Below are 57,671 nucleotides of genomic sequence, written 5' to 3' on the forward strand. Positions count from 1 at the left end.
TCACCTGCTCTTTCTACCTCCTTATAGTCCTGAACTTAATCCTGTTGAAAACTTATGGCATTACTTGCGTAGCCATTTTTGGTCTAATCGTATTTATCGGGGTTATAAAGAACTAGAAAAGATGGCAATAGCTTCTTGGAGAAAGGTATGTCTGCAAGAAAAAAGAATGAAAAGTTTATGTGCTGTATCGTATGCCTAATTGTGTAAGGAGTAATTTAAAAGCGTATTACTTGGTTTTGTAACTAACTTTGCAAGAAATTAAGAGCTTTATAATGGTTTGCTCGTAAAGGAAATATAGTGATTTTGGAAAAAAGAACGCTTTTAAAATTTTTTCTAAGCAAGGAACATTCTTTAACTCATGCCGAGCTATACGAGCGGATACGATGTAGCAAAATTTATAAAGAATGCATTTGGAGCAAGTGCTCATGAGAATAGATTACTCTTTGGATAGCAAAGACTATAGGCTGTTTGTTAGAGGCTTATAGAGCATTGGTTAGAAAATTTCCAATAAAATTTTCTTAGAGATAAAAATTTTTCTAAACTTGAAAACGTTGTTTTATTACCTCGGAAATATCTTGTAGTGGGTTATTATTTAGTTTGAGCACTCTTAGGCGATACATCTCCTCTATTTTTGCAGGAAGGGAATTAAGATGGTTGCAGCTTATAAGAAGTTCTTGTAGACGGGATAGTTTAGTAATCTCTGTAGGAAGAGAGACAAGTTGGTTTTTTTCTAGGTTAAGCACTTCCAAATTGTGAAGCTGGCCAATCGCTGCAGGAAGAGAGCTAAGTTGATTATATTTTAAAGAAAGCACTATCAATTTGGATAACTTTCCTATTTCTGCAGGAAGGGAGATAAGCTGGTTGTGTTCTAAATGAAGTAGCTTTAATTTTGAGAGTCGTCTAATTGCCGTAGGAAGGAAGGTCAGTTGGTTGTTGTTTAAAGTAAGCTCTTTCAGTCGAGTCAGCCGACAGATTTTTGCAGAAAGAGTGGTGATCTGATTATTATTTAAGTAGAGATGCTTCAACTGAAGAAGTTGATCTGTTTTTGAAGGAAGAGAGGTTAGTTGGTTATAACTTAAAACAAGATATTCTAAATTAGCCAGTCGACCAATTTTTGGGGTAAGAGTGACAAGTTTATTGTGTTCTAAATCTAACAATTTTAGTTTAGTGAACTTTCCTATTTTCGTAGAGAGAAGTGTAAGTTGATTGTTTCTTAAAATAAGTTCTTCTAGGTTAGTCAGTTGGCCAATCTTTGCTGGAAGGAAGGTAAGCTGATTATTATTTAAATAAAGCTGCTTCAAATGAAAAAGTTTTTCTATTGTTATAGGAAGCGCAGTGAGTTGATTTTGTTCCATCTGAAGCAATTTTAGGTTGTAGAGCTTTCCAATTTCTGCCGGAAGAAAGGTAAGTTCATTTTCGCTTAAGGCAAGTTCTTCCAAATTAATCAGTCGACCAATTTCTGTTGAGATAGTGGTAAGCTGATTATGGCTGGCTAGAAGCTTTTTTAATTGAGAAAGATTTCCAATTTCTGCAGGAAGAGTAGTGAGTTGGTTGTGCTCCACGTTAAGCAATTTTAACGAACAAAGCTCTCCAATTTGTGCAGGAAGAAAGGTAAGCTGATTGTCTTTTAAAGTAAGCTTTTCCAAATCAATCAGTCGACCAATTTTTGCTGGGACAGTGGTAAGTTGATTATTATCTAAGTAGAGTTCTTTTAACTGCAAAAGCTTTCTTATCTCTTTAGAAACAAAGCTAAGCTGATTGTGACTGACTAGAAGCCTTTTTAACTGAGAAAGATTCCCAATTCCTTCAGGAAGAGAGCTAAGTTGGTTTTCTTCTAAGTTAAGCACTTTTAAATCACTAAGCTGACCAATTTCTGCAGGAAGAGAGGCAAATTTGTTACTTTTTATAGAAAGTATTGTTAGTTGGAACAGTTGCCTTATTTCTGTTGGAAGCGAAGTCAGTTGGTTTTGCTCTAAGTTAAACTCCACCAACTCTACAAGCTGACCAATTTCTGCAGGAATAGCAGAAAGCTGGTTATTTTTTAAGGAAAGCTTTTTTAGTCGGCAGAGACCTTTTATTTCTACGGGAAGGGAGGTCAGTTGGTTGCTATCTACATAAAGCTTTTGCAATTGAGAGAACTTTCCAATTGCTGTAGGAAGAGCCGTCAGTTGAGTATTTCTTAATGAAAGTTCTTTTAAGTTAGATAGATCTCCTATCTCTGCGGGAAGAGTGGAGAGCTGGTTGTTGTGTAAGTCAAACCTCTGCAGCTGAGAGAGCTGTCCTATCTCTGAAGGAAGGAGGGTAAATTTGTTGTTGTGTAAGGCAAGCCCCTGCAGCTGAGACAGTAGCCCTATCTCTGCCGGAAGGGTAGTGAGCTGGTTGTTGCTTAAGTTGAGCTCTTGCAGTTGCAATAGCTGCCCTATCTCTGCCGGAAGAGAGGTAAGTTTGTTGTTGTTTAAGGGAAGCCCTTGCAGCTGAGACAGTAGTCCTATCTCTGCCGGAAAGGTAGTGAGCTGGTTGTTGCTTAAGTCGAGCTCTTGCAGTTGCAATAGTTGTCCTATCTCTGCCGGAAGGGAGGTGAGCTGATTTTGGCTTAAGTCAAGCCATTGCAGCTGAGACAACCGGCCGATTACTGGAGGCAGAGCGGTGAGCTGGTTTTGATTTAATTCAAACGTGTGCAGCTGAGATAACTGGCCTATTTCTGGGGGTAAATAAGTCAAGCCTGCTTTAGATAAATCTAGCAAAGTTAAGTCTTTACAATTTTCTTCAATCCAATCTCTAAGTAGTTCTCCTTTTTTCTCTAGGGGCAAGTGTTTAATTTCTTCTCGGCTCAAGTATTCTTTCCCACCAGGAAGTTTTTTCCAAAGTAAAAGGCGATTAATATTTAAGAGATAAGAAGAGTAATTAGCCAGCGTTAAACCTCTTTTTTCTTCCGTTTTCTCTTTAAACTCTAAAGGAGAAATAGATTTAGCTAAGGTAAAAACTTGCTTAAAAACTTGATAAACTTTTTCGGTAGAGGTAAGTCCAGGATTAAGTTGATAAACTTTAGCTAACATAAGTGTTGGCTGGGTAGTGGTATTTCCCGTGGGGAAATGAAGCAGTGTTATCTTTTTATAAAGAGAAGGCATCGCTTCAGAAGCCAGCAGATGATGCCATCTTTTACAGACGTTAAATAAGGAAGGGCTAGCACACTCCTTTAAAATAGGGACTAATATTTCATTAGGTAAATGGTCCATGGTGATAGAAGAGCTAGGATTCATTGAAGGGCGCCTTTTAAGTGTTATACCTATTTTTAGTTGTTTTTTTGAGCAATATAGGGAGATACACAAAATATACAAGAAAATATTAGAAATAAACTCCTTAGCCTTTGAGCTTAGAGATAATGGGATATAGAACGCTGCTAAAAAAATTTTCCTTAACTTTAGCAGAAAAACAGACCTTTAGATCCTACGCCTTTATAGTAAACCAAAAGCTCTTTATATTTTTAACACTTTCTAGGCTTACCAGTTTACTCTTTTAACGTTATAGGTGAAGAGGGCAGGTACCTTTTCACCGCGATTTCTCACCATATTTCAGAATAATAGAATTTTCAGTAAGGAGGTCTTAAGCATCTAATACGCCTTTGGGCAACTTTCTATGTAGTCATATACTTAATAATACCTTTTAGAAACTAAGTCTACATATTCAGCCCTCTGAAAGCTGTCTCACTACTTAAAGAGATGTATGTGTAAAATAGGCAATGGCAAAAAGAGCAGTTCAAAAGCGTATTAGCGGGAAGGGCTACACCAGGGCAATTCGCCTTATTTTAATAGATCTTTATAAGCATGGGGAAGGTGAGTAATTATATCAGAGGCTGTCATACAATAAGAGGTTTTCTCTTTAGCTGCCTGTTCACCCGCTACAGCGTGCAACCAAACTCCTAAGATTGCGGCCTGAGGATGAGGCAAACCTTGCGCTAGCAAAGCTGCAATTATCCCCGTTAATACATCTCCACTTCCTGCAGTAGCCATTCCTGCATCACCTCTTGGATTAACATGTATAGGCAAGTTTGGCTGCAAAATAAAGGTAGGAGCTCCTTTAAGCACTAAGGTAACACTTTTATCATTAGTAAATGATTGAGCGATATCTAGCAGTTTTCCTGAGGTAAGATGCTCTTGCTTTATTCTTAAAAGCTTCAACATTTCTCCATGATGAGGAGTTAACACTAGCCCTTTAGGTAAAGGTGCTTGATTCTCAGATAGCAGAGTTAGTGCGTCTGCATCTAGGACACAAGGTTTTTTAATATGCTTGAGAATATATTTAAGAAGGTAAGAAGTTTCTTCTGTTTTTCCTATACCAGGCCCTATGTAAGAAGCAGACGCTTTATTTATAGGCTCAAGGATAGCCTCCAGATTTTGCAAACAATAGCTTTGCCGCACTAATTCTACAGGGGCAGCTGCAAGTGCAGCTTCCATTTCTTTAGGATGAATTAAACGTACAATGCCAGCACCTGCCGTTAAGGCTGCCTTTGCAGAGAGAAAGGCAGCTCCCGGCATGTGAGGAGAGCCTGCTATAGCTGTTACATAGCCACGTTCATATTTATGCCAACCTCTCTTAATAGGAGGAAGTAGCGGCTGCACAATGTCTTTAGTCAGCATAATCATATCGGTAGGAGCATGATCGATACATTCTTTAGGTATCCCAAAATCTATATAATGCAAGTTACCTACATAGTTCCATCCCTCGTTTATAAAGAAACCCTTTTTAGGTGCACCTAGAAAAAGAGTTTTAGTTGCTTGAATGGCTTTGCCTTCCGTCATCCCCGTGTCTCCATTTAGTCCTGAGGGAATATCGATGGCTAAGATAGGTAATTTAGAGGCATTAGCACGCCCTACTATACTAGCAAAAGGCTCTTGTAGGCTTCCTTTAAATCCTGTGCCAAAAAAGCCATCTAAGATAACTCCTTGTTTAGGAAAGGAAAAAGAGGGATCTTCTATCTGCCCACCTGCTTGTTTAAAACGGTGATAATTTTTAATGCATAAAGGGGAACCTCCTTCTAAAGAAACAGCTTGCAAAGCACATACCTTACATCCTTTCTTTAAAAGATAACATCCTGCTACGTAAGCATCTCCTGAGTTGTTACCTTTGGCACACAATAAGATAATATATTTAGTAAGCTGATGGATGTTAAGATACTCTTCTACCATTTGAGCAATGCTGGCGCCTGCCTGCTCCATAAAAAATTCTTCCGAAGCGCTATCTTGGTAGGCTTGCGCTTCTAAATTCCTCATCTGCTGTGCTGTAAAGACTTTCATGCTTTATCTCACTTAAGTTTTTGGTCCTGCATCATTATTAGAGAAAATTTTTAAAGATGTTCTTCTTTAATGGTTCTTTGCATGAGAGCTTTAACAGCCTCCTGGGGGGCAAGGCTTTCGTAAATAATCTTATAAACAATCTCAGTGATAGGCATACTTACATTTAGCTGATGGCTAAGTTGTAAGGTGGAGACGCAGGTATAGGCTCCTTCCACAACCATTTCGATTTTAACAGCTGCTTCTTGGGGGGATAAGCCTTGTGCTAAAAGGTATCCAAAACGAAAATTCCGACTCATCAAGGAGCTGCAGGTTAGGCATAAGTCACCCATTCCTGATAAGCCATTTAATGTTTCAGCCCTACAGCCTCTAGCAACAGCGAGCTTGCGAATCTCATGCAAGCCACGTGTCATTAATGCTGCTTTAGCACTATGGCCTAATTCTAATCCTTCAGCCATACCGCAGGCAATAGCGATAATGTTTTTTAAGGCTCCGCCATAGGCTACTCCGTGGATATCAGGATTAGGGTAAACACGAAAAGTGTGAGTGGTAAAAGTATCGGTAACAAGGCGCATCACTTCAGGATCATAAGCAGAGCCAACGACAGAAGTGGGCAATTTTCGTATAACATCTTGAGCAAAACTGGGTCCACTTAAAAAAGCTACTTGCTTGCGAGTATCTTTTCCTAACACTTCTACGACGATATCAGGAAGAATAAGCCCTGTATTTTGCTCAATTCCTTTAGAGGTAATAACGATAGGGCATTTAGGAAGTTTTAGCCTTTTAACTTGTTCAAAGACAGGGCGAATGCCTGCTGAGGTGACAGCCTCAACAAGCATATCGGCTCCTTGCAAGGCCTCTTTTATATCTGTTGTAAATTTCATGTTGCCATTGAATGTATGGCCTGGCAAGTAAGGATGTTCACGCTTCTCCGTTAAATGTTTAACGAGCTCAGGTCGTGCGCTCCAAGAGATTAATTGATATCCTTTGGAAGCTAATAGTGATGCCAGGCTATATCCCCAGCTTCCGGCTCCTAGGAATCCTACTTTCATAATTTTTACCTAAGTTATATCTTTCATAAAATTATCAATTTTTTGCTTTTGATTGTAGTTTAGACTTATCGGTTGGCAAATAAAAGCCTACTTCTCCTCATCGCTAATCCCTACGCTAGTAAAAAATTTAAAAAAACCTGTCTCTCTTCCCAATGAAATTGATTGTAGAAGGAGGGTGAAACCAAGCGTTTGAAGAGATGGGTAAAGTGGAATGAGGGCTTCAAATATCCAAGCATCCTGTTTCTCCTAAGTAGCCTTCAGGGGGCATAGAATGGTTTTTCCATTGGTTCACATAAGAAGGAAGAGGGTAGTAGAAATCTTGTGCTAGCTCAAAGGGAGCCAAAGGAGCTTTCTTGCTAAAAAGCTCTTCATATACTTGTCGATCTCTAGCTTGCAAGGCATCCTGGACACTAGTAGGGCTGTCTTGACCCCTCAAGTTTTTTAGAGGAGCAAAGCACCTTTCGCGTGGGTAAAGTAGCGCTTGAATTTTAGCAGCAAGAGGAAAAATGTCAAAAATAAAATGCTCAAATTTCCATCCTTTTTGGGCCGCATCGATTAAGCTAGGTGCCTTTTTGTGAAGAGCATGGAGAGGCATTTTTCTTTTATTATTACAAATTTTTTCAATAAATGATAGGCTGATGCAAAATAAGCTGATATTGGCACAGGGGTGCTTAAGGGAGCCGTCGGATAGCCTGGCATAGCGCTCATTTTCGGGAAATTCAGTATATTCAATGACCTGAACTTTTTGCTGCTGTTTGACGATAACCCCTACTTTTTCCTCTGGATCTGCTCGAAGCGTACACTTGATAGTGATATCATTCTGATTACGAATATGCATACCTAATAGCTCAGCATCAAAAGGATCGGCTAAGGGATTATCAATCATAACAAAATTTAAATGCTCAATGCCCATTTCCTTCCATTTAGCTAAGAGACCTTCTTGCCAAAATTGATGCAGGCAGGCTCCATTGCCGTTGGGCCCTTCAGCTAGCAACCCTTTTTTTTCTAAGAAAAGGTTACCCGCATCATCTAGAAAGGGGAGCATGGGTTGAGTAAAGAAATCAAGCTGTTCTTTTCTTAATTGAAAATTCGCATGGGCCTTAAAATAGGCCACGGTCATCCCATGATTAAGAGGAGATGTCATGATAGCTGCTTGGAGAGGACGAAGAGCCAGCTTGCTTGCTGCTACAATCTTCTCAGAAAATAACTGGAAAAGGCTTTTATGGCGTATGAGGCTAATAGGATATAACCCTTTAGGTCCCTCTAAATGTAAGCGTGTCCCTTGCCCTCCAGCTACAATTAAGCATCCCAAGCGCCCTTGCTCGATCGCTTCTTTACCAAGTAATGCATTTTCTAAAGAGCCCACTTTTTGATAATCTAGAAAAGGATCGACAGAAATGTCGCAAAGCAAGGGCGCGTTAATTGCAGCTTGTTGCTCATGAAAAGTATCGATATCTAAATTTTCAATCTGTTGCAATAAAAAGCTTTTTTCTCCTTCATTAAGTTCATGCCAATAGTTAAGGAGGTGAGGTTGTTGAATGCTATTGAGCTTGGCTATTGCCCTTTCATAATTCATGCATATATTCCTTAAAAATAAAATTATTACCCATGATCATTCTCTTTTATCATGTAGTCTCAAAAATTTGAAGGCATACTGGGAGCAAGTAGCTTGACGAATTATTATCTTTACACGGTTTAATCTTAGCGCGGATAAGAAAAATAGTTTATTCTTTGGCCACAGAATTTTTCAAGAGCCATTTTTTGAGAAATTAAACTAATTAAATTTTTTAATTTATTGCAAGACTCTGGGAAGTTTTTTGCTTTTATGTCTAGTTTAAAGCTCATTTTTAGACACATTTAAAAAAAGTAGAGGGAAAAAGTCTTAAAAGAGCTTGATAGAGCCATTAAGAATGAGGTCTATCTGATTTATATTTTAACGATCTTTAGCGCTTATCTTGCGCTTTTTTTCTTAAAAATCGTTTAAAGCCTTCCTGTTTCCTTTCTTAAGAAAACACAAAACGCAAAGAAAAATTTGCTAAATATTTAATGAATTCTCCTAAAAACTTAAAAGTTAAGGGAGAAGCACCATTTTGGCAGCTTATTATTTTACCCCAAGTTAATCTCTTAAGCAAGTTGCCTTCTTGAGAATGAATCGATAAATTGTTGGCAATCTTTCCTAAATTTACGCTTCAAGGAAAGCCTCAAGAAGAGGTTAATAAAGGCTATTTTTTTATCAACAGCTATTTTCTTTTAACAATCTTTCAAGTTGTGCATAGACTTCCTCAACCTCGATCTTGGTCATGCAGCGAAAATCAATAGGGCATACACGCTTGTAGCAAGGAGAGCATTCGACATGCTTATGAATCACCAACCCTTGCGGATAAGGACCGGTCTTTATCTCATTCGTGGAGCCAAACAGTGCTAGCAAACGTACACCTAAAGCAGCAGCCATGTGCATAGGCCCGCTATCATTTGTAAGAAAGATAGAGCAACATTTTAGCAGGGCGATCAATTCGCGAATAGATGTGCGTCCTGCTAGATTAATCGCACGGCTAGGTAAGTCTTGACATATTTGGTTGACCACCGAAACCCCGTTACTATCGCCAAAATAAATAATAAAAACATTAGGGTTTTCTAATAATTTTTTTGCTAATTTATTAAAGCGCTCAGGTGGCCAGCATTTAGCCGAGCCATAAGCTGCTCCAGGATTAATGCCTACCAAAATGTTTTTTTGAAGGTCAAGCCCGCAGCTACGTAGAAAATGATGAGCCTCTTGGATCTCTTGCGTACTTACGTAAAGCTGGGGTGGTGTAGAGGAAAGGGGGATGGCTAAAGGGCCGAGTAACGTTTTATAAGTAATAACTTGATGTTGGAATTCCTTATTTTTCGGAAATGGTATAGATTTATTTAGCAAAAGGCTTCTAAACCCGTCAGCAAATCCAAGGCGATGTTGAACTTTTCCTTTTAAAAACCACCAAGCTGAGGAGAAAGAATTTGTTAAAAGAAGACCTAAATCATATTGGCCTTTTTGCAAAAAATCGATTATCTCCACATGATGAAGCTTGTCTAACCAGCTCGTAGGACGTTTAAATGCGTAGATAGAGTTAATATGAGGGTTGTTTTGAATCACCTTATCGATAGGCGTTTGGCATATAACTGTAATTTTAGCCTCTTTCCATTGCCTTCTTAAATCGGCTAATAGGGGAGTGGCCATGACAGCGTCACCTATCCAATTTGGCATTCTCACGATAATATTTTTTGGAGGCCTAGAGAGCCAGGGGAAATAAGGGGTTTTCATGCTTTTTAACCTTAATTGGTTATGCATCTCTTGAGTTATAAAGCGAAACTTAAGTATAAAAGGAATATACTATAGAGCAAAAATAGGTGTCTGTCCAAATATTTCTTAATAGGTAAGTTTTGAGCAACCGTCACATTTACTCAGATGAAGAGCCTCAACAGCTCTTTCAAAATCTTGCTTTTGAAAAGGATAAAGCTAATGAACTGGAGAAGGAGCTTCAAAACGTGAAGTTAGAACAAACTATGCTTTTATCAGAAAATGATCCCCTCAAACCTTCTCGCAATCTTTCTTATAAAAGAAAGGAAAGCGTGGATAATTTGAAGAATATGTTAGCTAGGTACAAAAAGAAGAATGTTTTAAGTAGCCCAGTTGCAGATGAAAATGTCCATCAGAGAAATAAGCAGGAAAGTAACTTAGCTTATCAATTACATTTACATAATAAAAAGCTTACTCAAGAAAATATAGCTCTTTTAGAGCAACAAAAAAGCCTTAAAGCTCTTTATGATCAATTAGTAGCCGATTTAAAAGAAGCTCAGCAAAAAGAGGAGAATGATCAAGCTGTTTTGCCTAGATCTTCTGAGTTAGCAGACTCTTATCAAGAAGCCTTATTGCAAAATCAACAGCAGAAAGAACAGCTAGAAAAATTGACATTAGTCGTACAAGAACAAGAAAAAAAGATTCATGAGCTAATTCAGGAAGACCCCACTCACGATAGACGGCAAGAGGATATGCTAGGCACGGAGACAAAGCTAGAGCAAGAACCCAAAAATATCCATGCTTTAAAGATGGAAAATCATGCTTTAGCTAAAAAGCTTGCCGAAATCCAAAAGCACTCTACTCAACTAGAGCGCGTACTTAAACATCTGCACGAAAGATCCAAAGAAGCTTATTTAGAGCTCAATCAGCTAAGAGAAGATTTTCAACGTTCCGAAGAAGCTGTTTTTAATCTTACCGGGCAATTGGAGGTAGCACAGAAGCGCATCCACCAGCAGATAGAGGCCTTAAACAATGAAAAGGCTGAGAAACAGGAATTAATGGAAGAAATTCATGCTTTGCAACTACAATTTAGCTCTCTTAAAACAAAATTAGCCGAAGAAAGAGAAGCTTTTAATAAAATTAAAGATGAGAAAATGCGCTTAGAAACCTCTATGACTGAGAAAGACCAGCTTTTTAATCAGTTAGAAAAGGAGATCTCCTTCATTAAGGAAGATTTATCTAAAGGTATGCGGGAAGCTAAAGAAATCGAAAGCTGCTATATGAATGCCGTAAGTGAAAAAATAGCTCTTTATAATAAGGTGTTGCAAGGTGAAGAGACCCTAGCCTCCCAGCAAAATGAGAATAAAGCCCTCCAATGCAAACTTGAGCAAATCTCAACAAAAGAAAATGATTTCAAAGAGCAGCTGTTACGATTAGAGAATTTGCTGCATGAACAGCAGTTGGAGGCAGAGAGGCAAAAACAGCAGCATTCTCAAGAGCTTGAAAGCAGTTTACAGCAGCAGCAAGATTTATTTAAGCTAAAAGAACAACAAGTAGAAGCTGATCAAAAGGAAATTACCTATCTTTCTCAAGAAAAGTTCAGACTTGAAGATACTCTATCTATAATGACTCGTTATCAAGAGGAGCAAGATGCGCGCATTAAAGTAGCCCAACAGCATTTGGGTAAAAAAGTTAAAGAGGTTGCCCTTCTTAATGAAAAAATTGAAGAGCAAAAATCCCTGATTGCTGATCTAGAAGAAAATTTAAATCAGCTTAAAATTAAAATGAATGAAAGGCAAAACTCTTTTGAACAGCAGTTAATGCAGGAAAGTAAAACTCAACATCTGTTGCAGGAAACTATTCGAGCGGCTGAGAGTCAGGTAGCCCAATGGGAAGCCAAATACCAACAGGCGGAGGAAAATCTTAAAACCTTAGAAGAAAAGCAGCAGCAGATGCATAGCTTATTGGCTAGCTTAAGTCATGTGATAGGGGCTCAGGATATTATATCGCAAGGCGAGCTTTCTAGGGGGACTGTTACACCCAAGAGACCTACTGAATGGGAAGAGGCGTCTGCGCAGATTTCTTTAAATGATGAGCACTCTTCTCTTCCTGATGAGCAACTGGAATCGCAGCCTTCTTTGTTTGATGCAAGGCCTGCCTCTTCTCCCCTACGCCAAAATTTATTTGATTAAAGGATATTTGTGATAATTATTGGAATTGATCCTGGCACGCGCATCACAGGATATGGCATTATTAGAGTTTTAGGAAATGTTTATCAAGTTCTAGATTATGGGTGTATACGCCCGCCCGCTAATTATAAATTAACAGAACGCTATCTGGTTATTTTTAATGCACTAGAGGCCCTTATTCATCGGTATTCCCCTGAGGCCCTTGCCGTGGAAACGCAGTATGTCAGTAAAAATGTGCAAAGTGCGATTAAGCTAGGAATGGCACGAGGAATTGCAATTTTAGCAGCCAAGAAAAAAGGGATTGCTATTTTTGAATATTCGCCTTCTAAAGCTAAGCTGGCGGTGGTAGGCAATGGAAGCGCTAGCAAAGGACAAGTGCAAAAGATGGTGCAACTTCTTTTAAAGCTCGCTCAGCCTCCTAAGCCGGAGGATGCTGCGGATGCTTTAGCGTTGGCAATCTGCCATGCCCATGCGGCCCAATGTAAGAGTCTCTATGAAGCGGAAATTTAATATTAAATAACAGGTGAGAAGTGATAGCTTATATAAAAGGAGCTTTAACGCAATTGACCGCCTTATTTGCTGTAATTGAAAGTGGTGGTATAGGCTACAAAATCTTAATTCCTGCAAATCTTTTTGCAAAGCTTCCCTCCCTACAGGAAGATGTTTTGCTTTACACTGCCTTTGTCATTAGAGAAAATTCCCAGACGTTATATGGATTTTTAAATAGCGAAGATCGCGAGCTTTTTGAAGCTTTAATGAATGTAACAGGCGTAGGGCCAAAGATGGCCTTAAACATTATAGGCCATCTATCAGGGCGTGAGCTGCAGCGGGCTATTCATAATCATGAGATAGCTACCATCAGCAAAGTTCCAGGCATTGGCAAGAAAACTGCAGAACGTTTGATGATAGAAATGCGCGATAAAATTCCAGCTATACTGCTTCCTGATCCTGAAGAGCTGGTTGCCTATCCCTCTACCGACCCCCAGGCTCAGAAAATTAAAGATGCGATGAGCGCTTTGATCAATCTAGGTTACAATCAACTGATTGCCCAACAAGCTATTAAAAAATGCTTGAAAGAATTGCCTGAAACGATTGAGTTGAGTGAATTGATTACTGCTGCTCTTAAGAATGTATAAAAAAACAACCTTTTAGGCTTATATATTTCTTCACCTTTAACGTTCGTATGTGTGCAGAGCTTATATAAAGATAGCAAATAAGCTCCCATGTTAAGGACCAGCTCTCAAGGGATTTCCTTAAATTGCTTTTTACATCTCTTGCATAGCTTGAATAACCTTGCTCTCCAGCTGCTCACCATTTTTAAAGGGACCTATTAGCGTTCGCTTATTTTTTGTCTGCTTACCTTTCTGCTGCTCTAAGCTTAAAGAAAACTTATCGAGCTTTAAAAGAGTAAAGCCGTGGGTAGAAGCATATACACGTATTTTTGTAAGATGATATAGCCAATTAGCAGCTTCAGGAGGTTTTCCGAAACGGTCTTTAATTTCTTCCCAGATAGCCTCTACCTCTTCGTGGGTGATGGCTTCTCCTAGTCTTTGATAAATTTCCATGCGTAAGCTGACTTCATTAATAAATTCTTCTGGCAATCGTGCGTCTAGCAGGGGAAAATCCATTTTAGTATCCACAAGCAGGCTGGATATTTTACCTTGCAAAGTCTGTATAGTTCTTTTTAGTAGCTTACAATATAAATGAAAGCCAATAGCAGCTACCTGTCCGGATTGCTCATGGCCCAAAATATTTCCTGCCCCGCGGATTTCAAGATCGCGCATAGCAATTTTCATACCGCCACCATATCCTTGCGCTTCCATCAACACATTCAACCTTTTGCGCGAAAGTTCTGGCAACGAGCGTAGACGAGGAACCATAAAATAGGCATAAGCTTTTCTATTCCATCGGCCTACTCGGCCACGCAATTGGTATAGATCCGCTAGCCCAAAAGTATCGGCACGGTCGATTAAAATAGTGTTGGCATTAGGAATATCAATCCCGTTTTCTACAATTGTCGTAGCTACCAAGATATCTGCTTGGCCGCTTTTGAAAGCATGGAAAACAGCATCTATTTCTTGACTGCTCATCTGTCCATGTCCTACTACAATACGAGCGTGGGGTAAAAGTTTTTTGAGGCGAGCGGCATACTCATAGATGGATTCTACGCGATTGTGGATAAGATAAGCTTGGCCATTACGAGATAATTCACGTAATAAAGCACTCTTAAGTGTTTCATCATTAGATTCCGTGATGAGAGTAGTAATAGGCAAGCGATCTTGAGGGGGAGTGTTAATGATAGACATGTCGCGTGCTCCGATGAGTGACATGTAAAGGGTGCGTGGAATGGGCGTAGCAGAAAGCGTTAAACATTCAATAGAGTTTTTAATTTTTTTCAGCTGTTCTTTAGCTTTAACACCAAAACGTTGTTCTTCGTCGATGATAACCAACCCTAAATCTTTAAAAATAACATCTTTGCCTATCAAACGATGGGTACCAATAACAATATCGACAGAGCCCTTAGCAATGCCCTCTAAGGTGTCTTTCATTTGTTTGGTGGAACGAAAGCGAGACATGACGGCGATACTGATAGGGAAACTGCTCATTCTTTCAACAAAATTTTCATAATGCTGCATGGCTAACACGGTGGTGGGAACTAAGACCGCCACCTGCTTGCTACCGTCAACCACTGCTTTAAAAGCAGCACGCATAGCGACTTCTGTTTTCCCATATCCCACATCGCCACAGATCAGGCGATCCATGCATTTTTTTTCTTGCATGTCAGCTTTAATGGCAGCAATAGCAGCTAGTTGATCTTCAGTTTCCACAAAAGGAAAATCTTCTTCGAAAGCCTGCATATCTGGGCTGTCTTCCGAATAGGCATGGCCTTCTTTCATAGAGCGTTTAGCGTATAGCTCTAAAAGATCGGCCGCATAGCTCATGATAGCCCGCTCAGTATTTTCTTTAGTTTTTTTCCAACGACTGCTGCCTAGATGATGCAGTTTGGGAATTTCTTCATTAGCTCCTATATATTTGCTAATTAAGTAAGCTTGATTAAGAGGGACAAATAATTTAGCGTTGTCAGCATATTCAATGACAAAATATTCACTGAGTGTCCCTTGAAGATTAGAGCGTTTTTCTAATCCAATAAATTTACCGATTCCATTATTGAGGTGCACCACAAGCTCTCCTGCAGATAAATCATAGCTCTCCATCGGGGTAGTATGATAAGTGCTGCGCTGTTTCTGTCGGCGAATTTTATATCGATGCGTGATCTCGGTGGCAGGTAAGATGATCAGCTTTTGATCTTCTAAGACAAATCCGCTAGATAAGTAGTGAAGGTGGAAAAAAGTATTTTCCGGAAGGGTAATATTAGCCTCATGAAGGCGTTTTTTTAGATTACTTTCTTCTAAGGCAGTGGCACAAAGAAAATGAAGATGATAATCTGATCGCCCAAGCTTAGAAAGGGATAAGAGAATTTCTTGGCCGTTAATCTCTGCGTTCTCTGCCTGCTCAGGCAACAGGAAATGACCAAGAGGAATGAAAGGATGAGACCAACGTCGAGCCTGAAATTCGCTTGCGAATAGATAAAAAGAGAGCTTGTAGAGAGGAGCCTGCTTAGAATAATAATTTGTAGAAGTTTTATCAAGGATGCGAACTTCGCTTAATTCTTCTATAGGATTTTGACTAAGAAAGATTTTTTGTAGGGGGGCCATCGCTTCCATGAACTGTCCGATGCTGCAAAAGGTAGGCGTTGAGCTACCACAAATATTGACAAGAGAAGCATAACGATCTTCTAAAGCGAGTATGTCATCAAAGACCACGATAGTCTCAGGACCTAAATAATCCAAGATTGTGCATAGATGAGGCTCAGGTTTTAATAATTCTAACTCTTTAGCAGGCGGAATCTCTATTTTTTCTACACTGCGGATAGACTTTTGCCCAATAGGATCATAGATGCGGATGGATTCAATTTCATCCCCCCAGAAGTCAAGCCGAAAAGGATCAGGGGAAGAAACAGGAAAAATGTCAATAATTCCGCCGCGAATAGCAAATTCTCCTTTATCCGCAGCCACAGCTCTTCTTTGATATCCCATGCTCACTAGGCGCTCTGTAAAAATTTCAAAAGAGATAGATGTTTGAAGGGTCAGGTGCATGTAGAGCTGCTTAAATTTTTGGGGAGGGATCAGACGTTGCAAGCAAGCTTGCAAGCCAGAAAGAATAATGTGAGGGCCTTCTTGGTGCATTAGCTGTTCTAAAACTTTATACCGCTCGCCCACTACATCAGGACTAGGTGCGATGTTTTCAGAGGGCAAAGTCTCCCAAGCGGGAAATTCAATAGCGGATTGCCCAGCAAAAAATGGAAAATCGTGATATAAGCGGGTCTCTTCTAAGCTAGCCCCTGTTAAAATAAGAATGTTTTTGCCAGTGGCTTGCTTGGCTAAAGAAGCTATAAAAGCCTTGGCTGCATTCCATGTTTCTTCAATAAGAATGGAATCATGATTTTTTAAAGCTTCTTCAAGCTTTTGAATTTTTTCACTTTTGATTATTTCTTTAAACACTGTTTTGCCTCAAGAAGAAGGTAAAGAAAATAAATAAGATACACTTTAAATAGGCTTTTTTGCACCAGTATTAATTCCTTATTGGCCTTAAGCCTAATGAATAGCCGAGAGCACTCGACCTGCGTGGGAAAATTTTGTAAAAGAGGAATTCTTAAGAAATAGAAAGCCAGAGGGTAGAAAAGAAATATCGGGATGATAAAGTCCATAAATTTAAAACCTTAAAAGGCTTATTGGGAAAAAATTATTATAGTCAACTGATTATTAAAAAGTTAATTCCTAATTGAATGCTGGAGATATATTTTTGAAAGGGAGCCTATTGAAAATAGATGGGAGCGGGCAAGGAATGACTAAACACTAGGTAAATAGGCAAGATGAAGTAGAGGGACTAAAAAACTACAAAGGTAACCAGTTTGCGCAAGGGGACATCTACACAAAAGGGCAGCGAAGAGAAAAAAGGGAGGGCGACCTTTGATGCTAGAGCTACCAGCAGCTTGCGGAAAGTAAAATGAGCGAGAGAAAATATTTTCCTCTCAGCCAACTTTTTTATCGGAAGGTCGATCTCCAAGCATTTCACGTACTTGTGCTAAGGCCTGCTCAACCTTATGAGGGGCTTTTCCTCCTGCTTGGGCATTGCTAGGCTTGCCTCCTCCGCTACCTTCAATAGTGGGGGCAATCTTCTTGACTATCTCAGAAGCTTGGATGCCTTGGGCCACTAAATCTTCAGTTACACGAATGATAAATTGGCAGCGCTCTTCATAAGAAGCTGCAAGGATTAACACACCTGATTTAAAGCGTGCCATAAGGTCTTCAGCACATAAGCGCAGTTCCTCAGGGGAGAGATCCACTTGGGATGCAATCAGATTAACTTGAGGAAGTTTTTCCATTTTTTCTAAAAGAGAGTGGACAAGATTATCTCTTTGGATTTTTTGAAGGTTTTTTAGCTGCTGAGATAATTGCTTATTTTCTTCTAATAGCTTTTCTGTTTTTTCTTTTAGCTTAGCAGGCGATGTTTTTAGTAAAGCTGCACTCTCTAAGATTGTTTTTTCTGCTTCACGATTGAGAGCTTCAGCTTCTGCCCCCGTAACTGCTTCAATGCGTCGCACGCCTGCAGCAATGCTGCTTTCTTTGGCGATACGAAAATAACCAATAGTGCCTAAAAAATTGGTATGCGTGCCTCCGCATAACTCTTTAGAATAGTCTATATCCACAACTCGCACGAGAGAACTATATTTTTCCCCAAAAAATTGTTTAATATCTTCTCTTTTTTGCGCCTCTTCATAGGGAATTTCATACCCTTTGACGGCTTGATTAGTGCGAATTTTAGCATTAATCAGATCCTCAAGAGCTAAGATTTCTTCATGAGTCAAGGCTTTATGATGATTGAAGTCAAAGCGGAGGCGTTCAGCATCTACTACCGAGCCAGCCTGCTTGATGTGCTCTCCTAATACCTGAGAAAGAGCCCAATGTAGAAGATGGGTAGCTGTGTGGTTGTTAGCAATCTTTTGACGTCGTCTTGAATCGATCGTGGCTGTCAAGGTATCCGCTGTGGTCAAGCAGCCTTTTTCTACTCTACCTATGTGAGCGATAATACCTTTATAGGGGGATTTACAATCCATAACTTGAAAGAGCTTGTGATCTCCTTTAATAACTCCTAGATCTCCTATTTGTCCACCCATTTCTGCGTAAAAGGGTGTTTGGTCAAGAAGAATAATGCCTTCCTGGCCTTCTTCTAGGGAGGTGACAAATTCCCCGTTGTGGAGAATGCCTTGGATTTTACTTAAAGTCTGTTGTTGCTGATAGCCTACAAATTTTGTAGATCCATGCTTTTCAGTAAAACTTGCGTATAGATTTTCTGAAGCTACTTTTTGGATAGTTTTTTGAGAGCTACGAGAACGTTCTTTAGCCTCTTGCTCTAGAATTTGATAGCGTTCTACATCAACAGTAAGAGCTGAATCTTTAGCAATCAATAGGATTTCTTCCATGGGCAGGCCATACGTATCTTTAAGTTTAAAAGCTTCATCACCTGTAATTTTTTTGTTGCTGCCTTGAGCTTTATCAATGATTTGATTAAGAATATTGCCACCTCGGCGTAAGGTACGGAAAAAAGCTTCTTCTTCTATCGTTAAAATTTCAGCAATAAGACTTTGTCCTCTTTGCAATTCTTTATAGTCGCTGCCCATCGTTTCAACTAGCCGAGGAAGTACTTTAGCTAGGAAAGGATCTTCTATCCCTAACATACGTCCATAGCGTACAGCACGTCTTAAAACTTTCCTTAAAACATATCCTCGGTCGATATTACTGGGCTGAACCCCATCGGCTATAGCAAAAGCTAAGCAGCGCAAATGGTCGACAATCACACGAAAAGCAGGGGCTAGATGAGGATTAGCAGGGTCATAAGGAATGCCTGAGACCTGCTCAACTTGAGCGATTAAGCTACGTAACACATCTGTTTCAAAGACAGAATCTACATCCATCTTTAGGCTAATCACGCGTTCTAAGCCTGCTCCGGTATCTATCGATGGCTTAGGTAGAGGAGCAAGCTGCGCAGGCGATGAGCGATTATATTGCATGAAGACTAAATTCCAAAATTCAAGATAGCGACTTCCTTCGCTATCTTCACTAAGCTTAGAAGCTTTGCCATATTTAGGCCCTCGATCATAGTATAGCTCAGAACAAGGTCCACAAGGCCCTACCTCTCCCATCGCCCAAAAGTTGTCCTTTTCATCTAGACGAGTAATTTTATGGGTAGGGACATACTGGGTCCAAAGCTCGAAAGCTTCCTCATCTTCTCGGAAAACGCTAGGCCAGATGCGCTCTGCCTCAAATCCAAAAACTTGAGTAGAAACTTCCCAAGCAAATTGAATAGCTTCTGCTTTAAAATAGTCGCCAAAGGAAAAATTGCCGAGCATCTCAAAGAATGTTAAATGCCGTGCGGTATGCCCTACATTTTCAAGATCATTATGTTTTCCTCCCACCCGGATGCATTTCTGGGAGGTAGTCGCTCGATTATAATCTCGTATAGTATCGCCCAAGAAAACGTCTTTAAATTGGTTCATGCCTGCATTGGTAAAAAGAAGAGTAGGATCATCGTGAGGCACTACAGGGGAGGAGGCAATTATAGAGTGTTGCTTATTTTTAAAATAATGGAGAAATTGGCGACGAATTTCTTGAGTAAGCATTGAAAATTCCTGATGGATGAAAAAGTAAAAGATTATATCTTAAGAAAGCTTTTTCCTTCTAGCGGATTAGTTTTCGAAAAAATTGTAAGGTTAAAAGATAAAGCTTTCGCATTTTTTCCCTTCTTGGCCATTCAGAATGTGTTTGGCTTGTAGCCTTTAGACTGCGTAGGAAATGGAATAGGCTTGTAATGGGACGAGGCTTGCTTGGATTGATTATTACCCCATAACAAGGCTAGCTTCCTTTAGCAAAGTTTGCCATGCGGGGAGACCTGCTTAGTTTCTCAATAGTTTAAAGCTGAAATTTTGCGATCCAAAATTCGGTCACAAGATGCCTTTATATATTGAGACCAGCCTAAGGTATTGCCACAATATGCATGCCACTTGCCCTATACAATTTCCCTGTAAATTCTTTAGTAAGGCCCTATACAAGGCCTTTCATGGTGGCAAAAATTACTTGAGGAAGGAAAGCAACAGGATTGCAGCAGAAAATAGCATTAATAAAATGCATAAGGCCAAAAAATAATCGATGCAAAAAATACGGAAGTCACACGAGCAGCAAGATTGGCTACGGAATTTGAAAAGTCTAGTTTCCTGTATGCAAGAAAAATGCATTGAGACAATTTTGCATGAGTGGATTATCCTTAAAAAAAAGCTGCTAGGATTAACCCAGCAGCTTTCCTAACAAGAAATTAAATATTCCTTTATTTGGATTTTTACTTAATTATGCCATCATAGCACCTATAGCAAAGAAACTAGCTATGCCTGCTGAAGCTATAGTAGCTAAGCATGCTAGCTTTATAAAAAAGCTCTGAGCATATTCTTTAGCTGCCCATACTTTTTTTAAAAAACTAGCTTTAACGGTTTGCAATGAATAGCTTTTGGTTGGATCTAGTTGGGGTATTTCTTGTTCCTCCGCTTGAGGTAAAATTCCCTCACTTTCTTTCATTTCTACTTTGATAAAAGAATTTTCTTTTTCGTGCTCCATCACCTCTTCTTGAATAGTTAGTGAATTTAATGTTTTTTCCTTTCTATTCTCACGATTTATTCTCTCCTGCCAATCATGCATATAATGTTGGGTAAGTAATTTCGCCTCTTTTTCTTCTTTTTCTGCTAGTTCTTCAGCAGTTAGAGTTTCTTGAGTATGGGGAGGAATAAACTTTTTTATCAGCTCTTCAACTATTACCCTCATTTCTTTAAAATTGTTTTTCAAGCTTCCAAATTCTATGGCCAGCTGTTGCTGATCTTGCCCTATTTTCCGGAAGCCTCGTTTTATCTCAGTCTGCTCATTGCGTAGCAAATGGTATTGCTGCTCTATTTCTCGGAACGATTCCCGAAAGCCTGCAAGATCCCTATGTATGCGTTCTTGGGCCTGCCTTATTTCCTGAAAGGATTTTCGTAAGTCTGCAAAATCTCTACGTATAACGTCTCGTTCTTGTCCTACCTCCTGAAAGGCTTGTTTTATCTTTGCCTGTTCATACCGCCTTAACTGATGTTGCTGCTCTAATTCCTGGAAGGATTCTCGCAAGCTTGCAAAACCTTTATGTAAGCGTTCTTGGTCTTGCCGTATCTCCTGAAAAGCTTGTTTTATCTCTGCTTGTTCACTCAGCCTTAGCTGCTGTTGTTGCTTTAATTCATGGAAAGCTTGTTTTATCTCTGCCTGTTCATTCCCTCTTAGCTGCTGTTGTTGCTTTAATTCCTGAAAAGCTTGTTTTATCTCTGCCTGTTCATTTCGCCTTAACTGCTGCTGTTGCTTTAATTCCTGAAAAGCTTGTTTTATCTCTGCCTGTTCATTTCGCCTTAACTGCTGCTGTTGCCGTATTTCCCTGAAAGCTTGTTTTATCTCTGCTTGTTCATTCCCTCTTAGCTGCTGTTGTTGCTTTAATTCCTGAAAAGCTTGTTTTATCTCTGCTTGTTCATTCAGCCTTAACTGCTGTTGTTGCTTTAATTTCTGAAAAGCTTGTTTTATCTCTGCCTGTTCATTTCGCCTTAACTGCTGCTGTTGCTTTAATTCCTGAAAAGCTTGTTTTATCTCTGCCTGTTCATTTCGCCTTAACTGCTGCTGTTGCCGTATTTCCCTGAAAGACCTTTCCAAATCTTCAAAGTCTCTGCTAATGACTTCTAGTTCTTGCCCTATTTCTTGAAAGGACTCTCTTATATCTTGAAAATCTCTACGAATAAGGTATTGTTCTTGCCCTATTCTTTGAAAAGATTGCCTTAGCTCTGCCTGATCGTTAATTATTAATTCTTGACTTTCTTGGATTTTAATTTGTCCTTGTTCAATTCTTGACAGTCCTTCGTTTATAAGGCAAAAGTCTTCTAAAAGCTTATCAGCCCGGCTACTAAGCTCTTGTTCCTCTTCTTGTCTTTGTTCAACCTCTATTTCTAATTCCTCGGTCGGTAAATGTACAATATTAGTTCGAGATAAACGTTCTCTTTCACTTTGCTCACGACGTTCCATGCTATCTAGCCGACGCATTACCGTTGCAATCATCAAATCCTGCTCAGTTTGTAATAATTTTGCATTACTACGCATGAGTTGAGCGTCAGCATATCTTTGACGAGCGTTAAATTCCTCTAAAAAATCATCCGAATCAGAATCGGAATCAGATGAAAGGATTTTTCTTACTCCCATAACCTACCTCAATTTTTAGAACTTTTATATAATTTGTCAAAAGAAGCAAGCTCATTTGATAACTTTTTTGTTAGGTAAGAAAGTTTACAAATAAACTTAGCTTCTTAATTCGTGATAAAAATATTACTTTCTTACTAGCATTTATACAATATTTGCAAATCCTAAAGAAAAAAGACAAAGAGTAGATCTAGCTAATCTACTAAAATGTGCGCTTATACCGCTTTTCTTACACATCTTTTTTTCCTGCATTTTTTCTAATACTGTTTTTAAGCTAGCATTGCTTGGTAGACCTAATTCTTTACATAAAGCAGATTGGTATTTAATAAAGGCTTGGTAATCTTCAAAAAGACTATTTAGCTTTTCAAGAACTTCTTCCGCTGTATAATCGGCTTTTACCATGTTAAGGGTAGCAAGTTTATCTCCTATTTCTTTAATCTTATATTGCGCCAACGTTGTTTTTTCAGCAATTAATGATAACTCCTTATTCGCACCTAACAGATGCTTGACGGCAACAGATAAGGTGGTAGTTGGCTGAAGCGGTAGACCCCCTTCTTTCATCAGTTTTAATACTTCTTGCTCCTTATCAGTTTGCTTTTGTAATTGCCAATCTAATACTTGTAATTTTATATCTAATATATTTTTGTCAGTTTGTAGAGTTGCTCTCTCTTTCTCCAAATGATGAGTGTCTGCTTCCAACTTAACCTGATGAGCTAAAAGACGCTTATTTTCTCTTGCCAGTACCTTCTTTTCTGCCGCCACTCTAATTTTACTATTCACTAAAGCTTCTTTTTCATTTTCACTTTCAATATTAGCTACCAACAGGTTATTTCTATTGTTCTGGATAATTTCTTTTTCTTCGCTAATTCGATGGATGTCAACTAATAGCTCATTTATATCCTTTAGAAGGTTATCATTTTCTTCTCTAAGTTGATGATTAGCTGCGGCTAAATTGTTTCTATCATTTTGGAGAGCTTCTTTTTCTTCTTTAAGCTGATGAGTATTGGCAGCTAAATTGTTTCTATCATTTAGAAGGTTATCATTTTCTTCTTTAAGTTGATGATTAGCTGCAGCTAAATTGTTTTTATCGTTTAGATGACGCTCATTTTCTTCTCTAAGTTGATGACCGGTTGTTGCTAGGTTGTTTCTATCATTTAGAAGGTTATCATTTTCTTCTTTAAGCTGATGATTAGTGGCAGCTAAATCGTTTTTATCGTTTAGATGACGCTCATTTTCTTCTTTAAGTTGATGATTAGTGGCAGCTAAATCGTTTCTTTCATTTAGAAGGTTATCATTTTCTTCTTTAAGCTGATGATTAGTGGCAGCTAAGCTGTCTTTATCATTTAGATAACGCTCATTTTCTTCTTTAAGTTGATGATTGGTTGCTGCTAAGCTGTCTTTATCGTTTAGATGACGCTCATTTTCTTCTTTAAGTTGATGATTAGCTGTAGCTAAATTGTTTTTATCGTTTAGATGACGCTCGTTTTCTTCTTTAAGCTGATGATTAGTATGGGTTAAAAGAGCATTATCATTTAAAAGATAACAGCGTTTTTCTTTAAGTTTTGCTTTAGCCGCTCTTAAGGCATCTCTGTCTTCTAAAAGACTTTCTCTTTCTTTTTCAAGTTTAGCTTTGTCTGCTTCTAGGCTATCTTTATCTATTCTAAGGCTGAGATTTTCTCTAGCCAGGCTTTCTTCTCGTGTTGTTAATAAGGCAATACTTTCTTCTAATTCTCTATTTCTACTTAACGCTTTATCTTTTTCTGCTTCAATTCTTGTAATTGTTGCTTGCGCTTCCCTATCTTTATCTTTCAATTGATCATTTTCAGCCGCCAAAATCTTAACATTGTTTTTAAGTATCTCTTTTTTTTCATGCATTTTCATGAGTCGTTGATTTGCTTTCAGGAGTTGTTCATCTCTTACTATAAGGGTAGCACGAAGGTCATCAATCTTTTTGTTACATTCTCTTACTTGTGTTTTATATTTACAAAGCTTTTTTTCTTGCGTATCTACTCTATTAACTAAAGCTTTGAAATCAGCTTCTGAAACTATCATACTGAAATCTGCATCTACATGATCTTTAGAGTCTAAATTAATCATAATAAAACCTTTTATTAATCATTTGTTAAATAAGGAAAGTGCCTTACTTTATAATTGAAAGTAGGGTTAGCTTTGTTTTTATATTTCATCCTGTGATTTTAAACAAATAAAAAAGGTGAAAGTTAATGTGAGATTGTAAATTTTAACTAGGGATAAATAGATTGCTTTTTTTTCTTAAGCATTTAATTGCCAATTACTAGTAACTTCTTATTCTTATCGTTTAGGAGAGATAAAAATTTTGATAAAAAGTTGATGAAGATAGCCTTTTATATTTAGAAGAATTACAAAATAAAAGTCCAATATGAGTGTTTTCACTAGTTGCTTAATAATTGAGAGGCTTTTATTAGTAGTTGCTTGGATAGATAACCAAAAGCTACACTTTCCTACATCTTTTGTTTTAGAAGCATCTTATCTGGCCAAAAGAGCCGCGGACGTTTATTCAGGATGAAAGGGGTATGGATAGAAGGTTTTACTAAGCCTTGGCATAGTAGTTTACTTTTAATTTCAATCACGGTGCTTGCTGTTTTCTTTGAAGCTGTAACAATAGCTTCTCCTGCCAAAGTGGCCGTTTGTTCTAGTTTATCCACTGTATCTATGACTTTAACTCCTATGTTTTTGGTGGATTTTATAAGATCTTCAGCGGTGATATCGGCCTTTACTAAATCAAAAATCTTTTGGATGACAGGCTGATACTGCTCTAGTTTGGCACATAGATGCTCTTTATTTTTTCTTAGCTTTTTAAACCAGGCTATCCCATTCACATACATTTCAGGAACATCATCATGGGAATAAATAAAAGCATGATAGGTGTCCCATAATTGCATACTTAAATTAAAAGTTTTAGCCAATACATTGAGAGTACAATAATAAAGGCGACGCCAATAGGCTTCTACGTTTTTTATCCTGGATTTAGCTTGATTTCTTGTCTTAATGGAGAAAAAGATAGAATCGGGATTTTTAGCCCATTGAGGCTCTATCAAAGGAGAATAATTGCCTTTAATAGCTTCATTTAATTCTATAAAAGCATTCGATAAAGCGCGAATTCTTTGAAAGCATTCATCAATGCGGGTGGCAAGAAGAATAAGTTTGGCTATCCCGCGGATAGTGTTTTCAATAAATGTAGGTGTAAACTTAAGAGCAAAATCCGTTAAAGTTCCTAAAGCGGCAGGAACAATTGTTTGCTGAGTGCACAGTTTTTTCTTGCGGTGTAGCCACCAAACCCAATGCACTGTTGTACAGATTTTTAAGGTAGCTCTTACCGGCAACGAAAGATTAAAGTGCCCTAAAACTTTATCATGCATTAAATCATCTTGTAAACTTCGATAGGCAGCGATAGGATTCATATTTTTTCTTGCCTGTTTACTAAATTGTGGCTAGAGTCTAGAACATTACCCAACAATCTTTAATAGGCATCTCTATGGTTGAAGTCAATAGTTCTTTAAAAAACAATAAACAAAATATTTCAAAAATTTTAAATCCCGAGCTTAAAGCTGTTTTAGCTAAAGCCGCTCATACTATTAGAGGGCTCTCCATAGATGCTGTGCAAAAAGCAGACTCAGGACATCCTGGATTACCGATGGGATGCGCAGAAATTGGGGCTTACTTATGGGGATATTTACTGCGTTATAATCCTAAAAATCCTAAATGGTCTAATCGCGATCGCTTTATTCTCTCGGCCGGGCATGGTTCTATGCTTCTTTATTCTGCCTTACATTTAGCGGGCTATCCTCTTTCCATAGAAGATCTTAAAAACTTTAGGCAGCTTCACTCTAAAACCCCAGGGCATCCAGAATCCTTAGATACCGAGGGGGTAGAGACGACTACAGGTCCTTTAGGGCAGGGGATAGGCAATGCCGTAGGTCAAGCTTTGGGCTTAAAATTGCTAGGAGCTAAATTTAATACAGAGGCCCATCAGATTCTTAATAGCAAGGTTTACTGCTTATGTGGCGATGGGGATTTAATGGAAGGTGTTTCCGCAGAAGCATCTTGCTTAGCAGCTCATTTGCAACTTGATAACCTTATTTTAATCTACGATTCTAATCACATATGCTTAGACGGTCCCACAAGTGAGTGCTTTACTGAAAACACTAGAATGCGCTACGAGGCATATGGTTGGGAAGTCTTCGAGATGGACGGCAACGATTTAGATGATATCCATCAGGTGTTTTTAAAGGCTAGCGAGAAGCAAACGCGCCCTCGGCTCATCATCGCTCATACGATTATTGGAAAAGGCTCGCCTAACAAAGAAGGAACCAATAAGGCTCATGGTGCCCCTCTAGGAGTAGAAGAGGTTAAAGCAACTAAAGATTTACTAGGCATCCCTCAAGAGCCTTTATTTTATGTTCCTTCAGAAGTTAAAGAGTTTTTTAGCAAAAAAATAGCAGAGCATATAGCTATAGAAAGAGAGTGGCAGGCAACTTTTAATGCTTGGGCTCAAGCAAACCCTAATTTGTTAAAGGCTTATGAAGCTATGTCTTGTAATTCTTTACCTGTGGATTTAGAAGAGCGCTTGAAGGCTATAGAGATTAAATCTCCTGTTGCAGGACGGAAAGCATCTCAGGAAGTATTGAACGTCTTAGCTACATTCTTGCCGCAGCTTTATGGGGGCTCTGCAGATTTATCTGGCTCAGATTTAACCATGTTAAAAAACTATCCGTTAGTTAAAGCAGGTGACTTTTCAGGCCGGAATATCAAGTATGGGGTACGCGAATTTGGTATGGCTGCGATTGCTAATGGTCTTTACCAAACCGATATGATCATACCTTTTATTGGTACCTTTTTGACTTTTTCTGATTATATGCGCAATGCTATTCGCTTGGCAGCCTTGCAAAAAGCTCATGTGATTTATCAGTTTACGCATGATTCAATTTTTTTAGGAGAAGATGGCCCTACTCATCAACCCGTTGAACATTATGCCTCCTTGAGAGCCATTCCTTATTTACGCGTTATTCGGCCAGCAGATGCCTATGAAGTGAAAATGGCATGGGCGGCAGCTTTACGCTATCCCGGACCTACAGCTATCATTTTAACTCGTCAAAATCTTCCGGAAATAGCCGCGACAAAAAGCTTTTCTTATGCAGATGGCATGGGGCGAGGCGCCTACATCCTTAGAAAAGAAAATTCTAAACCCGATTATACCTTGCTAGCTACCGGCTCCGAATTACATCTAGCGCTTGACGTTGCGGCAGCCTTAGAAAAAAGCGGGAAGAGCGTACGCGTGATCTCCATGCCTTGCTGGGAATTGTATGAAGAGCAAGATCCCGCTTACAAAGAGAGTCTTTTAGGTGGCGATCTTGGCATTCGTGTTAGCATTGAAGCTGGCGTGGAGCAGGGGTGGCATAAATATATCGGTTTAAGCGGCATAGCAATTAGCATGCACAGCTTTGGCGCCTCCGCTCCGGCTGCTGCTTTGGCGCAAGAGTTTGGGTTTACAGTGGATGCTATTTTGAAAAAGCTTCTTCCATGATGAAAACCGTTGACCCCGCTATCATTAACAGCAAATTTTTGCTCGCCCTGCATGGGCATAACCAGGGACGTCCCCCCATTTGGTTGATGCGCCAAGCTGGACGCTATATGCCAGAATATCGAGCTCTCCGCCAGAAATATTCTTTTTTGGAGATGTGTCATCATCCTGAATTGATTGTAAAGGTGACTAACTTGCCACTGCAAGCTTTTGGCATGGATGCGGCGATTCTCTTTTCGGATATCTTAGTCGTAGCTGAAGCTTTTGAAGTGGGATTATCATTTGAGGAAGGTAAGGGACCTGTGATAGCAAGACCTTTGCAAACAGAAAAGGATGTTGCAGCTTTATCAGCGGGCCCTGTGACAGAAAAGCTTGCGTACGTAACGGAAGGAATTAAGCTGCTCATAAAAGAATTAAAAGTTCCCCTGATCGGATTTTGTGGCGCGCCCTTTACTCTAGCAAGTTACATGATTGAAGGTGGCAGTAGCCGAGATCTGCTCAAAACAAAAAAATGGATGCTTAGCCATCCAACTAGTTTTCATCGACTACTGGATAAAATTTTGCAAGCTACCCTTCAATATATTGAAATGCAGGTGCAGGCAGGCGTGCATGCTTTTCAAATTTTTGATTCCTGGGCCAATCATTTAAGCTGGGGACAATTTCAAGAATTTTCCTATGAATATATGAAGAAATTGGTAAAGCTTTTACAGCAATATTCTGTCCCTGCAATTCTTTATTGTCGCGGTTCATCCGTCTTTGCCCCTAAGCTAGCAGAAGCCTCTCCTCAGGGTATCGGCTTAGATTGGAGCTGTAATTTAGCGCATATGCGTAAATATGTGCCTTTTCATATCGCCCTACAAGGAAATTTAGATCCGGATATTCTGTATGCTCCTCATGCAAAAATAGAGCAGGAGGCGCGGCAATTAATCGATGCTATGCATGGTGATCGTGCCTTCATTTTTAATTTAGGCCATGGTGTTAAGCCTGATACTCCCTATGATTCTGTTAGATTTTTGGTAGAAACAGTGCAATCTCTATGAAAAGAATTGTTGTAATAGGAGGAGGCATTTCAGGACTTGCCCTTCTTTGGTATCTAAGGAAGCGCCACGGCTCTGCTGCTTCTTTGACTTTGCTAGAAAGAAGTAATCGCTTAGGAGGATGGATTAATTCCTATAAAAAGGAGGGCTTTCTCTTTGAAAGAGGGCCTCGTAGTTGTCGCAGGCGTGGCAGCGGAAAAGCAACCCTTCGTCTTATTGAAGAGCTTGGCTTGCAAAAGCAGGTAATCGTGGCCGATCAAGCAGCTCGACAGCGTTTTTTGTATCTAGACAAGCATTTGCAAAAAATTCCCTCTCATCTATTTTCTTTGCTATTTTCTCCTTTAACAAGGCAGGTAGCCTTTAATCTATTTAAAGAATGGCAAATTCCACCAGGAGAAAATGAGGATGAAACTATTCATGCCTTTTTCACAAGGCGCCTAGGCAGCGACGCAGCAGAAAATTTTTTAGATCCTCTTACCTCCGGCATCTATGGAGGAAATATTCATGAACTGTCGATAAAGTCTTGCTTTCCTGACTTATTTCAGTGGGAACGACAACATGGCTCTCTTACAAGAGGAGCTTTCCTACACTTTTTCACAAATAGGCAATCTCCTTCTTCTCTTTATATTAAAAAAATGTGTCAAGAAAGCTTATTCTCTTTTAAAGAGGGCATGCAAACTCTCTCGAATGCGCTAGCGCAAAACCTGCATGAATCTATTTTGCATGAGCAAGAAGTAACTGACTTGAATTTTCAAAAAAAGGGAATAGAATTAGGGCTTGCCCAAGGTAAAACTTTATGGGCAGACCAGGTTTATTCGACTTTGCCACCCGCTTCCTTGGCCGCTCTTATACGCCCACATCATCTTCCTTTGGCTAATCTATTAAGCTCAATTGCTAATGCTTCGATTGCAGTGGTAGGCTTAGGTTATAAGCAAAAATTATTAACCTCCAAAGGATTTGGATATTTAATACCTTCTAAAGAAAAAGAGGAAATTTTGGGAATGGTTTGGGACTCCTGTATATTTCCCCAGCAAAGCTTACACTCATTAGAAACGCGTTTGACTGTAATGATAGGTGGCACCCGCATGAGTGATTTTTCGCAAAGAAAAGAATCAGATTTTTTGAATAGTGCTTTAAAAGCGATCTCTAATCACTTACAGTTTCATGCAGCGCCCGATGTTGTAGATATTCATCTTGCCCAGAATGCTATCCCTCAATATGTTGTAGGGCATGAACAAAAAAAAATGCTGATAGGAAAATATTTGCAGGAATTATCCCCTCATCTGCAACTATTAGGAAGTGCGTTTAATGGTGTCTCAGTGAATGATTGTATAGCCCAAGCTTATTCGATGGCCTATTCTCGCTTGATTCCTGATAGCATATAATATCCTTATTTATTAACGTTTTATGCAGTAAAACATCTGATGCATTCAATCTAATGCATGCTCACATCAAACTTCTTATTTTTAATGAAAGCTTCCTTCTTTCAAAGGTAACCAATTGTAAGCAAATTTTTAATTTTTAATAATTTATGCCTACTCTCGCACTTTCTCTTATGGGCTACAGGTCTGCGGTAAAGCTTTTGGTAACTTCGTTTTTAAGGCCTTAAATATTTGTCCGTTTTGATCAAGTGCTTCTTGGTTTTGCTAAGAACTTATTAGTTGCAGTCATCCTGTAAAAATAACAAACCTCTCCTATAAGACAGAGAGAGAGAATCAGAAGATTAAGAGACGCATAAGAGTCGTAAGAGAATTTTCACATGAAGAATCATCCAAAAGTTTGGTAATAGCAATCCTTAGCAAATCCATGAAGTTTAGAGGAATAATAAAGCATACTTGAAAAGGGGGATAACAAAAATTAGAAAGATAAATGATGTTTGTTGGCCTAAGGGACTATGAACATCAATTTCAAGCGTATCCCTGAATCATAAAAGGGGGCTCATTAAAATTAAGGCGAAAAATTTAAAAGGAGCAAAACACTATAAAAATAGGCTAGAAGAAAAAAATTCCGAACCTAGCGAATCAAGAAGTAGGAATCGCACCTGTAGGCACCCATGATCTTGATTCTCTAATCCCACGAAAAGTTCCTAGTGTTATGAACAAAAATATTGCCTACTGCTTAAAAGAATCCGGATTTACCCCCATTTTTAAAGATTATGATCACCCAGCTACAGAAGCCTATATTAAAGAAATTAACGGCTTTGAAGTGGAAATCGAGTTTCTTACGGATTCAGTAACTCGTGGAGATAAAAACAAAAACGTCCTAATAGCTGGAGTCATTGCACAGCCATTGAGCTATTTGTCGTTAAGTTTGCAAATGACTTTAAACTTTGTAACCTATTCGGGGGAGAGAGGCTTGGTTGTGTCCCCGGGAGCATGGATGCTTCATAAAGGCCTTACATTTCCCAAGCGTAATGCCCCCTCAAAAGCTTACAAAGACTTTTATGGTATCTGGTATGCCGCTACGCAATTAGGAGGATTTTCCGCTAGGGCTGTTGCTGAGCTTGCCATGCTGTTTCAGCGACATTCTAAATGATTGAAAACCTTTCAAAAAAATTTATTCCGCTGGATGGAAAATGCAACTCCTATCGATTGGTCACGGTTGGAAACACAAGATCTCTCGGGCAGACTTAAAAAATTAAATTTTGAGAAAATCATTAAGAGCATAATTTTAAGAAGAGAAAATCAAAAAGGCTAGGAACCAAAAAAGAAAAAAAATCTGCAAGCTAATGATGGGTTTTATAACCCCTTGCTTTCAAATAGGTTTCATGGGCTATTTTTATACTAAAAACCTTAAAAAGAAAAAGGCTAGAAGAGTTTTTTTATAAGTTTATTATTTTTATAATTCTTAGCTATTTCCCCCCATAAGGCTGTTGTTAAATTCTTTATTAATGAAAATTTTTTTCTTAAATCTTCTCCATTAATGTAAGCGGTCATGGGTACAGAACTGCTTAATTTTTGACGATAAGGAGCCCATGCAAATGAGGAAGTGCAGGAAATAGAAAATAGCTATTTGTTAGCATTTTCGTCTTTACAGATGCCTGTAGAATCGCATCTAGGGCTTTGAAAGCTCTTACCTCCTTGTAATAGTAGTGTAAGTTCTTCATTTTTAGATGCTTTTGCTTAAATAAAAGGTGGCTTTAAGTTTTTTATATCAAGTGTTATTCTTATGGATAGAATCCCTAAAAATAGATTTAGCTTATATACTTAGCCTATATATAGGAGCTTTTAGAGAAAAACATGGTTTACTTTATAGGCTCTTTGTAACAATAGGAGAAAAGCTTTAAAGTCATTTAAAAGCCCTTTAAAGTCTTACTTTTAGGTGAACGTTGGAGATAGCTTGATTAAGTTATAGGGGGATCCCAAGTATTTTAAGGAAAAATTAAAAGATTAAAAATAGTGTTTATTACCTTAAAATAATGTTAAATTTACTTATGCTTAAACAATATAAAATTAGGACAGGCAGTTAACTCTTTAGCCTTTTCTCTTTTTTCAGAACAGGTAACCTAGGTTGCAAAAAATAGAGCCTGAGGCTACAGTTAAAATATACGCCATTTAACTACGAGATTGTTATGTTTGACAAATTTACAAATCGTGCAAAGCAAGTCATTAAGCTTGCCAAAAAAGAAGCACAGCGCTTAAATCACAATTATTTGGGCACTGAACATGTCTTACTAGGGTTGCTCAAGTTGGGTCAAGGAGTGGCAGTCAATGTATTGCGCAACCTTAATATTGATTTTGAGACAGTGCGGAATGAAGTAGAAAAACTCGTGGGGTACGGACCTGAAATTCAAGTGTATGGGGACCCAGCTTTAACGGGAAAGGTTAAAAAAGTATTTGAACATGCTAATGAAGAAGCGGCAAATCTTAACCATAATTATGTAGGAACTGAGCATTTACTATTAGGGTTATTGCGCCAAACGGATGGCGTGGCGGCGCAAGTACTAGAAAATTTAAATGTAAATCTTAAGGAAGTTCGTAAAGAAGTATTAAAAGAATTAGAAACTTTCAATCTCCAATTGCCTCCTATTGGAGCAGGATCTCCTTCTTCCCGTGCTGGGGAGATTAGTGGTCAGATGGGATCTTCAGGTAAGCCTTATGACAAAGGCAATTCAGGCATGGGTGGAGGGCTGGAAAAGATGCCTGCCCTTAAAGCTTATGGCCATGACCTCACGGAAATGTGCCGAGAAAATAAGATGGATCCTGTGATTGGTCGTAAGCCCGAGGTTGAAAGACTTATTTTGATCCTTTGTCGTCGTCGCAAGAATAACCCTGTGCTGGTCGGGGAAGCTGGTGTAGGAAAGACTGCTATCGTAGAAGGACTTGCCCAAGCCATTGTTAAAGGCGAAGTTCCTGATAATCTAAGAAAGAAGCGTTTAATTGCTCTTGATCTAGCCTTGATGATTGCAGGTACAAAATATCGCGGGCAATTTGAAGAGCGTATTAAAGCGGTCATGGACGAAATTAAAAAGAATGGAAATGTTCTTTTATTTATTGATGAACTCCACACGATTGTAGGCGCGGGAGCTGCCGAAGGAGCTATTGATGCTTCTAATATTTTAAAGCCTGCTCTTTCTCGTGGAGAAATTCAGTGCATAGGGGCAACTACTATCGATGAATATCGCAAGCATATTGAAAAAGATGCTGCTTTAGAGCGTCGTTTTCAAAAAATTGTGGTAGCGCCTCCTTCAGTAGAAGATACAATAGAAATCTTAAGTGGCTTAAAAAATAAATATGAAGATCACCACAAATGTATTTATACTCCTCAAGCGCTGACTGCTGCTGCTGTTCTTTCAGATCGTTACCTTCATGGGCGATTTTTGCCAGATAAGGCGATTGATTTATTAGATGAAGCGGGAGCCAAAATGCGTATTTCCATGATGAATCAGCCCCAAGATATAAGCAAATTTGAAGCAGAAATCGAGGAAACACGATTAGCTAAAGAAGAAGCGATCGCTAAGCAAGAATATGAAAAAGCTGCAAAGTTACGTGATAAGGAAAAAACATTGAGGGAACAGCTCCAGCAGCTGCGTAATCAATGGGAAGTGAATAAAGAAGAGCATGAGGTAATTGTTGAAGACGAAGATGTCGCTCAGGTGGTAGCAAAGCAAACTGGGATTCCTATTAGTCGCCTTACTGAAGGAGAAACTCAGAAAGTTCTTAAGATGGAAGAGCATCTTAAAGGTAGCATCATCGGTCAAGATGAGGCTCTTAAAACTGTTTGCAGGGCTATACGTCGAAGTCGTGCAGATATTAAAGATCCTAATCGTCCAATAGGGGCTTTTCTCTTTTTAGGGCCAACAGGAGTAGGAAAAACTCTCTTAGCTCGCTTGCTTGCTATCAACATGTTTGGAGGCGAAGATGCGCTTATTCAAGTTGACATGTCAGAGTATATGGAGAAATTTGCTGTCAGCCGTATGACAGGCTCTCCACCAGGCTATGTAGGCCATGAAGAAGGCGGGCAGCTAACAGAACAGGTCCGCCAGCGTCCTTATTCGGTTGTACTCTTTGATGAGATTGAAAAGGCTCATCCCGATGTAATGGATTTATTATTACAAATCCTAGAAGAAGGTCGTTTAACTGATTCATTTGGCCGTAAAATAGATTTTCGTAATACTATTATCATCTTGACCTCTAATTTAGGTGCTGATCTGATTAGGAAAACCACAGAAGTAGGCTTTGGTGCCGAGGAAGGATCTTTAGACTACGAGCGCATTAAGGATAAGATTGAAGGAGCTGTTAAAAAACAATTTAAGCCAGAATTTCTTAATCGCTTAAATGACATGATTATTTTCCGTCCGCTTAATCGTGAAGCTTTAATGCAGGTTATTGAGATTGAAATCAAAAAAATGCAAAATCGCTTACAAAAACGTGAAGTTTACATCACTCTTGATGAAAAAGCTAAAAATTTCTTGGTCGACAAAGGCTTTCAGCCGGAAATGGGGGCTCGGCCTTTGAGGCGCACCATTGAGCAGTATTTAGAAGATCCTTTAGCCGAAAAGCTTTTAATGCATCCTGAGAAGGGCTGCCGTTGTACGGTTACAGCAGATGAGGATCATTTAATTATTCATGAAGAAGAACTTATAAATTTAAACAGAAAAATAGTAGATAAAAAGATTTTAACTACTCCTACTGTTTAAAAGCTTGCCTAAACCTTAAGGTTTGCTACCCAGCAAACCTTAAGAGACGCTCTTTGCTTCTAAAATATCTATGGAATTCCCTTGCATAAATTTTTTATTGTTTACCGGCAAATGAAGGGAGGCCTATAGTATTTCATGCACAGTAGAGAGGTTTTATATGGTTAAAATTATCAATGTTTTAGCTTTTTTAATTGCACCTATTTATTTAATAACGGCGCAAGATTGTTGCCACCGCCAGTCGCAAATGATTGCCAATCTGGAGGCTATTAAGCATGAGTTTGAAATCAGTTATGCCCCTTTTGAATGGAAAAAGAAATGTCTAAACTGGAATTTAGATCAGGAGGTTGAAAAAGCCAAAGAAAAAATCCTTTCTTCCCCCTCCTTATCTAACAAGCATTATCATCAAATTATTCGTGACTTATTTAATTCCGTACAAGATTTACATACACGTGCTGAATTTTATGCTACAGAATATGCCTTTCTGCCGTTTTGTGTGCAAGGGGTACAGGACCATTATTTTGTTGTATGGGTAGATAATTTGTGGGCTAAAAAAGAGCAAATAAATCTCCAGGTAGGAGATGAGATTTTATCTTTTGACGGAAGGCCAGTCAAGGAAGTAGTGGAAGAGATTAGGTTATCAGCCTTTGGAGCTAGCCGCAACAAAACTTATCAACATCTTAGCGAATGGCAGCTTACCTTACGTAAAGCTGTTAGATTGCAAGATGTTCCTCAAGGTCCAATAGAAATAGTTTCTAGAAAACCTGATAGCCAACAAGTTCACTCTTTTGTAGTAAACTGGGAGTATACGCCTGAAGAGATCAAAAATAATTATTCTTTAAGCATGCCTCTTAATTTAGACAGAGAGGATGAGGATAAACCTCCCTTTTTTCATCAAGAGCACATTCTGCCTTTTTATGCTAGTTTGGCCGACCATTCTCCTTGTTTAGCTGATAAAGCCGAGCTATTAGGCGCTAAGATAAATTTTTTCCCTGCGTTGGGGCCTGTACTATGGAAAGCCGATTCGCCCATTTTTGACGCTTATATCTACTCTTTAAAGAACAATAAAAACATTGGATACCTACGTATTCCTGATTTTCAAGGAAATGCATACCAAGTAGGGCAGTTCCAGCAAATTATTACTAAGATGGAAAGTTGCACAGACGCCCTAATCGTGGATGTCATGAATAATCCTGGTGGCTTTACTTTTTACATGTATGCCCTAGCCTCTATGTTAACTTCTAAGCCGCTGACCAATTTAAAAGAACACTTCTCTATTACTCAAGAAAATGTATACTATGCTGTACAGGATGCTTCTTCGTTAAAAGATATTGTTAACGATCACGACGCTACACAGGTGTTAGGGACACATATCCATGGCTATACTGTCGATAGGCAACTAGCTTGCTATCTTTTTAAATATGCCAAATATATTCAAGATCAATTCAAGCAGGGTAAATATTTCACCGATTTATATCCTGTGAATGGAATAAAAACCATCTATCCTCATCCCACTACGCAGTACACTAAGCCTTTATTCGTTTTAACTAATTCTTTAAGTATGTCTTGTGCAGAGTTTCTACCTGCTCTGTTACAAGGCAATGAGCGGGCAATAATATTAGGTGAGCAAACGGCTGGAGCGGGAGGTTCTATCATACGTAGAAAGTATTCCAATCGCTTTGGAATAGCTGATTTAGTTTTCACACAATCACTTGTGTATCACTACAATGAGCAGCCTCTTGAAAATGTAGGAGTTAAGCCTGATCTGACTTGCCTTTGGACTGCAGAGGATTATACAAAAGAGTTTGCCGGCTTTATCGATGTTGTTAATGAAGTTGTCTCTCTTAGGGTGGATGGACTTTTACCTAATACTGCTAATCTTTTAGAATAAATAATTTTTGAATTTAGATAATGCGATTAATGATTAACAAAATCTTCCTTGCGGCTTTATATAGCTTTTTATTTTTTTATCTAGGGTCTACTCTCTTAGCGTCCGAGGCTTACCGCGCTAAAATGCTAGGAAATATTGACCTTATAAAAAGTATATTAGCCTCAAAATATGCACCGGCTGAATGGAAAAAAAACTATATAGGCTGGGATTTAGAGATAGAAGCACAAGCAGCTAAGAATGAAGTGTTGAGAAGAAGTAGCTTATCCCTTCATGATTATCAAAAGATCTTGCTGAATTTTTTTAACTCCATGCAAGATTACCATGTAAAAATAGACTTTTATGCCACAGAAATGTCTTTTTTGCCCTTCCGGCTAGAAGGAGCAGAGGGAAGATATTTTGTTGCTTGGCTACCAAAAAATTCTCAAAGTTATGCAAAAATGGATTCAAGCCTTGCAGACATGCTTGCGAATATGCAGATAGGCGATGAAGTATTAGCATTTGGAAATATGCCAATTGATGAATACTTTAAGAAATTTAGCTTGAAATCTTTTGGAAAAGCTTTAACCGCGACCGATCAGCGTTTGGCTGAGCAATATCTAACATTGCGCTTAGCCAGCATGGGCTACGAAGTGGAGCAGGGAAGCGTGCCTATTACTATTAGACATCATCATGCGAATCAAATAAACACTTATACACCTGAATGGCTATACGTGCCTGAACACATTACAAATCATTCTCCTTCAGCTAGCTTTTACTCTACATGCTTCGGAGAGATATGTTCTATGAAAAAAGGTCTGGGTTTTTTTGATAAAGAGATGATCACTCCCTTACATAGGCAAATGGAAGTAGCCAAAAAATCTATTAATAAATTTAAAAAAGAAAATTGGGGTTTGTTGGAAGAAGGTAATAGCGAAAGCGATTATATAGCACTGGGGCGCTATCAAAGTTTCGTCCCAGAATTAGGGGAGGTGCTATGGAGAGCTACTTCTTTACATTACTATTCTTATATTTTTCAAACAACTAATCATAAAAAGATTGGCTACCTACGTATCCCTACCTATGCTGCTAGTGAAAATGAATATAAGGAGTTAGAGACAATCATCCAGCACTTTCAAAACGAGACAGATGCATTGGTTATCGATCAACTTAACAATCCGGGAGGATCATTAGCCTATCTGCTCTCTTTGCTCTCTCTACTCAGTGAATATTCTCTTGAATTACCTCTGGAACGGCTTACCATTACTCAGCAAGATGTCGCTAAAGCTTTGAAGATGGTAAATAACCATCACAATATACTTAATGATTTGATCGATAATATTCCGAATTTTCTGATTTCTCGTGACAATACTGAGGGGATTACCGCTTTTTTTCAGACCATTATTGATGAATGGAACGCAGGACGAACATTTACTCAGCCTCTCCACTATTATGGAATTACTTCTGTTTCATCTAATCCGCATACTCATTACAATAAACCTATCCTAATTCTAGTAAATTCTTTAGATTTTTCATGCGCTGATCTTTTTCCAGCTATTTTACAAGATAACCAGCGCGCGAAGGTTTTTGGCTCGCCGACAGCAGGCGCCGGAGGATTTGTTTTAGAGCACGAATATCCTAACCTTTTTGGCATTGCTAGCTTTTCTTACACCGGCTCTATATTCTATCGCACAGGCGATCGACCGCTTGAAAATCTTGGTGTTACCCCAGATTTTCCCTATGAAATCACCGTCGACGATCTTATTTATAACTATAAAGGTTATACAAAGGCTGTGTTGCAAGCAGTGGAAGACTTATTCAAGTAAAAGCTAACCTTGTCGCAGCTTTATCAATAATAAGGAAAAAAAGCGATAGCTTTAGGCATCACTATTGTATCGGCAATGACCTTTTTAAGGTTTTTTTACGGCGCCGGTCAAGACAGCTGCTGTAATTGTCCCTTGTAAAACCTTGCTAAGTCCAGCTTCTCCTAACCTAGACCCCCATTTAATTAAAGAAGTAGGATGGATAGACAACGCATGATGCCAAAATTCATACCCGCAAAAGTATTGCCCATAAGGATTTTCTACCCATCGATACACCACTTTTTCATCAAAAAGCCATACATATGTTGCAAGATAAAGAGCCCTACAACTAGCTTTACAGGCCTAGCGGGCTGGCTTTCTACAAACAGCTTATCAAACTCTTCTTCCAGCTGCTTCCATTCAATCAATTTGGATAGCTGGATAAGAGGATGATGTGGATTAAGCTCATCGCTAAAGCGGGATTTAAAAAGACGGCCTTGTTGATTATCTAGCTTGATTGGTTTCATAGTCAACTTTGCAAGAAATTAAGAGCTTTATAAGGATTTATGCGTAAAAAATCATAGTAACTGGGGAGAAAAAATGCTCTCAAAATGTTTTTCAAGCATGAAACACCCTTTAAATCATGTCGAACTAAATATTTTGTTGATGATTGTGCCTTTTCAAGATAAGCTAATTTGAATCTTTTAATAATTACTAGGCGGTAAAAAATGAACCCCTTTATCCCTCCTATTACTCTTGGGCATTTGCCCAATGAAGTTTTAGCCTCTATCCTTGAGCGCTGCCCTCACCCCTCTTTATTTAGCATTTGCTCCCGCTGGCATGATCTTCTATCTGATAAAGTGATCCCTCCCCTGTATAGAAAGATAGGTAACATTCATTTCCCTAACGGAAATGTTACTGAGCAGGCTCTTATCATAGATAAAATTTATGAATTAGATACTCGGCTGCCTCTTGTAAAAAAGGTAGATAAAATTTTTAAGCAAACTTTTATATTAGCTAAATCTCTTTCTCCTTTAGAATTCAAATGGAAAACCGAGGAAAAGAAATATTTTACCCTCGCTAATTACTGTTTTTACCTTGTAAATATCAACCGCCTCTTAATGTGGAAAGAACTGGGCGGAGGAGGAGAATATTTAGAAAAAGAAGAAATTAAAGCTTTATCTTTAGAAAAAAAAGGAGAGCTTTTTAGAGCATGGATTGAAAGATATGGCATCGATATCAAACATATAGCCCTAAAAAAAAATGATATGACTTATTTACCTTCTGAAATAGGCTTGTTTCCTCAGCTACAAACGCTTATCTTGGATCAAAACCAGCTCACTATTCTTCCTACAGAGATCGGGCAGCTATCTCAGCTGCAAAAGCTTTATTTAAGCTCCAATCAACTCATTACTCTTCCTATAGAAATAGGACAGTTACCTCAGTTGCAAGTGCTTAATTTAGACCAAAATCAGCTCACTACTCTTCCTACAGAGATCGGGCAGTTGTCTCAGTTGCAGCTGCTCTCTTTAAAGTACAATAAACTAGCTGCTCTTCCTGCCGAAATCGATCAACTGTCTCAACTGCAAGGCCTTTACTTAGACAACAATCAGATAGCAGTTCTTCCTCGCAAAATAGGATGTTTATCTCTGTTGCAAGAGCTTGTCTTAGATCATAATCAACTTAGCTCTCTTCCTGCCGAGATAGGCCAGCTATCTGAACTGCAAAATCTTTGCATAAACAATAATCTAATCTCTTCCCTTCCTAGCGAAATAGGATGTTTATCTCAGCTGCAAGAGCTTGCCTTAGACCATAACCAACTTAGCTCTCTTCCTGCCGAGATAGGCCAGCTATCTGAACTACAACACCTTTGCATAAATAACAACCTGCTTACTTCTCTTCCTGCTGAAGTAGGTCAGTTGCTGAATCTAGAAAGGCTTTACGTAAGCCACAATCTACTTACCTTCCTTCCTCACGAAATAGGACGCTTATCTCAGTTGCAAGAGCTTGTCTTAGATCATAATCAACTTAGCTCTCTTCCTGCCGAGATAGGTCAGCTATCTGAACTACAAGATCTTTACGTAAGCAACAATCTACTTACTTCCCTTCCTCGCGAAGTAGGACGTTTATCTCAGCTGCAAGAGCTTGCCTTAGACCATAACCGACTTAGATCTCTTCCTGCCGAGATAGGTCAGCTATCTGGACTACAAAACCTTTACATAAATAACAACCTACTTGCTTCTCTTCCTGCCGAGGTAGGCCAGTGGCTGGAACTAAAAAGGCTTTACGTAAGCCACAATCTACTTACCTCTCTTCCTCACGAAATAGGACACTTATCTCAGTTGCAAGAGCTTGTCTTAGACCATAACCAACTTAGCTCTCTTCCTGCCGAGATAGGCCAGCTATCTGAACTACAAGAGCTTTACGTAAGCCACAATCTACTTACTTCCCTTCCTCTCGAAATAGGACGCTTCTCTCAGCTGCAAGAGCTTGCCTTAGGCCATAACCAGCTTAGCTTTCTTCCTGCCGAGATAGGTCAACTATCTGAACTACAAAACCTTTACATAAACAATAATCTACTCACTTCTCTTCCTAGCGAAATAGGACGTTTATCTAAACTATACGAACTTAGCTTAGAATATAATCAACTCTATGTTCTTCCTTCTCAGATAGGAAAGTTATTTAAGCTACGGGTGCTTACCCTACACCATAACCTACTCACAACCCTTCCTGCCGAAATAGAACACTTATTTGACCTTGAAAGACTTGCTTTAGAATATAATCAACTCATCTCTCTTCCTATACAGATAGGGAAGCTATTTCATTTACAAGCGCTCACCCTAGATCATAACCAACTGACTACTCTTCCTGCAGACATGAGATGGCTTTTTCAGTTGCAAAAGCTTACTTTAGATAACAACCAGCTTACCGCTCTTTTTGCAGAGATAGACCGCCTGTTTCAGCTAAAATTCCTTACCCTAGACCATAATCAACTTACCACTATCCCTGCCGAGATAGGCCTATTGCCTCAGCTACAGGAGCTCATACTAGCTTATAATCAACTCACTAATCTTCCTACCGAGATAGGCAATCTATCCCGCTTAACAATCCTTAACCTTGATCATAATCAGCTTACCACTCTTCCTGCCGAAGTAGGACAATTAACTCAGCTTCAAATGCTTACCTTAGACCATAATCAGCTTACCGTTCTTCCGGTTGAGATAGGTCAACTGACGTATTTACAACTGCTCTCTTTAAAGTACAATAAACTAGCTGCTTTTCCTGTCGAAGTAGATCAGTTGCTGGATCTAGAAAGGCTTTACGTAAGCAACAATCTACTTACCTCCCTTCCTCACGAAATAGGACGCTTATCTCAGCTGCAAGAGCTTGCCTTAGACCATAACCAACTTAGCTCTCTTCCTGCCGAGATAGGCCGGCTATCTGGGCTACAAAACCTTTATATAAATAACAACCTACTTATTTCTCTTCCTGTCGAAGTAGGCCAGCTATCTGAACTACAAGATCTTTACGTAAGCAACAATCTACTTACTTCCCTTCCTCACGAAATAGGACGCTTATCTCAGCTGCAAGAGCTTGCCTTAGACCATAACCAACTTAGCTCTCTTCCTGCCCAGATAGGCCAGCTATCTGGACTACAAAACCTTTACATAAATAACAACCTGCTTACTTCTCTTCCTGCCGAAGTAGGCCAGTTGCTGGAACTAAAAAGGCTGGGCGTAAGCCATAATCTACTTACTTCCCTTCCTCACGAAATAGGATGCTTATCTCAGTTGCAAGAGCTTGTTTTAGGTCATAACCGACTTAGCTCTCTTTCTGCCGAAGTAGGCCAGTTGCTGGAACTAAAAAGGCTTTGTGTAAGCCACAATCTACTTAACTCCCTTCCTTACGAGATAGGACGCTTCTCTCAGTTACAAGAGCTTGTCTTAGGCCATAACCGACTTAGCTCTCTTCCTGCCCAGATAGGTCAGCTATCTGGACTACAAAACCTTTACATAAATAACAACCTACTTGCTTCTCTTCCTGCCGAAGTAGGCCAGTTGCTGGAACTAAAAAGGCTTTACGTAAGCCACAATCTACTTACTTCCCTTCCTCTCGAAATAGGACGCTTCTCTCAGCTGCAAGAGCTTGCCTTAGGCCATAACCAGCTTAGCTTTCTTCCTATCGAGATAGGTCAACTATCTGAACTACAAAATCTTTACATAAACAATAACCTAATTACTTCTCTCCCTAGCGAAATAGGACGTTTATCTAAACTATACGAACTTAGCTTAGAATATAATCAACTCTATGTTCTTCCTTCTCAGATAGGAAAGTTATTTAAGCTACGGGTGCTTACCCTACACCATAACCTACTCACAACCCTTCCTGCCGAAATAGAACACTTATTTGACCTTGAAAGACTTGCTTTAGAATATAATCAACTCATCTCTCTTCCTATACAGATAGGGAAGCTATTTCATTTACAAGCGCTCACCCTAGATCATAACCAACTGACTACTCTTCCTGCAGACATGAGATGGCTTTTTCAGTTGCAAAAGCTTACTTTAGATAACAACCAGCTTACCGCTCTTTTTGCAGAGATAGACCGCCTGTTTCAGCTAAAATTCCTTACCTTAGACCATAATCAACTTACCACTATTCCTGCCGAGATAGGGCAATTAACTCAGCTTCAAGTGCTTACCTTAGACCATAATTAGCTTACCACTCTTCCCGCTGAGATAGGGCAGTTGACTCAATTGCAAGAGCTGAATCTGGACCACACCCAGATTGCCAACATACCTTTCACTATAAGAAAGCTAACTAAGTCGCAAATATAGTAATTTACATTTCATATTTCTTATTATTAACATATACTTAAAAAAGAGTAATCAATGGTTTGAGCAAGATGTGAAAATTTACTTAGTACTACTACGTTTCAACCCCCTATGTTGTGCCTGAATTTTTGAATATAATCCTTTAATAATTATCTACTTAGAAAATAACTGTCAAAGTCGAGGTTACCATTTACCTTTTTTTTACCAAGCTATTCACGACTCATCTAAAAGGCTATTTTTTGATTCCTCTTAAATTTAACGTAGTAGTATTGATTAAAGAAGTAGGATGGATAGGCAGCGCATGATGCCACAACTCATGCCCACAAAAGTATTGCCAATAAGGATTTTCTACCCATCGATGCACCACATTTGCATCCGAAAGCCCATACGTATGCTGCAAGATAAAAGAGCCCTACAACTAGCCTTACAGGTTTAGCGGGCTGTCCCATCTTTTCTACAAACAGCTTATCAAACTCTTCTTCCAGCTGCTTCCATTCAATCAATTTGGATAGCTGGATAAGAGGATGATCTAGATTGAGTTCATCGCTAAAGCGGGGTTTAAAAAGACGGCCTTGTTGATTATCTAGCTTGATTGGTCTCATAGCCAACTTTGCAAGAAATTAAGAGCTTTATAATGATTTAGGCGTAAAGAAATTATAGCAATTAGGAGAAACAACGCTCTCAAAATCTTGTTTAAGCAATAGACACCCTTTAAATCATGCCAAACTATTTAATAGACGATTCAAAATTTTTAATGTAATTCAAAAATTCTTCTTTAGGAGGCTTGCTCTGCAAGAATTCCAATGTATTAGGGTGGTTAACCAGATGAGCAATTTTGGCGAGTAAGTGTAAGTGACGCTTATCATCACAGGCAAAAAGAAAAAAGAGAGTGTGAACGGGCTTACCATCCAGAGCACCGTAATCGATAGGATTTTTGGAATAGGCTACGACGACTACATCATAATGGGCGTTAAGAAGAAAATCACGAGTATGGGGAATGCCTATCCCATTATTTAAAGCGGTAGGTTGAAGCTTTTCACGATCCAGAAGAAGATGAGAGATACCTTCTGCGTCTAAATTCAAACTTTTGGCCATCCTTTGCATTGTCTGGCGAATAACTTCTTCTTTAGTGTCCCCCATAATATCGATTAACACATCACCTTTATGTAAAGCGCGATAAAGGCTAAATTGCTTAATACCACCTTTGATAGGAGAAGGATCAGGAATAGCGGTAGGATGGTCAAAGGAAGCTTCAGGGATTTTTTGACTTAGAACCCAATCTTCAATTTCATTGCGGTTAAAGAGATGTTGCTGGTTAATCTGGTAAGAAGGGATTTTTCCCTCGTTTAACCAACGACAAATGGTTTTTTCAGAAACATTTAATAAATCGGCCACATCTTTGATTTTTAAGTCCACCCTCACCTCCGCATTTAAAATCCTTTAAACAAAGTCATAATAGCTTCTGCCGAATTCAATGTTAACATTTTTTTTCTTCTATTTTCATCTTTAACGGCAGTTGTTAGTGCAGAAAGGATTTGAAGATACTCGGTTTGTTTGTCATCAGGGCCGCCAATCATTATAATGATGCGTACTGGACTGCCATCTAAAGAATTCCAATCCACTCCTTTTTGCAGGATGCCAATAGCAATAAAAAAGCTTTCATATCCTTTTAGCTTAGCATGAGGAATAGCAACTCCCATGCCAATGCCTGTGGAAACAACTTTTTCTCTTTCAAGAATAGCTTGGTAAAAAGCCTCTTTGTCATGTAAAAAACGATTTTGATGAAGATTTTCTACTATAGTATGGAGGGCTTCATCGCGATCTTCAGCTGACATAAAAAGAATATTTCGAGAGTCCAAATACTTTGAAATTTTGATCATCATTATTTACCCTAGAGACGGTTATTGCACGGAAAGAGCTCTACATTTACGCAAGCATTTTTCTATATTCATAGCTTATACCTTTGACAGGTAAGAGCAGTTTAGCTCTGATTAATGGCTTCCTGTATGACCGAAGCCACCCTCACCGCGAGCAGTGTCTGTAAGCTTTTCGGACAAGATAAAGTTTCCTACCGTTACAGGCGCCAGAACAAATTGGGCGATACGCATGCCAGGTGTAACTATAAAATCTTGCTTACCATGGTTAATAAGAATAATTCCTATTTCACCTCTGTAATCGGCATCAATTGTACCAGGAGTATTAAGAACAGTCACTTGGTTTTTTAAAGCTAAGCCACTGCGAGGTCTTACTTGGATTTCATATCCTTGAGGAATAGCCATTCGTAGACCAGTAGGAATTAAGCAAGAGGCTCCGGCAGCAAGAACCAAAGGTTCTTTAAGATAAGCTCTAACGTCGGCACCTGCAGCACCAGAAGAAACATACTGAGGTAGCCAGCTAACGTCAGGTGATAAAACGAGAACTTCAACAGAAAGGCCAGGGTTCATAAAGATTACCTACAAGGTTGATCGGCTTTAGTAAGATTATTTAAAGAAGGATAAGCAAGAAAAGAATGCTCGTCTTTATGGTTGTTTTCTTCGTTATTGGTAAGAAAGTAAAGAACTTCAGAAATTTTATGCTTTAACTCTTGCCGATTAACAATGCAATCGATCATCCCATGATGGAGAAGAAATTCCGACTTTTGAGCGCCCGGCGGCAGCTGCTGCCCAATAACCTGCTCAATTACTCGCGGACCGGCAAAGCAAATCAAGGCATTAGGTTCTGCCATAATAATATCTCCTAAAGAGGCAAAGGAAGCCGTTACTCCACCTGTAGTCGGATTAGTTAAAACAGAAATATAAGGGATTTTAGCTTCGTGAAGCTTGGCAAGTGCTGCCGATGTTTTAGCCATTTGCATGAGGGAGAGGATCGATTCTTGCATGCGAGCCCCGCCAGAAGTAGAGACAATAAGAAGGGGTATTCTGTGGGCTAATGCATATTCCATTAAGAGAGTCAGCTTTTCACCTACTACCGAGCCCATGGATCCTGCCATAAAATTAAAATCCAATATCCCTAAAGCTACTAGGTTGCCATTAATTCTACACGTGCCTACTATAGCTGCTTCGTTATGCCCTGATTTTTCTCGAGCACTTGCTAAACGCTTGGGATAAGTTTCCGTATCTACAAAATTTAGTGCATCTACCGGCTCTAAATCTTTATACATTTCTTGAAAAGAATTTTCGTCGCTAAGATTTTTAATTCGCTCTTCGGTGGTTAGACGGTAATGGTATTCACATTTAGGACAGCAATTCATGTTTTGCTGCAGCTCATTCGCGTGGATAAGTTCATGGCAATGTGTACATTTTAGCCATCCGCTATACCCATCTTTTTTGGTTGTTTGAATTTTTATTTTAGGTTTATTCCTTGAGAATAATCCCATTATTTAACTCTCTTAATAATGAAGTAGAAAAAGAAACTATAGAGGAAAAAGCTTTGCAATTCAATCTAAATCTTGCAAACAAGCAGTTTTCTGAGTAAAAATAGCGGAAGAAAAAGAAAGCCAGAAAGGGAAAATTTTCTTTCTGGCTTAAAATTCAAATCAGTTGGTTTTAGGGGCACTGGCCAGTTTATAACGCTCTTCGACATTTTTCCAATTAACAATATCCCAAATATTTTTCACATATTCGGCTCTTACGTTTTTATACTGGAGATAATAGGCATGTTCCCAGACGTCAATGCCGAGCAGAGGAATCAAACCTTTAGGAGATAAGGGATCCTGGTTTTCACACGCGGTAATTTGCAAGCGATGGTGTTGCTTGCAATAGCCCAGCCATCCCCATCCAGAACCCTGAATGGCCACCGTGCGGGCGCTAAACTCTTCAATGAATTTTTCCCATGACTCAAAATCTTTTTTAACGGCATTTTGTAACTCACCATTGGGTACTGTACCGCCGCCTTGGTTCTTAGGTGCTAGATTTGTCCAAAAAATGCTATGATTAATGTGTCCACCGCCATTAAATTTAATAGCAGATTGCAGAGCAATTAAATCGGTAGGATCGTTGGATTTCTCGGCTTTTATTTGGGCTTCTTCATACTGCTCAAGAGCCTTATTGAGATTGTTGACATACGTTTGATGGTGCTTAGTGTAATGTAAGTTCATGATTTCTGCACTAATGACAGGTTCTAAATCGCCAAAATCATAGGGTAGAGGGGGAAGTTGATATTTGAAGGCCATAAAAAAGCTCCTTGAAGTTTGAAAAAAATGTGAATCTACATTTTGTCCTATGAAAGTAATTTTGACAAGGTTTAAGCACAATTTTCATTTTTATAAAAAAGGCTTATAAAATTAAGGATTTGAGAATATTAAAGTTGGAGGTAAAAGATAAGCGAATTGTTAAGCTTTTAATTTTTCATTGTTGCATGGACCTTCTATGCATGCTTCGTGGCTCTAAAGTAGATAAATAGCAAGCTCATTAGCGTAAAGGTTAGGTTTTATTTCTCTTGAGAAAATGAGAGGAATAATTTTTAAGTAAATATTTGGAAGTATTTTATAATTTTTTTTCGAAAATAAATGGATTAGGCTTTTTGAGCTACCCTTAATTTATCTATCCTCTTGAAGGGAAACTAAATAACACTTTTTATGTAGGACGATTTCTTCGCTCTTAAGAAACGGAGGAATAGTAGTAAAAGGGTTATTGCTTAAGTTCAGCTGCTGAAGTTGAGAAAACTGGCCTATGACTTTAGGAAGAGATGTTAGCTGGTTGTTATCTAAGTAAAGCAGTCTCAGTTGAGAGAGCTGCCCACTACTTTTAGGAAGAGCTCTTAATTGATTAGTGGATAAAAAAAGGTATTGCAATTGGCAAAGTTGCCCAATACTTTCAGGGAGTGCACTTAATCTATTATTGGACAAAAAAAGCTCTTTCAATTGGGAAAGTTGCCCGATGTTTTCAGGCAGAGTATTTAAATAGTTGTTGTATAAGTAGAGCCGTTGCAGCTGGGAGAGTTGGCCGATAGCCGCTGGAAGAGTAGTTAGCTGGTTATCTTGCAAGTAAAGTTGCCGCAGCTGGGAAAGCTGCCCGATCTCTGGCGGCAAACATATGAAGCTTAAGGAATTTAAATTCAGATAATTAAGGTGGGCATAGTACTCTTTTATACAAGGGATTAATAGCTCTGCTTTACTCTTTAAGGGTAGGGCTTGAATAAGGGGTTGATTTAAATACTTCCTTCCTCCCGGTAGGTGATGCCAGAGTAAGAGGCGACTAATATTTAATAAGTAGTAGCAGTAATTAGAAAGGGTAAAGGTTTTGCTTTCTCTGCTATTTCTTTCTACTTCCGGTGGAGAAAAAAAAGCCTCTAAGGTAAAAATTTTTTGAAAGATGTGGGCCACTTTTTCCTCTGTAGAAAGAGTAGGCTCAATTTCATAGATCTTATCTAAAATAGGAGCCTGTTTTATAAGACTTCCATCTCCACTAGGAAAATGAATCTGGAGGATTGCGCTGTAAAGCGAGGACATAGAAAGGGGAGACACGGATGGATGAGGGTAGCATTCAATTTCGTTCGAGGTGCCAGATAAAGAAGGGGTGGAAAGAGAGCTTTGGTAAGACTGCTGCAGCCTTTTGAAGACAAATAGTCTAACTTTTTTATTTTCATCTAATAAATTCTTTGTCCACTTATAATTTATCATTTCTTCTTGGGTTAGCTGTTCACCGAGTTGGCTCATTAAAGTTTTGGATTGATTTTCTAATAAGCTAGCCAGGGAAGGAATTGCTTTAATAGAAGGTTCATTTAAAAGATGGATCAAAAGGGCAATATAGCGCTCTCTAAAAAATTCTGATAAAAACTCGGTCTCAGCAATTTGAGCGTGGAGCCTGATAGTAGGGTTGGGTGTATGCCTCTCTATAAGTTGGCTATCAAGAGGACAAAGTTTATTGCGGGCTAAGCATTGAATGACAGTATCTTCATTAAGAGTATGACCGCAAGGAAATACTGTAACTGCTCGAGTCATCAGCTTTCCTGAGACCGCGTCTTCTATATTTTCTGAGACAGCAAGTCGAAAATTTGGTTGGGTGTTAGAGAAAGAAACGGATGGCATCATATAACCTCCTAAAAGTATTAAAGCAGGTTGCTAATTTTAAGATTGCTTGTGTCTAATAATTAAGGGTTTAACTTTGATCTTTACAGAAAATTTACTTTTTTTTCTTTTTTTGAGCAACTTTATTTTGAAAGCGTAAAAGGAGAGTGAAGCCTTAAAAAAACATGGATGGGATTAAAGGGGCAAAATTATATGGAGTAAGGGGGAAGTAGGAAATTCATGCATCTTAACTTACTCATTTCTTTAGCCTTCTAAAAAGCTTAAGAAAAATTTAATCGCTGCATTAGATGCTGCTGCGTGATAGGTCCAATAGCTTTAAGCCTTTTGTCTTTAGGAAGGCTACCAAATTTCTCTATAAAAGCATTGACTGTAGAAGGGCTGGTGAAATGAATTTCCTCAATAAGGGTTAAATCTAGAGGTCGCAAATTTTTATTAAGGAAAGTATCGTAGAGAATACATGCACGAAAACGCCATTTTTGCTGGATAAAAAAATCGGCAAGGACGGAGCGCGAAAGAGCAGAATGGGGCCAAAAAAAATAAGGATTGGCGAGGGATAAACTTTGCAAAAAATCTACCATGCCTTCAGCCGTTTCTACAGGAGGAGTTAAAGGAGAAAGGGTGGCATAGCTTGCAAAAGCTTTGGCTGTCTGAGAGCCGACGCAAATGACTTCTTTATTATGTAAATGATGGATTTTATATCCATAATGAGAAAAAAGTTTAAAAAAAATATGCACTGCACTTTTGCTAGTAAAAATTAAGTGAGTGTAAGATAAAAAATCTTGAAAGCCTTTTTGAATATCAGTTTCGTGGGAGGCGCGTGGGTGAATGCAAATGATAGGATAATGAATAAAGTTAATGCTTTTTTTGTGTTGTTCGGGAAGATCTATACCCAGATAAAGGATTTGCGGCTGTGGCTTGCGGCTATCTAAACAGCTCATTAGCTCAATTATTTCCGTATCATCTTCTCGGCATATGAGGGCTAATTGTCCTTGATAAGGCACAGTTTCCCCTGGTAGCTTAATGCGATTTAGATGGGTAAGATTAAGACGAATTAAAGCTGCTTCAGCTACGACTACGCCATCAGCTTGTCCTTTTTCAAGCAACTCCAATCTTTCGGGAATAGTTCCTCTTAAATCGCAAAAAGTTAGGTCTTTACGTAATTCTTTTACCCTTTCTTCACGACGTAGAGAGGAGGTGGCAATACAGGCTCCTGGAGGAAGATCCTCAAGAGTTTGCCCCGGCCTTAGCACTAATACATCTGCAGGGTTTACTCCATGAGTAATAGCTGCGAGCACTAGGCCTGCAGGAAGGGGATCGGGAAGATCTTTAGCTGAGTGTATAGCTAAACGACACTGTTGGGTTAGAAGGAGAAGATCAATTTCCTTTGTAAAGAAATCTGTCTTACCCATGTGGCGCAGCGAAGTGAGACGATCTTTATCACCTGTTGTTTCAAGGTAAATATTTTCAAATATGAGATGGGCATGATGGCGGCAAAGTTCTTGATAAACTTCTTTAACCTGAGCTTTAGATAAGGCAGAAGAACGCGCACCTACTTTAATTGACAAGCTTTGCATAATTTTTCCCTTGAATCGCTGATCTCTATATAGGCAAATACTATCTATTAAAAATTTTAAGTGCACGATTTATCTAATCAATTGTTGGACAGCTTCTTCTACAAACTCAACTCCAATGATGCCGATTTTTTGGGAAATCTCTGGAGGAATACCTTTAATATTTCTTTTAGGGATTAGACAGTGTTGAAAGCCCATATGAATAGCTTCTTTAAGCCTGCTCTCTATGCGGGTCACACTCCGAATCTCTCCTCCCAAACCAACCTCACCAACTACGGCCGTTTCAGCATCTACTTGTAGATTACGCATAGAAGAGGCTACAGATAATAAAACACCCAGATCAATGCCTGGTTCTGTAATACGCATGCCGCCCGCAATGGAAACAAATACATCACATCTATGTAATTGGTAGCCCATACGTTTTTCTAAAACTGCTAATAACAAGGCTAGCCGATTTTGATCAATTCCTGTACAGCGGCGAGAAGGGGTACTAAAGAAAGTTTCGGTAACCAAAGCTTGGGTTTCTATTAAGATAGCGCGCGTTCCCTCTATAGTAGGAATAATCACAGAGCCAATCGCCTCTTTGCGACGTTCTTCTAAGAAGACTTGTGAAGGATTAGGCACCTCCACTAAGCCCGCCTGTTGCATTTGGAATACGGCAATTTCATCCGTAGGGCCAAAGCGATTTTTCACTACACGAATCATACGATAATTATTCTGTTTATCTCCTTCAAAATAGAGCACAGTGTCTACTAAGTGTTCTAAAACTCGAGGGCCTGCTATTTCGCCAGATTTAGTTACATGGCCAATTAAAAAAGTGGCAATCTGGTGTCCTTTGGCGATATGCATAAACTCTGTAGTCGTTTCGCGTACTTGTGAAACTGATCCAGGTGCTGAAGAAATTTCGCCTTTATAAACAATTTGGATGGAATCAATAATTAAAACGTCGGGCTTTATCTGATCGATGTGTGCCTTGATAGCGGAAAAATTGGTTTCACTTAAAAGGAACAAATTTTCGCTATCGATCCTTAAACGTTGCGCACGCATGGAGGTTTGCTCCACAGACTCTTCTCCGCAAACATACAAAATAATAGAGCCTTGCATAGCTAGTGCTTGAGAAATCTGCAATAGAAGAGTAGATTTTCCAATTCCAGGGTCTCCACCGACTAAAGAAAGAGAACCAGGGACGAGGCCTCCACCAATTAAACGATCAAATTCGTGAAGTAAGGTGCGGATGCGGGGTGTTTCTTTATGAGAAACTTCTTTTAAGCGTACGGGCCTACTAGTACGTATAGGCTGTTGAGCTTCAAAGCGTGTTTTGGCGCCTACTACCTCTACTTCCTCATGCATGGAATTCCAAGAAGTACATTGAGGGCATTGGCCGGTCCACTTATATTGCTTGTGGCCACATTCAGAGCAATACCAGGCGCTTTTTTGTTTAGCAGCCATAAACTATTTAAGCCTCTTTAATTTTTTTAAATAGCAATAACGCGATAGTGAGCGAGTGCATCTGCAGCAGCAGCTTGCTGAGCTTCTTTTTTAGAGGAGCCGTGTCCATATCCTTTAGCTTGATCATGAACCATCACACATATTTTGAAAATTTTACTGTGATCAGGTCCTTCCTCACCTAGAACTTTATAAGTAGGGGTTTGTTGAAAGTTCTTCTGGCAGTAATCTTGAAAAAGGGCTTTGAAATTGCGCAGAGGCATCTTTAATATAGCTTCGATTTCCGCAGAAAAATTTTTAAATAAAAATTGCGTGGTGACTTCTAAGCCTCCATCTAAGTAAATGGCTCCAATAATCGCTTCAAATAAGTCTGCTAAAATAGATTCACGTCCTCGCCCATCATTCATTCTTTCGCCCTTTCCTAAAAGTAAATACTGGCCTAAATCATACTTTTGCACATAATTAAAACAGGAGCTGGCTTCTACTAAACGGGAACGAAGAACAGAGAGTTCACCCTCCGAGGTGGAGGGTAGGTAGCGATAAAGATAGTCTGCAATGAGCATGCCTAGAACCGAATCTCCTAAAAACTCTAAGCGTTCATTGTGCTTCCCCACTTCTTTGTTTTCGTTAACGTAAGATCGATGAACAAAAGCTAAAGCTAATAAAGTTCGGTCTTTAAAGGTATAACCAATCTTATGCTCTATCTCGGTAGCACGTTTTATGAGTTCATGGTAGGCGTTCATAGGTTAAATTTTACTCCACTTTTTATTTTTAGGGTAGCTTTTAGTAAATCTTTAATTTTTGCTACAAGCGGCTATTGAAAAAAAGTATATTTCTCAAGATAATTAACTGTTTTTTATGTTATTCTTTTGTCTAGACTTTGCAAACATCTAACCCAAATTTTAAACATAATGAAACTAGCCACCGATAAATCTCATAGAGATTATTTCTACAAACATGGGACCATTGAGTTTGATGGTCTTTTTTCCTTAGAGCAAATTCAACAGCTTAATACGGCAATTGATGACCTTCTTTCTCTAACTTTTAAAAATATTGCTCTGCAATTGCAAAATGCTGAAGATATATTTCTTTGCGGGCACGACCTTTATCGAAAAGATGAGCGAATCCAGAAACAGGTGCTAAATCGACGCTTAGCAGAAATTGCTCTGGAATTGATGGAAGCACGAGGGCTACGTATAGGGTATGATCAGTTGCTTGTCGGTCAATCGGGGCAAGCTAACGTAAACGCAAATGCTCTTTACAATCAATTTTTACAAAGTGTAGGTTCTCTACAAGATAAAAGTTGTGTGCAGCCCTTAGTGTGTGGCCTTGTTATTTGTTTGCAACCTTCATTATCGCTTGAAATTCCGCCTGTTATTCTTCCCCAAACATTGGGCAATGGGGTTTTCTTTAAGTCCGATCTTCCTCTTGATTTGAGTTATCTTTCCCATGCGAAAGGGGGACGTTATTTGATGATTGCTTATGCTGAGCCAAGATCAATCTATGTGTTAAATGATCAAGATCCCCATACGCATAGTTTAAAACATCGAGGATATGTTTTCGGCGATAGATTATCCGATAAGCTCAATCCTCTTATTATCCGAAGTTAATAAATTGCTAAATCTTTCTCTATTAAAATTTTGAAATTAAAGTACAGGCTTAAAAAATGAAGTGGACCATTCTTCAGGACGCCGTTGATACTGCTCAAAACAATATGGATAAGGATTTAAAACTTTTGCAAAATATTGGGTGCACGGCAAATCCTATCCTGCGTTTTTATGGCTGGCAGGGCCCTTGTGCGACTTATGGATATTTTATTAATCCCTTGCTTTTTTTAGATGTTGCAGGAATGCAAAAGCATGGACTGCAGTTAGGGCGAAGGCCGACAGGAGGGGGAATAGTTTTCCATTTAACCGATCTAGCTTTCTCAGTGATCATACCTGCTAAACATCCCTGCTATTCTTTAAACACGCTTGATAATTATGCTTGGGTGAACCAGCAGGTGGCCGAGGCGGTAAAAGCATTTAAAAATGAAATTGTTACTGCTTTTTTAAAGATCGAACCTCTTTCTACCCATGAACTTTGCCGTCATTTTTGCATGGCAAAGCCTACCATTTATGATGTCATGGTTGAGGGTAAAAAGATCGGTGGGGCGGCACAACGGCGTACCCGTGAGGGCTTTTTACATCAAGGTACTTTATCTATTGCTTTGCCTGATGAGTCATTGCTTAAAGCTGTGCTAAAAAAAGGAACGGAGGTGTGGGAAGCGATGAAAAGTTATAGCTATGTTTTAGAAGAAGGGGCTAATGCTAACCAATTAGAAGAGATTCGCCACCAGCTACGACATTTACTGGTTCTACAATTTGAAAAAACTTGTTAAAAAAGAATGAGCGGGAATATAGAGAGATTTTTAATGAACTGAGCATTAGCTCGGATCATGCTTTCGTGTTTCATACGCGGTCAGAAAATAAGCATGTTTATAGCAGGGTAAATATTGAGAATAAGAAGCTTCTCTTATAGTATGTTTTGAGAGGTTAAAAAAATATTCCTACCTGCCTATGAATTGAGTCTTCTTTAAATTCTCCTCTCTGTAGGGTTAATTTCAAAAAAGTTAGTAACTAAGAAAATTAGGTGAAGGCCCTTACCTAATTAAAAAGAAGAAAAGAGATATCCTTTGAGAGAAAGCAGCTTTTTTGTTAGGATCTTCTCTTTCTGATTTTTAAGGAGATAGCCATAATCATGTTAGAATTTTTACGAAAGCATCAGCGTTATTTCTTCATTGTCATTACGGTAATGATTGTCATTTCATTTTCTTTCTTCGGCACTTTTAACACGCTTAACATCGAATATCCCCATGAGCAAACGGTTTTTACCGCCATAGATGGTACTGCGGTAAAACGTTTAGAGCTGGATGAGCTATCTAATTTTATTAGCACCGATAGGCATGATAAACTTCTTTTAGGAGGAGTTTGGGGGCCTAATTTCTTAAATGATGGGGTTATATATAAAGATTTCTTAGAAAGTGGAATGGGATTGATGTTGGCATCACACTATTCTGATGAGCTGGCAAAAGATTTAAGAGCGCGGTCTGAAAAAGAAAAACGCTTTTCTCTTTACCGTCATCCGCAAGCCGGATTTATCAATGTCGAGTCCGCCTGGTCTTACTTTGCTCCTCAGATGAAGGCTAATTATAATTCTTTGCAGGCCACTACTAATCCCGTGGAGAGGGAGGCATTGCAAGCGCGTATAAGTTTGTTCCTACAAGAAAAGCAATTTCCAGCCCCCTTATTAAGGCAAGTTTTACGCTATCAAGAAAGACAGTATTCTTGGCTGCCTCCCGATGATAATCTTGATTATCAAGACCTTTCTCTTTTTGGATACCATACGGCAGAAGATTGGTTTGGTCCTCGTTTTGTGCGTCTTATTGCTCAATTCATTCTCAATAGTGCTAAGATAGCTGAACAAAAAGGCTACAGTGTTTCGAAAGAAGAAGCTTTAGCGGAGTTGATGCAACATGCTGCCAAAAGTTATGAGGAAAATATAAACAACCCTAATTTAGGAGTAGCTAACCTTCAGCAATACTTCGATGAGCAGCTACGCCGCATGGGAATGGACCAAAATAAAGCAATAAAAGTTTGGCGAGATGTTTTGTTATTTCGCCGTCTTTTCCATGATATTGGTAATGCGCTAGTCGTAGATCCATTTAGCATCACAAAACTTCAAGGATATACCAAGGAAGGAGTGATAGGGCAAATTTTTCAATTACCGGAAAGTTTGCGCATGGATGGTTATCGCAAACTGCAAAAGCTAGAAATTTATCTTAACGCCGTCAGCCAGCGACCAGAAGATACAATGAACCTTTTAATGTTACCGACTAAATTTTTAACACCAGAAGCCCTAGCTAAAAAATTTCCCGAATTGCTTCATAAGCGCTATATTCTGGAGGTAGCACAATTAAATAAAAGAGATCTTCAAGCTAAAGTCAGCATTAAAGATACCTGGGATTGGGAAGTTGAAGAGCACAATTGGGAGATATTAAAAAAGAAATTTCCAGAATTAGGGATTAGAAAAGGGGCCACCCGCGAGGAACGCTTCTTAGCTTTAGATAGTTTAGACGATAAAACCAGAGGGCTAGTGGATGCTTTTGCTCGCACTGCCATCGTTGATCTACATCCTGAATGGATAAAGCAAGCATTAGAGAAGGCCGCTGTTAAGAAAAGCGAGGTATCAATTGGCATTAAAGGCGGCAAAGTAGCCTTTGCTGTGGGAGAAAAACGGCCAGAACTTATACAGCTATTAGAGCAAGCTTCTTTGCAAGGAGAAGCTATCAATTCAGCAGCAGAAAAGCTTATGCAGTACTCTCCTGATAATCTCACCTGCTATTGTATAAAGGTTATTGATCGGGGTTCTGAGCAAGAAATTATGACCTTTGCTGAAGCAGAGCAGCAAGATGTATTAGAGCCCTTACTGCAGAAAGAGTTAGAAGCTTATTATGTAAAAATTCGTGAGAAGGAGCCTTCACACTATAGAAAAACTGATGGCTCTTGGAAACCTTTAACAGATGTACAGGATCTTGTAGCAGATCAATATTTTGCAAAAATACGTAAAGCTATTGAAACAGATTATAGGAAAGCTACAGCTCCTCAGCCGGCACCTTCTATTTTTTTAGGAGATTACTTGGCTTCCTTGCGTTTATATGCTTACATGCGTGAGGTTCGCGCTAGCTTGGAAAAAGATCCTTCTAATACGCAAAAGTGGATTTATACCGCTCAGGAAGCGCCTTCAGAGAAGCTAGCGAAACGCCAGCCTTTAGAGAATCAATGGAAGTTAATCCAAACACCTTATCGCGGCTTACGTAGCGACTTAAACAGTGATTTGGATGCTTATGAAATTTTTGCTATGCAAGTGGGGGCATGGAGCCAAGTCAATACCCCTGGAAATGGAGATATCAATTTTTTCCACCTGGAAAAAAGAGAAGCTTCCGCTAGCGCAGCGGCTGGGCCCAAAGTACATCAATTGTATAATGTCCTCTCTGCTGAGGGACAGCGTATCTATATGCAAAAATTGCTGCAGATGCTTAAAGAAAAGAAAGCTTTGTCACTTGATTACATGAATAAAGCTAAAGAAGAATAAAAATTAAATGCTTTAAAGAAAATTCATTAGGACTCCTAAAAGCCAAGCAGGCAGGCTGAAGCAATGGCTAAAAGGTTCTT

General features: G+C 39.0%; 37 protein-coding genes and 1 pseudogene. 16 read left to right on the forward strand and 22 right to left on the reverse strand.

What is annotated here, in order from left to right:
• Positions 1 to 97 (forward strand): annotated as a pseudogene (locus tag NEOC84_RS09920) (transposase); the annotation flags it as partial.
• A gap of 439 nt (positions 98 to 536) precedes the next feature.
• On the opposite strand, the gene NEOC84_RS04580 reads toward NEOC84_RS09920, so the two are convergent.
• The 5 genes from NEOC84_RS04580 to waaF form a co-directional block, all read right to left on the reverse strand.
• Positions 537 to 3,260: a leucine-rich repeat domain-containing protein gene (locus NEOC84_RS04580; protein ID WP_166155869.1), complete on the reverse strand. Its 2,724-nt coding sequence runs from the start codon at positions 3,258 to 3,260 to the stop codon at positions 537 to 539.
• Positions 3,261 to 3,800: 540 nt separating this feature from the next.
• A complete protein-coding gene (locus NEOC84_RS04585; RefSeq protein ID WP_166155872.1) occupies positions 3,801 to 5,294 on the reverse strand; it encodes an NAD(P)H-hydrate dehydratase in 1,494 nt (497 codons plus the stop codon).
• 50 nt (positions 5,295 to 5,344) lie between these two features.
• The gene (locus NEOC84_RS04590) at positions 5,345 to 6,343 is read right to left on the reverse strand and encodes an NAD(P)H-dependent glycerol-3-phosphate dehydrogenase (RefSeq protein ID WP_166155875.1); all 999 of its coding nucleotides are present in this window, start codon (positions 6,341 to 6,343) and stop codon (positions 5,345 to 5,347) included.
• Between the two features lie 220 nt (positions 6,344 to 6,563).
• Positions 6,564 to 7,919 carry a UTP--glucose-1-phosphate uridylyltransferase gene (locus NEOC84_RS04595; protein WP_166155878.1) on the reverse strand — a complete coding sequence of 452 codons (1,356 nt, stop codon included), beginning with the start codon at positions 7,917 to 7,919 and terminating at the stop codon, positions 6,564 to 6,566.
• Positions 7,920 to 8,576: 657 nt separating this feature from the next.
• Positions 8,577 to 9,641, reverse strand: a complete 1,065-nt coding sequence (waaF, locus tag NEOC84_RS04600; RefSeq protein ID WP_166155881.1) for a lipopolysaccharide heptosyltransferase II — start codon at positions 9,639 to 9,641, stop codon at positions 8,577 to 8,579.
• Between the two features lie 119 nt (positions 9,642 to 9,760).
• On the opposite strand from waaF, the gene NEOC84_RS04605 reads away from it, so the two are divergent.
• From NEOC84_RS04605 to ruvA, 3 genes are read left to right on the forward strand one after another with little or no spacing between them, the layout of a single operon-like run.
• Positions 9,761 to 11,809: a hypothetical protein gene (locus NEOC84_RS04605; protein WP_166155884.1), complete on the forward strand. Its 2,049-nt coding sequence runs from the start codon at positions 9,761 to 9,763 to the stop codon at positions 11,807 to 11,809.
• A gap of 9 nt (positions 11,810 to 11,818) precedes the next feature.
• On the forward strand, positions 11,819 to 12,316 hold the full coding sequence (gene ruvC, locus NEOC84_RS04610; RefSeq protein ID WP_166155887.1) for a crossover junction endodeoxyribonuclease RuvC: 498 nt from the start codon (positions 11,819 to 11,821) through the stop codon (positions 12,314 to 12,316).
• Positions 12,317 to 12,336: 20 nt separating this feature from the next.
• Positions 12,337 to 12,942, forward strand: a complete 606-nt coding sequence (ruvA, locus tag NEOC84_RS04615; protein WP_166155890.1) for a Holliday junction branch migration protein RuvA — start codon at positions 12,337 to 12,339, stop codon at positions 12,940 to 12,942.
• Between the two features lie 129 nt (positions 12,943 to 13,071).
• On the opposite strand, the gene mfd is transcribed toward ruvA, so the two are convergent.
• Together mfd and alaS are read right to left on the reverse strand one after the other, a co-directional pair.
• Complete coding sequence (gene mfd, locus NEOC84_RS04620) at positions 13,072 to 16,368, reverse strand: transcription-repair coupling factor (RefSeq protein WP_166155893.1); 3,297 nt, start codon at positions 16,366 to 16,368, stop codon at positions 13,072 to 13,074.
• A 530-nt stretch (positions 16,369 to 16,898) separates the two neighbouring features.
• Positions 16,899 to 19,547, reverse strand: a complete 2,649-nt coding sequence (alaS, locus tag NEOC84_RS04625; protein WP_166155896.1) for an alanine--tRNA ligase — start codon at positions 19,545 to 19,547, stop codon at positions 16,899 to 16,901.
• 526 nt (positions 19,548 to 20,073) lie between these two features.
• On the opposite strand from alaS, the gene NEOC84_RS04630 reads away from it, so the two are divergent.
• A complete protein-coding gene (locus tag NEOC84_RS04630) occupies positions 20,074 to 20,229 on the forward strand; it encodes a hypothetical protein (RefSeq protein WP_166155899.1) in 156 nt (51 codons plus the stop codon).
• Positions 20,230 to 20,268: 39 nt separating this feature from the next.
• Here the strand turns inward: NEOC84_RS04630 and NEOC84_RS04635 are convergent, their stop codons facing one another.
• The 3 genes from NEOC84_RS04635 to NEOC84_RS04645 form a co-directional block, all read right to left on the reverse strand.
• Entirely contained in the window at positions 20,269 to 22,179 is a 1,911-nt protein-coding gene (locus NEOC84_RS04635) for a hypothetical protein (protein WP_166155902.1), read from the reverse strand.
• A 141-nt stretch (positions 22,180 to 22,320) separates the two neighbouring features.
• Entirely contained in the window at positions 22,321 to 24,273 is a 1,953-nt protein-coding gene (locus NEOC84_RS04640; RefSeq protein ID WP_166155905.1) for a hypothetical protein, read from the reverse strand.
• Between the two features lie 383 nt (positions 24,274 to 24,656).
• The gene (locus NEOC84_RS04645; protein WP_166155908.1) at positions 24,657 to 25,616 is read right to left on the reverse strand and encodes a hypothetical protein; all 960 of its coding nucleotides are present in this window, start codon (positions 25,614 to 25,616) and stop codon (positions 24,657 to 24,659) included.
• Between the two features lie 125 nt (positions 25,617 to 25,741).
• Between NEOC84_RS04645 and tkt the strand changes: the two genes are divergently transcribed.
• The 7 genes from tkt (at position 25,742) to NEOC84_RS04680 (ending at position 38,602) form a co-directional block, all read left to right on the forward strand.
• Complete coding sequence (gene tkt / locus NEOC84_RS04650) at positions 25,742 to 27,739, forward strand: transketolase (RefSeq protein WP_347566648.1); 1,998 nt, start codon at positions 25,742 to 25,744, stop codon at positions 27,737 to 27,739.
• Positions 27,736 to 28,776 (forward strand): uroporphyrinogen decarboxylase, encoded by a 1,041-nt coding sequence (hemE, locus tag NEOC84_RS04655; protein WP_242678196.1) that lies wholly within the window; start codon positions 27,736 to 27,738, stop codon positions 28,774 to 28,776. Before tkt ends, hemE begins: the two co-directional genes overlap by 4 nt.
• Positions 28,773 to 30,158 (forward strand): protoporphyrinogen oxidase, encoded by a 1,386-nt coding sequence (gene hemG / locus NEOC84_RS04660; RefSeq protein WP_166155914.1) that lies wholly within the window; start codon positions 28,773 to 28,775, stop codon positions 30,156 to 30,158. The genes hemE and hemG overlap by 4 nt, the downstream gene beginning before the upstream one ends.
• 709 nt (positions 30,159 to 30,867) lie before the next feature.
• The gene (locus NEOC84_RS04665; protein WP_166155917.1) at positions 30,868 to 31,308 is read left to right on the forward strand and encodes a hypothetical protein; all 441 of its coding nucleotides are present in this window, start codon (positions 30,868 to 30,870) and stop codon (positions 31,306 to 31,308) included.
• Positions 31,309 to 32,344: 1,036 nt separating this feature from the next.
• A complete protein-coding gene (locus tag NEOC84_RS04670) occupies positions 32,345 to 34,912 on the forward strand; it encodes an ATP-dependent Clp protease ATP-binding subunit (protein WP_166155920.1) in 2,568 nt (855 codons plus the stop codon).
• A gap of 157 nt (positions 34,913 to 35,069) precedes the next feature.
• Complete coding sequence (locus NEOC84_RS04675; protein WP_166155923.1) at positions 35,070 to 36,800, forward strand: protease-like activity factor CPAF; 1,731 nt, start codon at positions 35,070 to 35,072, stop codon at positions 36,798 to 36,800.
• Positions 36,801 to 36,829: 29 nt separating this feature from the next.
• The gene (locus NEOC84_RS04680; RefSeq protein WP_166155926.1) at positions 36,830 to 38,602 is read left to right on the forward strand and encodes a protease-like activity factor CPAF; all 1,773 of its coding nucleotides are present in this window, start codon (positions 36,830 to 36,832) and stop codon (positions 38,600 to 38,602) included.
• Positions 38,603 to 38,686: 84 nt separating this feature from the next.
• On the opposite strand, the gene NEOC84_RS04685 is transcribed toward NEOC84_RS04680, so the two are convergent.
• Together NEOC84_RS04685 and NEOC84_RS04690 are read right to left on the reverse strand one after the other, a co-directional pair.
• Positions 38,687 to 38,878, reverse strand: a complete 192-nt coding sequence (locus NEOC84_RS04685) for a hypothetical protein (RefSeq protein WP_347566645.1) — start codon at positions 38,876 to 38,878, stop codon at positions 38,687 to 38,689.
• Positions 38,860 to 39,105, reverse strand: a complete 246-nt coding sequence (locus NEOC84_RS04690; protein ID WP_166155929.1) for a hypothetical protein — start codon at positions 39,103 to 39,105, stop codon at positions 38,860 to 38,862. Before NEOC84_RS04690 ends, NEOC84_RS04685 begins: the two co-directional genes overlap by 19 nt.
• 201 nt (positions 39,106 to 39,306) lie before the next feature.
• On the opposite strand from NEOC84_RS04690, the gene NEOC84_RS04695 reads away from it, so the two are divergent.
• Positions 39,307 to 43,296 carry a leucine-rich repeat domain-containing protein gene (locus NEOC84_RS04695; protein ID WP_166155932.1) on the forward strand — a complete coding sequence of 1,330 codons (3,990 nt, stop codon included), beginning with the start codon at positions 39,307 to 39,309 and terminating at the stop codon, positions 43,294 to 43,296.
• Between the two features lie 431 nt (positions 43,297 to 43,727).
• On the opposite strand, the gene NEOC84_RS04705 is transcribed toward NEOC84_RS04695, so the two are convergent.
• The 10 genes from NEOC84_RS04705 to rnc form a co-directional block, all read right to left on the reverse strand.
• A complete protein-coding gene (locus NEOC84_RS04705; RefSeq protein ID WP_166155938.1) occupies positions 43,728 to 44,015 on the reverse strand; it encodes a hypothetical protein in 288 nt (95 codons plus the stop codon).
• Between the two features lie 124 nt (positions 44,016 to 44,139).
• The gene (locus tag NEOC84_RS10075; RefSeq protein WP_166155941.1) at positions 44,140 to 44,829 is read right to left on the reverse strand and encodes a PTS sugar transporter subunit IIA; all 690 of its coding nucleotides are present in this window, start codon (positions 44,827 to 44,829) and stop codon (positions 44,140 to 44,142) included.
• Between the two features lie 14 nt (positions 44,830 to 44,843).
• Positions 44,844 to 45,296 carry a PTS sugar transporter subunit IIA gene (locus NEOC84_RS04715; RefSeq protein WP_242678197.1) on the reverse strand — a complete coding sequence of 151 codons (453 nt, stop codon included), beginning with the start codon at positions 45,294 to 45,296 and terminating at the stop codon, positions 44,844 to 44,846.
• A 108-nt stretch (positions 45,297 to 45,404) separates the two neighbouring features.
• Positions 45,405 to 45,857 carry a dUTP diphosphatase gene (gene dut / locus NEOC84_RS04720; RefSeq protein WP_166155944.1) on the reverse strand — a complete coding sequence of 151 codons (453 nt, stop codon included), beginning with the start codon at positions 45,855 to 45,857 and terminating at the stop codon, positions 45,405 to 45,407.
• Positions 45,858 to 45,862: 5 nt separating this feature from the next.
• Positions 45,863 to 46,789: an acetyl-CoA carboxylase, carboxyltransferase subunit beta gene (gene accD / locus NEOC84_RS04725; RefSeq protein ID WP_166155947.1), complete on the reverse strand. Its 927-nt coding sequence runs from the start codon at positions 46,787 to 46,789 to the stop codon at positions 45,863 to 45,865.
• Positions 46,790 to 46,948: 159 nt separating this feature from the next.
• Positions 46,949 to 47,584: a Fe-Mn family superoxide dismutase gene (locus NEOC84_RS04730; RefSeq protein ID WP_166155950.1), complete on the reverse strand. Its 636-nt coding sequence runs from the start codon at positions 47,582 to 47,584 to the stop codon at positions 46,949 to 46,951.
• 366 nt (positions 47,585 to 47,950) lie between these two features.
• Positions 47,951 to 49,444: a leucine-rich repeat domain-containing protein gene (locus NEOC84_RS04735; protein ID WP_207391801.1), complete on the reverse strand. Its 1,494-nt coding sequence runs from the start codon at positions 49,442 to 49,444 to the stop codon at positions 47,951 to 47,953.
• A gap of 257 nt (positions 49,445 to 49,701) precedes the next feature.
• Positions 49,702 to 51,015, reverse strand: a complete 1,314-nt coding sequence (hemC, locus tag NEOC84_RS04740; RefSeq protein ID WP_166155953.1) for a hydroxymethylbilane synthase — start codon at positions 51,013 to 51,015, stop codon at positions 49,702 to 49,704.
• A gap of 69 nt (positions 51,016 to 51,084) precedes the next feature.
• Positions 51,085 to 52,461, reverse strand: a complete 1,377-nt coding sequence (gene radA / locus NEOC84_RS04745; RefSeq protein WP_166155956.1) for a DNA repair protein RadA — start codon at positions 52,459 to 52,461, stop codon at positions 51,085 to 51,087.
• 26 nt (positions 52,462 to 52,487) lie between these two features.
• Positions 52,488 to 53,201: a ribonuclease III gene (gene rnc, locus NEOC84_RS04750; RefSeq protein ID WP_166155959.1), complete on the reverse strand. Its 714-nt coding sequence runs from the start codon at positions 53,199 to 53,201 to the stop codon at positions 52,488 to 52,490.
• 168 nt (positions 53,202 to 53,369) lie between these two features.
• On the opposite strand from rnc, the gene NEOC84_RS04755 reads away from it, so the two are divergent.
• The 3 genes from NEOC84_RS04755 to NEOC84_RS04765 all read left to right on the forward strand — a co-directional run bounded on the left by NEOC84_RS04755 (position 53,370) and on the right by NEOC84_RS04765 (position 57,591).
• Positions 53,370 to 54,068 carry a hypothetical protein gene (locus tag NEOC84_RS04755; RefSeq protein ID WP_166155962.1) on the forward strand — a complete coding sequence of 233 codons (699 nt, stop codon included), beginning with the start codon at positions 53,370 to 53,372 and terminating at the stop codon, positions 54,066 to 54,068.
• A gap of 56 nt (positions 54,069 to 54,124) precedes the next feature.
• Positions 54,125 to 54,838 (forward strand): lipoate--protein ligase family protein, encoded by a 714-nt coding sequence (locus tag NEOC84_RS04760; protein ID WP_166155965.1) that lies wholly within the window; start codon positions 54,125 to 54,127, stop codon positions 54,836 to 54,838.
• A gap of 359 nt (positions 54,839 to 55,197) precedes the next feature.
• The gene (locus NEOC84_RS04765; protein ID WP_166155968.1) at positions 55,198 to 57,591 is read left to right on the forward strand and encodes a hypothetical protein; all 2,394 of its coding nucleotides are present in this window, start codon (positions 55,198 to 55,200) and stop codon (positions 57,589 to 57,591) included.
• The last annotated feature ends 80 nt before the right edge of the window (positions 57,592 to 57,671 follow it).

Source organism: Neochlamydia sp. AcF84, assembly GCF_011087585.1.
Classification (GTDB): Bacteria; Chlamydiota; Chlamydiia; order Chlamydiales; family Parachlamydiaceae; genus Neochlamydia.

What these genes read in the sequence shown, in the direction of transcription:
- NEOC84_RS04580 (WP_166155869.1), bottom strand. Translation starts at nt 3,260, where the DNA reads ATGAATCCTAGCTCTTCTATCACCATGGACCATTTACCTAATGAAATA.
- NEOC84_RS04585 (WP_166155872.1), bottom strand. Translation starts at nt 5,294, where the DNA reads ATGAAAGTCTTTACAGCACAGCAGATGAGGAATTTAGAAGCGCAAGCC.
- NEOC84_RS04590 (WP_166155875.1), bottom strand. Translation starts at nt 6,343, where the DNA reads ATGAAAGTAGGATTCCTAGGAGCCGGAAGCTGGGGATATAGCCTGGCA.
- NEOC84_RS04595 (WP_166155878.1), bottom strand. Translation starts at nt 7,919, where the DNA reads ATGAATTATGAAAGGGCAATAGCCAAGCTCAATAGCATTCAACAACCT.
- waaF (WP_166155881.1), bottom strand. Translation starts at nt 9,641, where the DNA reads ATGAAAACCCCTTATTTCCCCTGGCTCTCTAGGCCTCCAAAAAATATT.
- alaS (WP_166155896.1), bottom strand. Translation starts at nt 19,547, where the DNA reads ATGCTTACTCAAGAAATTCGTCGCCAATTTCTCCATTATTTTAAAAAT.
- NEOC84_RS04630 (WP_166155899.1), top strand. Translation starts at nt 20,074, where the DNA reads ATGCAAAAAATACGGAAGTCACACGAGCAGCAAGATTGGCTACGGAAT.
- NEOC84_RS04635 (WP_166155902.1), bottom strand. Translation starts at nt 22,179, where the DNA reads ATGGGAGTAAGAAAAATCCTTTCATCTGATTCCGATTCTGATTCGGAT.
- NEOC84_RS04640 (WP_166155905.1), bottom strand. Translation starts at nt 24,273, where the DNA reads ATGATTAATTTAGACTCTAAAGATCATGTAGATGCAGATTTCAGTATG.
- NEOC84_RS04645 (WP_166155908.1), bottom strand. Translation starts at nt 25,616, where the DNA reads ATGAATCCTATCGCTGCCTATCGAAGTTTACAAGATGATTTAATGCAT.
- hemE (WP_242678196.1), top strand. Translation starts at nt 27,736, where the DNA reads ATGATGAAAACCGTTGACCCCGCTATCATTAACAGCAAATTTTTGCTC.
- hemG (WP_166155914.1), top strand. Translation starts at nt 28,773, where the DNA reads ATGAAAAGAATTGTTGTAATAGGAGGAGGCATTTCAGGACTTGCCCTT.
- NEOC84_RS04665 (WP_166155917.1), top strand. Translation starts at nt 30,868, where the DNA reads ATGAACAAAAATATTGCCTACTGCTTAAAAGAATCCGGATTTACCCCC.
- NEOC84_RS04670 (WP_166155920.1), top strand. Translation starts at nt 32,345, where the DNA reads ATGTTTGACAAATTTACAAATCGTGCAAAGCAAGTCATTAAGCTTGCC.
- NEOC84_RS04675 (WP_166155923.1), top strand. Translation starts at nt 35,070, where the DNA reads ATGGTTAAAATTATCAATGTTTTAGCTTTTTTAATTGCACCTATTTAT.
- NEOC84_RS04680 (WP_166155926.1), top strand. Translation starts at nt 36,830, where the DNA reads ATGATTAACAAAATCTTCCTTGCGGCTTTATATAGCTTTTTATTTTTT.
- NEOC84_RS04690 (WP_166155929.1), bottom strand. Translation starts at nt 39,105, where the DNA reads ATGAAACCAATCAAGCTAGATAATCAACAAGGCCGTCTTTTTAAATCC.
- NEOC84_RS04695 (WP_166155932.1), top strand. Translation starts at nt 39,307, where the DNA reads ATGAACCCCTTTATCCCTCCTATTACTCTTGGGCATTTGCCCAATGAA.
- NEOC84_RS04705 (WP_166155938.1), bottom strand. Translation starts at nt 44,015, where the DNA reads ATGAGACCAATCAAGCTAGATAATCAACAAGGCCGTCTTTTTAAACCC.
- NEOC84_RS04715 (WP_242678197.1), bottom strand. Translation starts at nt 45,296, where the DNA reads ATGATGATCAAAATTTCAAAGTATTTGGACTCTCGAAATATTCTTTTT.
- dut (WP_166155944.1), bottom strand. Translation starts at nt 45,857, where the DNA reads ATGAACCCTGGCCTTTCTGTTGAAGTTCTCGTTTTATCACCTGACGTT.
- accD (WP_166155947.1), bottom strand. Translation starts at nt 46,789, where the DNA reads ATGGGATTATTCTCAAGGAATAAACCTAAAATAAAAATTCAAACAACC.
- NEOC84_RS04730 (WP_166155950.1), bottom strand. Translation starts at nt 47,584, where the DNA reads ATGGCCTTCAAATATCAACTTCCCCCTCTACCCTATGATTTTGGCGAT.
- NEOC84_RS04735 (WP_207391801.1), bottom strand. Translation starts at nt 49,444, where the DNA reads ATGATGCCATCCGTTTCTTTCTCTAACACCCAACCAAATTTTCGACTT.
- hemC (WP_166155953.1), bottom strand. Translation starts at nt 51,015, where the DNA reads ATGCAAAGCTTGTCAATTAAAGTAGGTGCGCGTTCTTCTGCCTTATCT.
- radA (WP_166155956.1), bottom strand. Translation starts at nt 52,461, where the DNA reads ATGGCTGCTAAACAAAAAAGCGCCTGGTATTGCTCTGAATGTGGCCAC.
- rnc (WP_166155959.1), bottom strand. Translation starts at nt 53,201, where the DNA reads ATGAACGCCTACCATGAACTCATAAAACGTGCTACCGAGATAGAGCAT.
- NEOC84_RS04755 (WP_166155962.1), top strand. Translation starts at nt 53,370, where the DNA reads ATGAAACTAGCCACCGATAAATCTCATAGAGATTATTTCTACAAACAT.
- NEOC84_RS04760 (WP_166155965.1), top strand. Translation starts at nt 54,125, where the DNA reads ATGAAGTGGACCATTCTTCAGGACGCCGTTGATACTGCTCAAAACAAT.
- NEOC84_RS04765 (WP_166155968.1), top strand. Translation starts at nt 55,198, where the DNA reads ATGTTAGAATTTTTACGAAAGCATCAGCGTTATTTCTTCATTGTCATT.